This window comes from Cytophagales bacterium, assembly GCA_019456305.1.
Lineage (GTDB): Bacteria > Bacteroidota > Bacteroidia > Cytophagales > VRUD01 > VRUD01.
In genome coordinates, this window is record VRUD01000001.1 from 57,672 (window position 1) to 110,598 (window position 52,927).

A 52,927-nucleotide genomic window follows, 5' to 3' on the forward strand; every position below is an offset into this window, starting at 1 on the left:
ATTAAAAAACCATCCAATACCTTTGCCCGCAGTTTTTGATCCACGCCTGTAGGCGCGGGATAAATATTTAACTTATTATTTAAACAAACACGGAACGTACAGACGCCCAAATTGGGCGTCTCAACATTCCTCAAAACAAATTAATTATCATGAAAACAATTAAAAGATCTTTAGTGGTAATAGCCACTTGTTTATTGGTTTTAGCAGTTATGGAAAGTTGTAAAAAAACCGCAACACCAAAAAAGTTAGACGGTAAATGGAAAGCTACAAAAGGTACGAGTACTCGTACAAGTACACAAAAATTGACGTGGTTGGGGTGTACACCAAATGATTGCAGCAGTACCTCAACTACTACCGAAACTTTTGATGGTGCTACCTGGACGGGTACAATGACATCTTCGAGTACTGATGGGAATGGAATTGTCACACCTAATCCGGACGTACCCATTGATGATAAGGAAACCATGTCTTTATCTTTTGATAAAAAGAACGGTACCTTTGAGCAATCATTTGTAGGGACTAATACTTATAAAAATCCTTATTGGAGCAATGTATATGATGATACTACCGCAGCTCCTCTATATAATGGTGGCGCTCTGGATCGAAAAGATGTTACTTCATCAACCGGAACGATGAAAGGAGATTTTCAGGTTACGGGAGGACTTGGTGATACTGATAAGAAATCTCAGTTTATTCTTTTTGGGACATCATGGACTGATAATTGGACTTCAACTTATTCCTACTTCCTGACTGGTACTGATAGTTCTGTTAATGTTACGAATTTGTATGTCCAAGATTGGCCTAATTATATTAAAGTGCCAACATCTGAATCAGGTACAGATGGTTCAATCGGAGAATCAAGTGATGGAGATGTATGGACTGTAACAGAGAACAAAAAAGGTACAATGACAATGAACCAAACTGAAAGTTCTACTAATTCAGATGGAAGCAACACCTCTTCTTATACCGAGGAATTAACTCTGGAAAAGGAATAATATCAGTTTTAGTTGATAAAATAGTGTAGTAGAGGCTATTTTTGAGAGTTTAAAAAATTGTTGTACTTATTTATATAAAAAGCCCTGATCCCGGGTATTCGGGAGGGGCTTTTTTTCAACTACATGAATGTTTTTTTAAAAGAATAAAAATCGTTAAATTAGTAATTACCTTTTGGGCATCTCTAAAAACTACACCATACATTCCCCTCTATCAAGAGGGGCAAGGGGTGTGTTTTAAAAAATATGTAGTTTTTAGAGATGCCCTAATTACCTTTTTTAAAAAACACCCCCATCCCCAGCCTGAACACAAACGCATTTGATAGAACATAATAGTCTGCATTTGCCTCAACAGCCCAGTGATCGTTAAGCATAAAATCATTTCCCAGACCGAATGAAACATCAAAACTACTTCCCTTTAGTGGGGCTTTTACCAAATAATAACCTTTACTTCTTAAAAAAAAGGTTTCAGAAAAATATAACCTTAGACCGAGCGCTGCAGCGCTTCTGCTTAAAGAATTAAAATACTCAAAACCCCCGGATAAGGCGAATTTATCAGCAGCAAAGTAGTTAAGGTCAAATCCAAAGCCAACGCTTTTACCAAAATTCTTGAATGGCTTTTTGTTGTTTGTATTGTATAGATTAACCCCACCGTTTAGCAGAAAATCTCCCTGGTAAGGTTGGGCATTTGCTGTTAAAACACAACTCATTGCCGCTACAAAGACAGAAAATTTGAATGCTTTCATAGACACAAAGGTATGAAAAAAATCTGAATAAGAATTAAATCACAACATCTTCTTAAGCTCAAAAAAATCATCCCTCAACCTTGCTGCTTCCAAAAAATCAAGCTCTTTAGCAGCTTTTGCCATCTGCTTTTGTGTTTTATCAACTAGTTTTTTGATCTCTATTTTAGACATATAAGCCACTACAGGGTCTGCTGCAATGGTTGGCTCTATATCAGTATAATATTTTTGGGGTCTCTCATTTCGTTTCAAGAAGGGCTTTTTGACATCTGCTATCATTGTTTGCTCCAGTATCTCTTCTTTGGTTTTGAAGATTGTCTCAGGGGTGATATTGTTAAGACTGTTATACTCCTGCTGGATCATTCTTCTTCTGTTTGTTTCGTCTATTGCTTTTTGCATGGACCCGGTTACGGTATCTGCATAAAGGAGTACCTTGCCATTCTTGTTGCGTGCAGCTCTGCCAATGGTCTGTATCAACGACCTTTGATTCCTTAAAAAGCCTTCTTTGTCTGCATCTAAAATTGCTACCAGCGACACCTCAGGCAGATCCAGACCTTCACGCAATAAGTTTACCCCCACCAATACATCAAAAATACCTAGTCTCAGCTCCCTTAATATTTCAACCCTGTCCAGCGTATGGACTTCGGAATGGATATAGCGGCATTTGATATTGATCTTATCCAGGAATGTTGCAAGTTCTTCAGCCATTCTTTTGGTAAGCGTGGTTATCAATACTTTTTCATTCACCTTTATCCTCTCATCTATTTCCTCAAGCAGGTCATCAATCTGGTTGGTGCTTGGCCTTACATCAATTTCAGGATCAAGCAGGCCGGTAGGCCTGATGATTTGCTCCACGATCACGCCTTCCGATCTTTGTAATTCATGATCAGCAGGAGTGGCGCTTACATAGATTACCTGATCTAACAATGATTCAAATTCGTTGAAAGTAAGCGGCCTGTTGTCAAGCGCTGCGGGTAACCGGAATCCGTAATCAACAAGATTGATCTTTCTTGAGCGGTCACCTCCCCACATTCCCTTCACCTGGGGGATGGTAGCGTGGCTTTCATCTATGATCATCAGGAAATCCTGCGGGAAATAGTTCAAAAGACAGAATGGCCTTTCACCGGGTTTGCGCCTGTCAAAATACCTTGAATAGTTCTCTATACCGGAGCAATAACCAAGCTCCTTCATCATTTCCACATCAAATTCAGTGCGTTGTTTTATCCTTTTTGCTTCTTCAGCCCTTTTCTCATCTTCAAAAAAATCGGTCTGTAACGACAGGTCATTTTGTATTTCTGTTAATGCAAGTTCCATTACATCCTTGCCGGTTACAAAAAGGTTTGCAGGAAAGAGGGCCACAGCGCTTTCTTCAATGATCCGTTTCCCGCTTTCAGGATCGATCCTGTGAATAGCTTCTATTTCATCACCGAAAAAAAATATCCTGTAAGCAAAATCAGCGTATGCAGGATAAACATCTACCGTATCCCCTTTTACCCTGAAGGTTCCTCTTTTAAACTCATCGGCAGTACGACTGTATAGAATATCAACAAATTTGAATAAGAGTTGATTGCGATTGATCTTCTGGCTAACAGACAACCTGATCACATTTTTACCAAATTCTTCAGGATTGCCGATGCCGTAAATGCAGGATACCGAAGCGACAACAATCACATCCCGTCTTCCTGATAACAAGGCAGAGGTAGCGCTTAATCGTAATTTATCAATTTGCTCATTAATAGAAAGGTCTTTTTCTATATACAAGTTGCTTACAGGGAGGTAAGCTTCCGGTTGATAGTAGTCATAATAAGAAACGAAATATTCAACGGCATTTTCAGGAAAAAACTGTTTGAATTCGCCATAAAGCTGCGCTGCAAGAGTCTTATTATGACTTAATACCAGCGCAGGTTTGTTGACATTGGCAATAACATTAGCAATCGTAAATGTTTTACCCGAGCCGGTAACTCCCAGTAGGGTCTGATGCTTATCACCACGATGGATTCCTTCCACCAATTGGGCAATTGCATAGGGCTGGTCGCCAGTGGGTTGGTAGTCGGAAGATAGGTTGAAGGTGGATTGCACGTTATATTGAAAAAAGTAATATTATAAACGGTGTGGTATTCACCAAAGAATTTTTTGAATATGTCGAATTTTAAACAATTGAAACTGCGGTTATTAGCAAAAATCTTTAACAATTTTTTATCGCTAATACAATTAATTCTTTAGAGCTGTTTATTAAACGTATACGTAAAATTATAGAAAATGGTATTAATCCAAAAAGATATTACCCTTAAATGCAGTATCTATTCCATATCTCCCATGCCTTCTCCGCCTGCAAATACAACATTTCAAGCCCGTTTTTAATTTTAGCTCCTTTTTCTTTTCCTTTCCTTAGAAACAAAGTTTCTTCGGGATTATACACAAGGTCAAAAAGGAAATGCGAATGATCAATTGCCTTGTATGGTATGTCAGGGCATTTATTCACATCCGGGAACATGCCTAAAGGTGTTGCGTTGATTATTAATTTATGTTGTTTTACTATTTCTTCAGTTAGTTCATTATATTGGGTACTGAGTTCTGGGTTCTCGGTGCTGGGTTTTTGGCGGGAAACAAGTTGATAATCTATACCAAGGTTTTTAAATACTATGCTGACAGCTTTTGCCCCTCCCCCGGTTCCCAGGATCATTGCTACTAAATTTTTGGACGAATCTCCTGGCAAAAATTTCAACAAAGATTCTTTGAAACTAACTACATCTGTGTTGTAACCAATAAGCTTTGAACTTTGAACTTTGAACTCTGAACTCTGAACTTTTATCGTATTAACAGCACCAGCTTCTTCAGCTATTTCATCCAGTTCATCTAAATAAGGAATGATTGATTCTTTATAGGGAATGGTAACATTTAAACCGGTTATATCCGGATTATTTTTTATAAAATCAGGAAAATCACTTATTTGTTTTAATTCAAATAGTTCATAACAAGCATTTTTTATGCTTCCTTTATTAAACTTTTCTGTAAAATACTGTGATGAAAAAGAATGGGTGAGGGGAAAACCTATTAATCCAAAAGTTCTCAAAATAGTTTTTGGTTTATTATACTCTAAATGAGATAAATTCGTGTATTCTAACTAAAAACTGACCAACCATAACCGGAAACCATCAAACTAAAACTATTAACCAATAAACTAATAACCATTTTTTTGTTCTGCAAATTTTTCAATGCCCCAAATAGTCAAAACACCAATAATCATTAAGGCGACAGCCACCAGGGTCGCTCCGGATAAATCTGGAATGAACCACTGATAACTCTGTACAAGAGGTTCTCCATGACGCAAAATGCTATTTCCGTATTCATCTTTCAGATATATTTCGTTTTTCCACGGCCATAAAATACTCAATGAACCCAATATAAAACCGGTTAAAATAGCTATGGTTCCCTCCTTGTAATGTTTGAAAACATAAGATAATAGATGTGAAAATGCCAGTAAGCCGAACACACATCCTAAAGCAAATGGAATCAATACAACCATGTTAAGCTCGGTTATTGACGTCAATACGAGCATATAATTGCCCATGAGGAGCAAAACGAACGAACCCGACAAACCGGGCACTATCATACTGCTTATCGCAGCAATACCACAAATAAAGAGATAGACAGTATTGTGATTTTCACCTGCCGGGTTGAATAAAGAGATACCCGCAGCAATAGCGGTTCCCGTCACCAACATAAGAAAAACACCAACAGACCATTTGCCTATTGTCTTGCCCACAAAGAATACTGATGCCAGGATAAGCCCGAAGAAGAACGACCATAAAAGCACAGGGTGATTTTCGAACAGCCATTCAAGCAATTTGGCTAAACTAATTATGCTGATGGCTATTCCAATAAAGACGGCTAGAAGAAATTCTAAATTTATATGTTTGGAAAGCCGGGCGATTTTACCCCCTGCCAGCAGCTTAACTGCCTGCATATCAAAGGACTTTAAAGAGTCAATCAATGTCTCATATATCCCTGTTATAAAGGCAATTGTGCCACCGGAAACACCTGGGATAACATTTGCAGCGCCCATTGCCATTCCCTTGAAAGCGAGTATTAAATAATGTCGAAAGGGTTTGCTCATAAAAAAGTAGGTAGCAGCAATTGACAGTGGTAGTCCCTACGCCTACGAATTACGAATTTCCCGAATTACGAATTCGTAATTCTTAGGAAAGGCGCTCTATGAAAAAAATAAACATAGATTATTTATCAGAATCTAAAAAAAAGGTCAAAGTGTCGCTTCTCAAACCTAACCGTAAAGTTTCAAGGGGGATAACTTCCCTGGGTGCGATATTTCCGAGATTTACGTTTGTGCCGAGCAGCTTAATAAACCAAACCTGTTGCGCTTTTTGGGGCGCTTCCCAGATTATTTTTTCAAAAGGTATTTTTGTGAGTATCTCTTCAACCAATCCACTCCTGACTTCTCCGGTAGATCTGAAAAGCCCCACATTTCCACTTTCGCGGGCTTCTCCAATCACTTTCCATGCTCCTGCTTCTAATTCTTTCTCCATCAGCTCAATCCACTTATAGGGAGGGATGATCTTTTCAGCATCTTTTGAACCAACTTCTGACAGCACCGTAACCTGCCCGCAAAGCTTCCGGATATATTCACATTTTTGATCATGGTCTATTTCTATTGAACCATCAGATACTTCGGCAAAGGTCATGTTATATTTGTCCAGCACCTTTCTATAATCATCAAACTGGTCTCTGAGGATAAAGGTTTCAAAAAGGGTGCCTCCAAAATAAACAGGAATACCGGCTTTACGATAAACTTCAAGTTTTTCTTTAAGGTTTGGTGTTACAAAAGAGGTACCCCAACCCAGCTTTATAATATCAATATAATCGCTTGAAACTTCAAGTAAATCCTCAGCTTCTCTAACACTGAGTCCTTTATCCATTACCATTGTGTAGCCGTATTCACGTTTTTTTTTCGTTCTTTCAGGTATGTTAGTCAGGATGTAGTTCATTTTATTATGATAAGCTAAGGTTTAAAATTAAGTTTGGCAAATATCTGAAAAAAAATTTAAAATGCCTAAAAGAAGAAATGCCTAAAATGAAAAATGCCTAAAATTTTAGGCAATATAAGCATTTTTACAAGCCATACCTTCTTTTTAATTCATCACACGTCCATCTTATGGTGTCATTGATGTCTCTGAAATTCAAGCCTTCTTTTCCGTTAGACAGGCTTAATAAATTCCTTATCTTTCCATTATTGTAATGCAATGAATTTAAAGATGATTTTACAATATCTTTAGTGACCAAGGGCGGCTTTCCTGTGAAAAGAGATCTTATTATTTCAAATCTCCATGCAATACCACCCCAAAATGGTGATACCATGATATTGGGTTTTCTTTTATCAAAATTCAGCGCAATAATATCAAATAATTCCTTATAAGATATTTTACCGGCAAAAATTAAGTACCTTTCATTATTTATCCCGGTATTGATCAACTGCAGCGTGATTTCAGCCAGATCCCTCACATCAATATAATGCACCTCCCGGGTAGTATAAAAAGGATATTGTTTCCATACATATTGAAATATTTTTGAACTGCCTTTTTTCCAATTACCAGGACCTAATACCACTGCCGGGTTTAATATAACGGCATTGAGTCCTTCTTCTATGCCTCGCCATACTTCCATTTCCGCAAGATATTTTGTTTGGGCGTATAATGACACTTCTTCATAGACTGAAAATTGGATTTTTTCATTAATACCAGCCTTCCCCCCACTATTCCTTACCGAATCGGTGAATGGGTGAATCGGTGAATCGGTGAATTGCTTCGTTTTTCTTCTCTCCGTTTCTCCGATTCCCCGTTTCTCCGTTTCAGGAGGGCTGGTGTGGCTGCCGCTTATTCCCCGTTTCTCCGATTCAGGGAGGCTGGTAGGTTTGCCTATTGCCGCAACCGAACTTAAATGACAAAGTTTTTTTACACCTTTTTTGATACATACATTTACAATATTTGAGGTACCCTCTACATTTGTTTTGAATATTAATTTCTTGTCATGGTAAGATAATGAAACCATGGCAGCCGTATGGATAACCGTATCAACGCCTTCAATACTTTTTTCTAAACCCGTAATATCAAGTATATCTCCTTCTATCCACTCGATTTTATCAGCAATATCAGCAACGAGAGACAGATCGCTCGTTTTTCTTTTTAAAGCGCGCAGGCGATTGCCTTGCTGTAGTAATTTTCTGGCTATAAAACTCCCTACCAAACCAGTGCAGCCGGTGATGAAAAACATATTTCTGATTATTAGTTGTTATACCCGATGCCAACCCTGTTAAATAATCCCGAGTACTCAGGATAACAGGGTAAATATACGAATGAATGTGAATTATACGAATTTAATCCAAAACTAAATATCTGATGGTATAAACGACTGGGCATATTTGTTCCGAATCAATTCATCAATGAGACTTTCAACTTCCTCACTATCCCATTTTTGTTCTATATCCTCAATAGTAGTGATTTCTTTGAGCATTTTATCCTGTTCTTTGCCGATCCGCATAGCTTCAGCATAGGGGATATGGCTAAACATGACCATAGAATATAAGGGAGTAAATTTATCAGGGTATGATTTATGGATCTTTCTTTCAAGATTTTTTCGTACTAAAAATTTAGGGTCTCCTACCAGGTCGCGCATTTCAATAAAATTCTGAAGTGCCAGTTCTGAAATGGCATCCGTATTGGGTTTACGGTTTTTTTCATATTCCTTAAAAATAGTTTCCCACCGTTCTCCCCCGATTGGGTCGTTCCTGCCATCTGGGCAGGCATACTTTCCCATCAGTTCATTTAGCACTGTTATGTCTTCAAAGCCAGCGATCATTCCCTGGCCGTAAAAGGGAACGATAGCGTGGGCAGCATCACCGATCATAGCTACCTTATCTTTGTATGTCCATGGAAAGCAGCGAATATAGCAGAGTGATGAGGTAGGGTTGGCAAAATAAGTTTCAGTCAAAGCAGGCATCAAGTCCGCGGCATCAGGGAAGGTTTGAAAAAACTTCAGCAGATCCGATCCTGTTTTTATGGAGTCAAAAGAGGTTGTATCAGTGCCTGTTCCGGAAGAATCAGTAGTGTCAGGTGTTTGGTAGAGACGCCCAATTTGGTCGTCTCTACCAAACACCTGACGCCAAGGTAAAAATAAGGTACAGGTAAAGCTCCCATCTGCATTGGGCAGGGCGATCAGCATATAGTGTTTTCTAGGCCAGATATGTAAGGCATTTTTTTCCATAGCCCAACTGCCGTCAGCGGCAGGCGGAATGGTCAATTCTTTATAACCATGTTCAATATAAGTTTGTGCATAATTAAAACGATCGGTCATTTGCATTACACTCCGTATTTGTGAAAAGGTGCCATCAGCGCCAAATACCAGGTCACTTTTTACATCTGAGACAGCTCCTGTCTTTTGATTTTCTACTTTGATCACAGCTTCTTCCAAATCAACATCCACGCATTTTTCGTTGAAATGAATGGTAGTGTTAGAATTTTTTTCAGCATGGTTCATCAGCGTTTTATTGAGCCCGCTGCGAGAAACAGCGTATATGGCGTCATCTTCTTTTCCGTAGGGTTGAAAAGAAAGTTCGCCATTGACTGCATGTATCATCCTGCCGCGCATGGGTATGGCTGCCTTGCGGACTTCTTCACCAATGCCCGCATCATCCAGCGCTTTCCAGCCCCTGGTAGAGCAGGCAAGGTTAATAGACCTGCCGGCAGGTATTTTTGCTTTTCGCATATCGGACCTGCTTTCATAAACATCTACCTGATAGCCCTTTCTTCCCAGGTATATGGAGAGCAGTGAGCCGATAAGCCCTGCGCCTGTTATGGTGATGTGCTTCATTTGAATAATACAAATTTACGAAAATATCATTTTTAAAATAAATTTTTTAACTAAATTTGCGTTACTTTGTATGTAAAAAATATTTACTGATATTACTATGAAAATTAAGGAAAAAAAACTAACAAATTTACAGTTAGAGTTATTAGAACTATTTAATTATGGCCTAACCGAGCAACAACTAAAGGATATAAAGTATCTATTGACTAAATACTTCGCTAAAAATGCCACTGATGAGATGGATAAGATTTGGAAGGAGAAAAGGCTAACCAATAAGACTATGGATGAGTGGTTAGATGAGCATTTAAGAACTCCATATAAATAGTGTCAACTAATGAAGGTAGTTTTAGACACTAATATTTTACTTGTTTCAATCCCTAAGAAGTCAAAATATAGATTGATTTTTGATGGTGTGATTGATATGAGATATGATTTGGTTGTGAGTCATGAAATTTTATTGGAGTATGAAGAAATAATTATACAGAAAACAAGTCAAATTGTCGCAAGTAATATTGTTGAATTGCTTGTAAAGGCTGATAATGTTGAAAAAAGAGAAATATTTTATAAATGGAATTTAATTGAGGCAGACAAAGAAGATAATAAGTTTGTAGATTGTGCGATTGCTGGCGGAGTTGATTACCTGGTATCCAATGATAGCCATTTTGACGTGTTGAAAAATATTCATTTTCCTCCTGTTACCCTCCTTAAAATAGATGAATTTATGAAAATTTTGAAAAACCTTGAATAAAAAAAGGAGAAATCTGGGAAATAAACTTTTTAATTAGATTTGCGTTACATAGTATGTATGGATAAACAGATAAAATAGAAGATAAATATGATTACTATATTAAAATCAGAATTAAACAAAATAATGAAGATTTTGAAACATGGGATGACTATATAGAATGGAAAGCATACAATGAATTGTTAAAGGATATCAACAGTGGAAATATTAAAATTGCTGGAGAATGGTGAAAATATAGATTCGTATACTATATTGGATTTTAGGAAATGGAAAGATGGTTTTTATTACAATGAAAGTTACGAAATATCATTGGAAGATGTTTTAACAATTATTGAAAGAACTTTTGACTCTGACCAATAAAAAAAGGGGCGCTCTGTGATTGCCCCTTTTTTTTGAAAATTTTTCATCAAGATTATTTTTGGACGTAAATTTGATAATCTTGAGGATCCTGGTCTTTAGTTGTTACACCACCAAGCCACATTTCTTTACTCTTAAGTTTAAGGATCTTGGTACCCCAAAAATCATTACTACCTTCCAATTTTAGCATAAGTTCCGTCTTATCATCACTAAATTCCCAAACTCCATTTGCGGTAGTGGTAACAACATTGCCAGTAATAGGATCGATAGAGCCATTAATCCATACAGCTTTTCCATCTTTTGTATATTCAGTGGAACCAGCGTCCCTGATTTTTTGACAATCTGCGTCACATGTAACTTCTACGCCATCGCTAAAAACTTTGTCAAGTTTCCAGACGTTAACTACTCTGCCTTTTTTACCGGCAAGGCTTAATGCCGGCCCTTCTTCATATTTTTTACAAGAAGAGAATGAAAACGCCATTGCAAAACCCATCGCAACAGCAATTAATTTTAAATTTACTTTTTTCATGATTTAGTATGTTTAAGTTAAAATGTTAAAAATTTTTGCAAAAGTAGGTATAAATATTTACAATGCAAATATTTTGGAAAGTTTTTTAAAAAAAAAATGTCTGAACTATGATTCTCAAGATTAAAGGTAAATTGTTATTACAAGTGACATGTTATCCATTGTTTCTAAAATTGTTAAACCTGTGAAATCATTACGCTCTACCCTATGCCCCGCCAGCTGGCGGGGCCATGCTCTATGCGCAATCACATCGCACCTTCCAGCACTTCTTTAATAGGCACTCTCTTGCCATCTTTGTAGGAGACGATCCAGGCATCCTTTACGCCCATCTCGCGGAGATATTTTTTAAACCTGTCAGCTTCCCAGTAATCTCTGAAGACCATGAGCGTATATTTTTTAACGCCATCCTCGTCAACATCACCGGTGAAATTTGGGTGGTCTTCGAAATATTTAGTCAGGTCTTTATTTCGGAATGCACCGATCTGCACTTTGAAGACTACGCCTTTAAAGGATTGGTCCAGGTCAGGTGGAGCATCTGCTACTTCAGGCGCTTTCTCGGATTCAGTCTTTTCTAATTTTTCTTTTATTAACACATATCTCTGCTCTGAGTCTTCAAGTTTTTTCTTCATCTTTTTGATCGTATTATCTTTTGTTTTCGTTTCTTGTTCCAGGTCCGATATCCGGCCGTTCAAATTACTTACCTTGCCCTTCAGAGAACCAAGCTCTTCCACCATCCTTTTATAATCAAGCGGGTCAAGCTTTTTCTTCTTTTTCTTCCAGGTTTTATATTCCCTCTTTCTTTCTTTTTTACTCTGCGCTGCAGTATCTGTAAAAAGTGATAGTGCAAAGAGTACGGACATTAAGATTATTATCTTTTTCATATTGTTTGAATTTATTTCCACGATAATACGCAAAAATACATTAATTGTTTGATTAATTTGCAAATAATTAGATAGCTTTTCAGGGCTCTTTATCCTTCAGGTTAATTATACATCTATGATACCTGCCATTACCAGAATAGCTAAAATCATAAATAATACTCATACAATTGTCGTTTTCTAACCCTATTTTTTATTCTTCAGGTTTTTGGCAAAGAACTCTATGTAGATGATTCCCGCTAATGCGAAAATACCTGCTACAATGAAAAAAATTGTTAAATATATTATTTTACACCTCCTTTAAATCTAATCTGCTTGCAAATATAAACAACATAATACTAACAAGCAAGCCAGCAGAGAATAAATAGATAATGAAACAATAGAACAATGCAACAGTTATTTACTACCAACCATTTTCTCAGGTTTTACCCATTCATCAAACTGTTTATCAGTCACCAATCCAAGCCCGATAGCTGTTTCACGAAGCGTTTTACCCTCTTTGTGTGCTTTTTTAGCAATTTTAGCCGCGTTTTCATATCCTATATGGGTGTTCAATGCGGTTACAAGCATCAGGGAATTTTCAAGATTTTCCTTTATCACTGCTTCATTTGGCTTAATACTCACTGCACAGTTCTTATTGAATGAATCACAGGCATCTCCCAAAAGACGTGCAGAGGAAAGCAGGTTAAATATCATCATGGGTTTGAATACGTTTAGCTCAAAATGCCCGTTCATACCGCCCACATTGATGGCAGCATCATTACCGATCACCTGTGCACAGACCATTGTCAATGCCTCTGCCTGAGTAGGGTTTACCTTCCCGGGCATAATGGATGACCCGGGTTCATTTTCAGGAATTAAAATTTCACCGATGCCGCACCTTGGTCCTGAAGCAAGCATACGGATATCATTGGCAATTTTCATCAGGCTCACAGCCAATTGTTTTAATGCTCCGGAAGTCTCTACAATAGCATCGTGTGCTGCTAAAGCTTCAAATTTGTTCTCAGCAGTTCGGAAGGGTAAACCGGTAAGTCCTGCGATCTTTTTAGCTACCAGTTCAGCAAAACCTTTCGGAGCATTTAAGCCTGTGCCCACAGCAGTGCCACCCAATGCCAACTCGCCCAGGTGGTCTAATGTATTATTTAATGCTTTTAATCCATGATCAATCTGTGATACATAACCTGAGAACTCCTGCCCCAACGTTAGAGGCGTAGCATCCATAAAGTGCGTTCTGCCGATCTTTACTACGTCCATAAATTTCTTTGTCTTCTCATCCAAAGTATTACGCAATTTCTTTACAAAAACGATCGTATTGTCTGTGATCATTTTATATGCAGCAATGTGCATAGCGGTAGGAAATGTATCATTGGAGGATTGAGATTTATTTACATCATCATTGGGGTGGATCTTTTTTTTCTCATCATCTAATTTTCCGCCCAGCAAAACATGGGCTCTGTTGGCAATTACCTCATTCACATTCATATTTGTTTGTGTTCCTGATCCGGTCTGCCATACAACAAGGGGAAATTGGTCATCATGTTTGCCTTCTGATATTTCATCACATACTTTCATGATAATATCTGCCTTATCTTTTGGGAGCGTTCCCAACTCACAATTCGTTTGAGCGGCAGCTTTTTTAAGAATTGCAAATGCGTAAATAATTTCAATGGGCATCTTTTGCCCTCCGATGGTGAAATTTTGTTTAGACCGTTGAGTTTGAGCGCCCCAATATTTATCAGACGGTACCTCCACTGTGCCCATGGTGTCTTTTTCCATTCTGGTATTCATTGTTATTAAGCTATTTGAAATTGCTCTGTTTGTATTTCTTTAAGTTTATATTCCACGGATAGTAATTGTATTGGTATTTTAAGTAACTTGCTCAAACCCCTGATATTATCCAGACTTAATCTCCTCTTAAGATTTAGTATTTTGGAAATATTACCTTTATTACCAAATATCTCTATCAAATCCTTCGGTTCTTTTGATATTTGCTCCATTCTCATTTTAATCAGTGAAACAGGATGTGCTTTCGGCAATGGTTCTAATTTCTCATCCTCATTATCATACTTTGTAATCAAAAGTTTAAGTATCTGATACTCATTATATGCTACACTCCCTTTTGGCTTAGGTAAATCCATAAGCTCATCAATGCTTTTCAATGCGGCTATATATTCTTTTTTATTCTCTATTATTTTGAGTGAATTTGTCATCATATTTGTTTATTTTTCGTAAAATTAGAAAAAATTATTCGTTTATTATCAATAAATTCATAACTTTACCCAAAATGTAATAGATATGGAATGGCAAGAACATATTCACTCTGACCCCAAGATTCGTTTAGGCAAGCCAGTCATTAAAGGAACCCGGCTTTCAGTAGATTTTCTATTGGGCTTATTTGCTTCCGGATGGACTGAAAAACAAGTATTGGATAATTATCCTGGTTTGAGTAAGGAAAATATTCAAGCGATTTTTGCATATGCCAAAGAATGTTTGGAAGATGGATTGTTATATGAATCACCTAAAGAGCATGATTAATGAAATTTTTAGCTGATGAAGATTTCCCTATCTTTGGTGTTAAGTTAATTGACAATACTGGGCATGATATAAGAAGTATACGAATTGATTCACCTGGAATTGAAGATGAGGAAGTACTGGAATTAGCCTTGAAAGAAAAGAGAATAATTCTTACCTTTGACAAAGATTATGGGGAATTAATTTACCATAAAGGATATACACCTTCTCCTGGCTTGATTTTTTTCCGATTAATCACATATTATCCTCAAGAACCTGCTGAAATTTTACTAAAGTTAATTGAGCAAAAAACTATCAAGTTAGAAAATATGTTTACAGTGGTTAAACGTAATAAGATCAGACAGCGCCCTTTGTGAAATTTACGATAGTATTACTCTATCAACTACTTCCATATAAGTTAGTAAGTTTACAGTTAAATCGATACAAGATAATGCCCACAATGTGGAAAGACCATATCGTAAGCGATATAAAAATTTTAAAAGGTAAACCCTGTATCAAAGGAACCAGGATACCTGTAGCTCTTATTTTAGGATATTTGGCTAATGGTAACACTTTTGAGGAAATATTAATTGAATTTCCTGGTCTTAAAAGAGAGCATATTGCAGCTTGCTTAGATTATGCACGTGAATTATCTGAATTTGAGATTGTAACTTGATGAAATTAAGATTCTTTGCAGATCATTTTGTGAATTCGTAAATTCACAACTCGTAAAAAATAGGATTTTTTATTTATTAATTTTAAGTTATGGAAACATTAAACATTTTATGCTTCAGCTTGCCGGGTGGTATGGAATGGATCATTATTATTGCAATTTTTTTAATTCCTATTGCAGTTTATTTGCCGTTTCTTCCTGTGTATCTAATTATATTGTTGATACGCTTCATAAAGAGAATCATGAAGTAATTTTTTATAAAGATATTTTTGTACCTTTCGAATAATGCCCAAAACAAAAACCACCTTTTTCTGCCAAAACTGCGGAGCCCAATCGGCTAAATGGATTGGTAAATGTCCTTCTTGCGAACAGTGGAATACCTATGTAGAAGAGATCATTCAGAAAGAAGACGGGAACGGGAAATCATCCTGGAGATCAGCTGCAAAATTCAAGGTATCCAGCAACAAGCCAAAAGTGATCAGCGAAATAAGTTATGATGGGGAAATAAGAATACAGGTTCCTGATAAGGAATTGAACAGGGTATTAGGAGGCGGTATCGTGCCAGGATCTTTGGTGATGATCGGGGGTGAGCCGGGCATAGGGAAGTCAACACTGTTGTTGCAACTCGCATTAAAGCTCCATGATCTGAAGATCTTGTATGTGACAGGTGAAGAAAGTGAGCAGCAGATCAAGATGCGGGCTGAGAGATTGAATAGCAGTGGCAGCAGCAGTCAAAATAATTGTTATATCCTTAATGAAACGGGTACAGAAAACATATTTCAACAGATTGGGATTTTGGAACCTAATTTAGTAATAATTGATTCCATTCAAACCCTCCATGTTTCCTTTATTGAATCGGGGGCTGGAAGCATTTCCCAGGTACGGGCTTGTGCGGCTGAACTTTTAAAATATGCAAAAGAGAGTGGAACTCCCGTTTTCCTGATCGGGCATATCACAAAAGAAGGTACTTTGGCTGGCCCCAAGGTATTGGAGCACATGGTTGATACGGTGATTCAGTTTGAGGGAGACAGGCACCATGCTTATCGTATATTGAGAACTATCAAAAACCGTTTTGGCTCCACTTCAGAGCTTGGTATTTACGAAATGCTGAGCACGGGTTTGAGAGAGGTAAGCAATCCCTCCGAGATACTTTTATCGCAAAGGGAAGAGAACCTGAGCGGTATTACCATTGGCGCCACACTGGAAGGAAACAGGCCGCTGCTCATTGAAGTGCAGTCGTTGGTAAGCCCTGCTGCTTATGGAACACCTCAGCGTTCTTCTACCGGTTTTGATGCCAAAAGACTTAACATGCTGCTTGCTGTTTTGGAAAAAAGAGGTGGGTTCAGATTGGGTGTGCAAGATGTATTTTTGAATATTGCCGGTGGTATAAAGACAGTAGACCCGGCAATAGACCTGGCAGTATGTATATCCATTCTTTCCTCTTTTGAAGATATTGCCATACCAAATACCACCTGTTTTGCCGCTGAGGTAGGACTTGGCGGAGAAATACGTGCTGTAAACAGGATTGAAAACCGTATTTCAGAAGCACAAAAATTAGGTTTTAAAGAGATGTTTATTTCTAAATATAACAAGAAAGGGATGGATTTGAAGAAATTCAATATAAAGATCAATGCGGTTAGTAAGTTGGATGAAGTTGTAGAGAAAATAATGGTTTAGAGTAATGAAAAAACATATAAAAAAGCTAGTAATAAGTTTTTATATTATCAGTAACGTAGTTATATCGATTGCTCAAACGGATACAACTTCTTTTAAAGCAGCTAAAGATCTATTCCAGGGCAGCCCTGCTCCGGATTTCACACTAAAAAGTAATCAAAGAGATACTCTTTCGTTGAGCGATTTTCGTGGCAAAGTCGTTTATCTGCAATTCTGGGCAAGCTGGTGTGCGGTATGTAAGCAGCAGATCCCTTATGCCAAATTTTTACAGAACGAACTGCAAGGTAAAGATGTCGTTTTTTTATATATTTCAGTAGATGAAAATGAACTGGGCTGGCTGAAAACGATCAAAAAACGAAACATGGAGGGTGTACATTTGTATAGCGGGGGATTTGACTCAGAGGTGGCACAAAGTTATGACCTGCAGGCCACACCTACCTGCATTTTGATTGATAAACAAGGGAATATTGCTTTTAATCCGGCAAAGTATCCAAGCCAACGGGGATTGTTGGAGGATATTGAAAGGTTGCTGGAAGAATAGAATTAAATGATTATGAATTTTCTGTTAAATAACATCAATATTGTCCGAAATACTGTCCGAAAAAAACGAATAGTTTATTTATCTTCTTTCACAATATCAACAACTTCTTCAATAACTTTTTCAAGATTCATCAGTTTAATTTTTTTGAATTGTGGAGCCGGAGGGAATCGAACCCTCGTCCAGACAAGGAAACTGATGCGCTTTCTACATGCTTAGCTTCAATTAATTTTCGGGAATAAAGAAGGTCAGAAGCTTACCTGTACTTAATTCCTTAGATGCTAAATCTCACTGATATACCGCATCAAATACATCAGCCAGTCCTGCATGATGATGTCTCAAATGTAAACCCGGCAGCACGAAGGGTTTACGAGACACATGCTGCGAAATCCTTGATTAGGCAGCAATGGCGTAGTTAAAATCGCCAGTTAAAAAGTTGAGCGCTTTATTTTACGGGTAATACCCACAAAACCCGGCATGCTTACACACAGCTCGACCATGCTGTCAATTCCAGTCGGCCCCATTTCTCTCAAATATATGATATGTTTAGTTAAAAATATAGCAATATAAAACAAATATTAGAAAGTGATAATATTTCACGGTGTTTAATATTATGATCTTTGTGACTATAATTATCCCAAATATGCTCTGCATCCTTTGCTCTAAACCTTACACGATACTCTTTCCCTTTAATTTCTACAATATTTTCCACATCTTTGACCCTTTTAATGATATTGTATTCTTTGCTTCCTAACACAGCACAAATGTACAAAATTAAAATGAAAATCACAAAATGTTCATAGATTCTCACGCCCATATTTACAGCAAAGAATTCAAAGATGATATTGACGCAGTGGTAGCCAGAGCCATCGAACAGGATGTGCGCAAAATCTATATGCCCAATATAGATCACACATCCATAAATGACATGCTTGAGCTGGAATTAAAATTTCCGGGACATTGTATTCCAATGATGGGATTGCACCCGTGTTCTGTCAGGAAGCGCTTTGAAAAGGAGCTCTACATCGTTGAAGAATGGCTCAATAAGCGTAAATTCTGTGGGGTAGGGGAGATAGGTATTGATCTGTACCGGGATAAAACTTTCCAGGCATACCAGGAAGAAGCATTCAAAATCCAGATCGGCTTTGCGAAAAAATATAACCTGCCCATTGTAATTCATTGCAGAAATTCTTTTGATGAAATTATCGCTATATTAGAGATCCTTGCAGGGGATGGGTCACAACAGAATCGGGATCAACATGCCCATCCCCTACAAGGTGTTTTCCACTGCTTTACCGGTACATTAGAAGAGGCACAAAAAGTTATAGAGATGGGATTTTTCCTGGGCATTGGAGGTATAGTGACATTTAAAAATAGTGATCTTGAAAAAGTCATTCCCGAAATTGATCTAAAACATATTATATTAGAGACTGACAGCCCGTATTTAGCCCCTGTGCCTCATAGAGGAAAAAGAAATGAACCTGCCTGGATACCTCTGATAGCTGAAAAGGTAGCTGAATTGAAGGGAAAAACGGTAGAGGAAGTTAAAAAAATTACCTCTGAAAATATATTGAGGATTTATAAGTAAATCTGATTTATTTAAAATCGTAATACAAATTATCATTTTTTTATGCACATTACATCATATTTATTTATCTTTGTAACCAAAAATCATACTGAAATGAAAAATAAGCTATTGGCGTCAGTAATTTTATTTGCATCGCTTCCCGGGTGCTATGCACAGGAAGGTAGCCAAAGTAATAAAAATATAGTTATGGAAAAAGTGATTAAAAGTGACAAAGAATGGAAGCAGCTTCTTACTGCCGAACAATACTATGTTACACGTCAGAAAGGTACTGAAGGAGCTTTTACCGGACAGTATTATAACTTTAAAGGGAATGGTATTTACCAGTGTGTATGCTGCGGGTTTGAACTTTTCGATTCCGAAACGAAGTTTGATTCCGGTACAGGATGGCCAAGCTTTTATGCACCGGTATCTGAAAAAAATATAAGATCAGAAAGCGATCAGGGTCTTGGTATGGTACGTAATGAAATACGCTGCAATCGCTGTGATGCCCATTTAGGCCATGTTTTCAATGACGGTCCTGAACCAACCGGGCTTAGATACTGTATTAATTCGGTTTCACTGAAATTTAAAGAAGAATAAAACCACTAATTACACGAATTAATTAGTGATTAATATATAGTAATTTATTTTTCCCCTTGTATCTATTTGATTATCAATTACTTACGTTTATAAGTATTTTCGTCAGGACATACTTATCCCATGTATTTCACATAGTAGACCTTTTTCAGCTAACACTTCATTGAATTTATCAAACATCGCCTCTACTTTACCAGCTTTGGTGAGTCGCTCCCTAAAATTCCATACCGTCTTGCTGTCAGGTACCTTGTCGCTGAGATTTAAGCTCAAAAACCGCATAAAGCTCAATCTATCCAGTATCTGATACGCTATCTGATCATCCGATAAATTGTAATAACGCTGTAAAATCAGGGTTTTAAACATCATTACATAATCATAGGGAGTACGACCACCTTTGCCTTTCATTTCTTTTTTAAAAATGCGTTCCAAAATTGGACGGAACTGTTCCCATTCTATCATCTGTAATAGCTTCACTAAAGGGTCTTTCTGTTTGCTAAGTTTTTCTAAACCCCGAGTGCTCGGGGTCAAAAAAACCTTTGGGATTGATATTCTTCATAGTTTCATTGTATTTTTCCCGCTAATTTACCATTCTTTCCTCCATGGCCAATAGTATTAAATTTTTTTAAACTTTTTTGCTTTTTTTCTTGCATTTAATGAAGTAGTTACTTAATTTTGAGTTTTTAGAGATGCCCTTAATATTCAACATCGCCTTGTATATGAAGTATTTGAAAAAGAAAAAATTGTTCGCATACTTAGAATGTGGACACATTATGAATAAACAAGGAAAAAAACTCACTTAATTTAAAAAAGTTTTACAATATTTTTTTTATTAATAAAAGTGTTATAACCTTGCAGGTTCAAGTCAAAATTTAATTACTATATTTGCTTGATGATTACATCTGAAACATACCGTATCAAAAACACCAAACACTCTGGCACCTTTTTTGCCGAGAGAGAGAGAGAGAGAGAGAGAGAGAGAGAGAGAGAGAGAGTAATGTTGCACTAAAAGATTTTACATTAATTTTAAACCCGTTCCCCGGTATTATTATCGGGGTACGGGTTTTTTATTTTCTTGTACCACAACTTTCAAGTTGTGTCTTAAGTAGGCATAAGGGTATATCTTACACCTATACTAAAACTCAATTTTAGAATGAATGTTACATTATCAATAATTATAAACACTCACCATCATGAAAAAAATTACATTTCATTTCGCAACAGCAATCATCTGTGTAATCTTTTTAAATCTGTGCCTGCCCCGATTTTTCGGTGGTAGTCTGTGTTTCTCACAAATAACCTTCCAAAAAACCTTTGGCGGACTGAATAGTGATGAAACCGGCAGATCATCAGTACAGCAAACTACCGATAGTGGTTATGTAATACTAGGGCATACTAACAATTTTCAATTGGGAGGATCTAATGTTTATGTAATAAAAACAGATGCCGCAGGGGACACAATGTGGACAAAAATTTATGGAGGTGGCACTGAATTGGATTATGGCTATTCTGTTCAACAAACCACTGACGGGGGATATGTGATTGCAGGATATACACTGTGTCTTGGAGCATGCGGTGATGAATTTTATGTAATAAAAACAGATACCGCAGGAGATATAATGTGGACAAAAGCTTATGGAAATTCATGGAATGACCAAGGCTATTCCGTTCAGCAAACCGCTGACGGGGGATATGTGATTGCAGGACGTGGAAGTACTTTTGAAGGTGATGTTTATTTAATAAAAACAGATACTGCAGGAGATATAATGTGGACAAAAGCTTATGGAAATTTATGGGATGACCGGGGCTATTCCGTTCAACAAACTGCTGACGGGGGATATGTGATTGCAGGATATACACAGAGTTCTATAGCAGGCGATTTTGATGTTTATGTAATAAAAACAGATGCCGCAGGAGATACCATGTGGACAAAAGTTTATGGAGGAACTGGCTTTAGTCAGAATGATCTGGGCTATTCCGTTCAGCAAACCACTGACGGGGGATATGTGATTGCAGGATATACAGAGAGTTTTGGAGCAGGCGCTGCTGATGTTTATATAATAAAAACAGACTCCTTGGGTGATACAATATGGACAAAAGCTTATGGAGGAAATGGCGATGACCGGGGCTATTCCGTTCAACAAACCGCTGATGGGGGATATGTGATTGCAGGATATACAACGAGTTTTGGAGGAGGTGGTCTATGTGACCTGCCACCATGTGCTGATGTTTATGTAATAAAAACAGATGCCGCAGGAGACACAATGTGGACAAAAGTTTATGGAGGAAATGGCGATGACCGGGGCTATTCCGTTCAACAAACCGCTGACGGGGGATATGTGATTGCAGGATATACAGAGAGTTCTGTAGATGGCGATTTTGATGTTTATGTAATAAAAACAGATGCCAATGGGAATACTTATGGTTGTAACTATCCTGGTACTGCAACGGTGGTCAGTAATACAGCAACACAGGTGAGCAGCGGTGGTTCTGTTAGTTCAGTAGGAATTGTTAGTGCCAATATAACTATAGTATATAATACATCAACAGTTATTAGTGATCTAATTCCAACTCTTTCACTTTCTTTATCAGCTACCACCACCTACTGTGATGATGTTTGTGATGCGATGGCTATTGTAAATGCCATTGGTTCCTACCCGCCATTTTCTTATCAATGGAACGACCCATTATTTCAAACAGATTCCACCGCCTATGGTTTATGTGCAGAAACCTATACTGTAACTGTTACAGATGCTTATGCCTGCACCACGGCAACAGATAGTATCACAATAATAACTGTACCATTTCCCCAAGACTCCATCTGCCTCATCACAGTAGACTCAACCTCCACAAAAAATGTCATCGTATGGAAAAAACCGGTAACTGCCGGTATTGACAGCTTCAGGATATACAGGGATATCATTGGTGTTTATACTTATATAGGCAGCGTAGATTACAATTCCCTGAGCCAATTCATTGATATTACTAATGGAGTGAATCCCCAGGTCACTTCTTACAGGTATAAAATTTCTACAGTAGATACCTGCGGTAATGAAAGTTTATTAAGCAGCTTTCATGAGACCATTCACCTTATCACGATCGATGGCGGCAACAAGGTTGACCTGATCTGGGATAATTACGAAGGCTTTAATTTCGGTTTTTACAGGATATTGAGGGACAGTACAGGAACAGGTAATTTTGAGCAAATAGATTCGGTTACCAATACGGTTAACCAGTGGACAGATCTTACCCCTCCCCAAACATTGAATGTAGATTATGTAGTAGCAGTTGTACCTAATTCGGGAACCTGCACTGCCACCCTGCAAAAAGTACTGGTATACAATTCAGCCCGGTCTAACGTGACAAACAGGGTTACTACGGGCATTAATAATCAGTTGATCCCGAGTACTCGGGAACAATTACAGTTGACAATTTCCCCAAATCCATATACAAGCGCAACAAATATTGTCTATACAGTAGAAGAAAAAGCAGTTGTGCTCTTAGAAGTTTATAATGTCTTGGGCAAAAGAATACAAACCCTGGTTGATGCAGATCAGAATGTTGGGAATTATCAGTATAGTTTTAGTGCCAGGCAGGTTGGTTATTCATCCGGGGTTTATATACTCAAATTTAGGGTAAATGATAAGGTTTATGCAAGGCAGTTGGTGGAAATGAAATAATAAAACAATAATTTTGTTTTTACAAACTATTATATTAGCTTGCATTGTTGTTATTAACAATATTAAAAAAAATCACCTAATTTACTGAGTTCTGATGCTCCATGCGCTTTTACTCCCCAATCATCACAAAAGCTCCCCAATAATATGGAAATTTATATTTTTCTTTCAAGCTCAGTTGAGCCTTTTTAAAAGCATCTTGTTTGTTACCTGAAGATACCCAGTTTTTATAAAATGTGATCATAAGTTCCCTTGTTGTCACATCATTTACTTTCCAGAGGCTCATGATTATTGCCTGGGCTCCTGCTATTATAAATGCTCTTTGCAAACCATACACACCTTCTCCGTTTCTCACTTCTCCAAGAGCTGTTTCACATGCAGACAATACGACCAAATCGGTTTTGTCCAGATTCAGGTTCATAGCTTCATAAGCCGTTAGAATACCATCTTCTAAATTATGAATGACGAATGACGAATGACGAATGCTACTGCCTGCCTGCACCAAGGATTCGGCAGGCAGGCTACTTTTATTAAGCGTAGTAGAAGCGCCTGCAAGCATCAAGCCCGCATTTAATAATGGGTTGTCTTGTGTTTCATCATCACTGTCCTTATTAAAAAATCCGTGTGTTGCAATATGTAATACTTTGGGATTCGTAACGGCTTTAAGGTTTTCTTCCAAAGCCTGGTTTTCAAGAAAAACTTGCTGCTTCCAGCCTTCCCGGGCCAGGATATTACTGATCTCTTCTACTTCCTGCCGGGTTCCGGGCAGCATTTGTAAATTTTCACCTCTTTCAATATTCAAAACATAATATTGTTGCGGGGTATTGTATTGTTTTTGGCTGATGATATCAATACGTTCCTGAGTACCCAATTCATAATTTGGATACCCGAAGAAGACTGACAGATTTTCGGGATTGGGGCTTTGCAAGGGACGGGCTTCTACAGTTATAATATCTTTGGTGTTCGTTACGATACGAATATCTGTATTTTCCAAAAGATATTTTCCGTTATCAGGGATTTGTAAAGTATTTAAATTTATTAAATTATAGACGCCATCCGGAGAAAACCAGACCTTATTAATTGCAGATTGACTGAGCGTTTGTGCGATTTTGTACCAGTATTGCCGGTAGCTGATTTTGTCTGACATTTTAAATTTGATAGAGTTTCGATAATTAAACAGGTATTTTTTTTCTAACTCATTTCCGTTTTCAAGTACAACCAATTCAGGATGGTCTTTGGTTTCTTTGGTAATGATTAATGCTATATAATATACCGTATCGGTAAAACCATCATTTTCAACTACAACAATACTGTCATTCATCCTCCCATATTTCCTGAATCGAATAATTTCAATTGCTGCTTCATTTTCTTTTAACTGTGCTTGTACATGCTGCCAGGTAATGGTTTGTTTTTCGTATGCCAGTTTAAATAATTCTGAACTTTTGGAAAGCGCTCTTTCCAAATTATTGGCTTCTTTTTCCAGGTCATCAATATTAACACCTTGTTTTTCAATTTCTGCTTTGCTCAAAGAATACAGCTTGCCCAGATAATTTCTTTTTGAACGCCATTGCTTGTATTTTTGGATGAGGACTGTGTCGTTACTGCTCATTATTCTCTGACGCACTTTATTCGTTGAATTGATGAGCAGGGCTTTGGTGGCTAACCTGTAATTATAAACTTTACCTTCTACATTCAGTTTTCCGATATTTTTACCTGTAAATATAAAAGAATAATACTTCTCAAAATTCTCTTTGATTGTATTATAGAATTCCCCCTTTTCCTTTTCACTCATAGATGGGAAATAAGCCTGGATCTGGTAAAGATAATTATCCATTGCTTGCTCAAAATATTTTTCAGCTTCAGCATATCTGCCCATTTTCACATATAAACCTGCGAGATTGTAGGTAGTAGTAGTGTATTCGGGATTATTAACACCTAATTGATTTTTTTCTATATTAATTGCTTCTAAGAATAACTCTTCGGATTCAATATAGCGGCCTGTTATATAATAAAACGATGCCAAAGTGCTGATAAATTGAGCGTAGTCAGGATGATTTTCCCCTAATTCAGCTTTAACTATTTTTTTGGATCTTAAATATAATTTTTCAGCTTCAACATACCGACCTGTTTCCTTATAAAGTACTGCCAGATTGTTAAGGTATAAAGCATATACTACAGGTGCATTTACAATTATGCGGTTTTTCCCTAATTGTTTTGTATAAATTTTTATTGCTTCTAAATAGAGTTTTTCGGCATCGCTATAGCGACCAATTTTATAGTAAAGCACACCCAGAGCATTGAGCGATTGGGCATATTCGGGATCATTTTCTTCTAACTGGGTTTTCCTTATTTTCATTGCTTCTAAATGTAAAGCTTCAGCTTTATAATAACGACCAATTTTTTCATATAATGCCGCCAGATTATTGAGAGATTGAGCATAAAAGGGATGGTTTTCCCCTAACTGAGTTTTCCGGATATTAGTGGCTTCTAAATATAATTCTTCCGCTTCAGGATAACGGCCAAGCTGTTTATAATGTAATGCCAGATTATTAAGATGAGAAGAATATCCCAGGTCATTTTCACCTAAAATGGATTTATCTATATTTATTGCTTCTATGAATAATGCTTCAGCTTCAGAATAATTACCTAAAAAATCATAACATGAAGCAAGGTCATTTAATGTATAAGTATAATTAGGATTATTTTTCCCGAATCCTTTTTCAATGGTTACTAAAGCCAATTTTAAGAATTCTATGGCTTTTTTATAATTTGCATTATTATAATACACAACAACACTATCATAGAGAGATTCCCAAATTCCTGCGTACAACAGTTCCATAGCGCTGAGAATAGTTTCATATAAGGGATGGTTATTGCTTAATTGGGTTTCAATAATTTCTATTGATCTTAAATAGTTTTCTTCAGCCTCTCTATTTCGTCCCACATTTTGATAAAGCACCGCCAGGCTGTATAGGAAATTGACATATTCAGGATTGTTTTCGCCCAATCGCATTTTTATAATTTTCATGCCTTCTAAATATAATTTTTCAGATTCACTATAATTCTTCTTGGTTAGATACAGATATGCAAGCCAGCTAATAGTTTTGGCATATGATAAATTATTTTCACTTAGTATTTTCTTTCTAATACGTTGATCTTTCTCAAAATAATTAATGCTTTTGTCAACTTTTCCAAGATAATAGCATATTTCTCCCATGATAGTCAATGTGTTTGCATAATTCGTATCCAGCTTCCCAAACTCCTTATCTGCCTGTAACAGGGCTTTTTCACCATACTGTAATGCTTTATAGTAATGTCCTTTTTGGAAGTATTGCTGCGTTAAGCTGTGGAGTTTTTGCCATTCCTCGTATAAACGATCAATATTCTCAATCTCTTGCTGCATCCATTCCAACACTTTCCGGCATGCCTCAACCTGCCAGCCATTTTTTATAAATAATAGAAAGTCTTCAGTAATCGCTTTAAATTGTTCTTTTGATTCTAATAATGATAAAGCTTTTCTGTAAAGCTCCTTAGCATTTGTTGAATCGCCTTTTAATAAGTATGCATGTGCTAAATTAAACCGGTGGGTCGCAGTGTGTGGGTTATACTTAACTGCTTTTTCGCAGGCTTGAATGGCTTGCGTAAATTCGCCTTGCAGGATAAAGCACCATCCCAGATTCCCATACTCACCTGTTTTTTCATTTATATCAATCGTTCTTTTATAGCTTTCTATGGCTTTATCTATTTCATTCAAATTATAATAAGCATGTCCAAGATAAGTATAAGCAAAACTAAAATTGGGATTGATCTCAAGCGATTTTTTGTAGTATTCAATAGCATTTTCAAAAAAACCTGAATCATAATATTGACCAGCCTGCTTATAGAGTTTTTGTGCTTCTTCAGATATATTGGAAGATTGAGCGCATAGAGGCACACATTGCCTGAATATATTGAAGATTAACAGGTATAGGAATAAATTTTTCATGTAATTAAATAGTGGCTGTCCGAAAACTCACTACGCAAAGATTTTCAACGGCTTTTTACCCCAACCCTAAAGGGTGAAGCCGTTGAAAATCAGCCCACCCTTTAGGGCCGGGGTAAGGGCTGATTTTCAAAAGGCGGTGTTTTCGGACAGGCACTAAATAAGTTCCATTTGCCTGTCTTCAATTTCAATATTATGATAAACCTTCTGTACATCATCATCGTCTTCAAGTGCATCAATGAACTTCATTATTTTCAAAAAAGCTCCATCGTCTGATTTTACGGTTGTGTTGGGTATTCTCTGTAATCCGGCATTTTCGGGTTCCAGGTTCAGTACTTCAAGTTTTTTTTGCAAATTTCCAAACGCTTCCATCGCACAGGTAACAGTAATATAGCCATTATCGAACTCTACATTTTCAGCTCCCGAGTCAAGCATGGCAAAAGTAAATTCCTCTTCATTAATAGCTTCTGAAACGGGAAGTTCAAATACACCTTTTCTTTCAAAAATATGTTCAAGTGATCCGTTTTTGCCTAAGCTTCCCCCATAATTGTTAAAAGCAGATTTAATATTAGAAAGCGTCCTGTTTAAGTTATCAGTGGTACATTCAACGATCACAGCCACCCCGTTTACAGCATAACCTTCATAAGTGGTTTCAATATACCGGGCGCTATCAACCCCCGCCCCTTTTTTAATTGCTCTTTCAATAGTATCTTTAGGCATATTTGAACCCTTGGCATTTTGGATTGCCAGCCTTAATCTTGAATTAGTATCCGGGTTCGGGCCGCTTTCTTTGCAGGCTATGGTGATCTCCCTGATGATCTTTGAGAATAATTTTGACCTTTTAGCGTCATTGACGCCTTTTTTTCGCTTTATAGTTGACCATTTGCTGTGTCCTGACATAATATTTGATTGTATTGGAATTTAGTTAGTTTTTAAAGATTTGTACTTCAATTTATCTTTCTTGCTTTTAATTTACAACCTAAAAATCTAAATTAAAAAGAGGAAAAGTACGCCCTATTGTGAATAAAGAGCTGCATTAAGACAATATGTTGCAAAAATTAATAATAATAGGGTCAACCAGCACCCAGTAACCAGCATCCAGTAACTGATAATTTGATGCATGATGTTAATAATGATTACAATTTAAGTTGTTTATTTAATTTAGATTTTTAGGTACAACGTTATGTTCTTGATTCGTTTGCAATTTAATAATTTTTTCTATTAATAATGAAATTTTTAATACGTTCGATCAGCGCTTCAGATACAAGACCATTACGCCAGCAATTATTGCGTCCGAATCAGCATATTGATGAATTGGTTTATGAAGGTGATGATGCAAATGATACGCTACATGCAGGGGCGTTTCTCAAAGGTCAATTGGTTGGTATAGCATCTGTTTTTCGACAGCCAAGACCTGGTGATTTGGAAAGTACGAATGACGAAGTACGAAGTACGAATGACGAAGTACGAAGTACGAATGATCCCGAGACTCGGGATACTTCGTCATTCGTACTTCGTACTTCAATTACTTCCAATGCCTGGCGTCTGCGAGGCATGGCAACCATTCCGGAAGTACGAAACCAGGGATGCGGGAGTGCACTTTTAAGCGAATGCATTAAACATATTAAAAGAAACGGAGGCGCTGAATTTTGGTGCAATGCAAGAATTGGAGCTGTTAAATTTTATGAAGCTCATGGTTTAGTGTGCATTGGTGAGGTTTTTGAAATTGCAGGGATTGGGGAGCATTTTGTGATGGTGAAAAGGATTTTAAAATAATATACCATTTTATGGTTGTAATCCACCCAAAAATGACTGTATTGCAACCATAACGTGGTATCCATATAAAAAAGTACATAGAAATATCCGAATAAACATTATCTTTGCACCCGACAATTAAGAACATATTATTAACCCATAAAACATCGGTTAATTTAAAAACAGGGCAATAAATGTAGTTCTAAAGATGAAAAATCTTGATTTAAAGGACAAATAAAGGCCCTGCAACAGCGGGGCTTTTTGGTTTTTGAACTTTAAAATCAGAAGGATAATAATATTTTTGACCGGTTTTTACTTAAATAATTGATATGAATTTAATTGAAACAGGAATAAAGAAAGGTCTTATAAGGTTTGATGAAGAACGAAACTTCATCACCTACATTCATCAGAATAAAAAGCGGAATTACAACGAACCCGAGGTAAAAGTTCAGGCAGAAACTTTTTTAAAGCTCATTATTCGTTATAACTATCCTGTTGAAAGAGTTAAAAACTATGTTTCCGTTCAAATGGGTTCGGAACCAAGAGAAGCGGATATTATTGTTTATGAAGATGAGGAGTGCGAGAAAACGCACATTGTAGTTGAATGCAAAAAAGAAGAAATTACCGACCAAGCATTTAACAAAGCCGTTGACCAAGCATACAGTTATGCCGTTGCAGAAGGAGGGAAATTTGTTTGGACAACTTCAAAAATTAAGGATGAGTATTACGAAATTCCAGAAAAGAAACCAAAGAGCAGAATTGTTATTCCTGACATTCCCCAATTCGGAGTAAAAAAACTTGCACCATACAAATATGTGAAAGGCGGAATTTTACAAACCGACACAAGCCGAGTTGTAGAACCCGAAGTTGAATACATAGCAAAGCAAAAGTTTTTTGAACTGGAAGTTGTAAGCGAGAACGAACTCACAAAAATTTTCATTCAGGCACATCAGGCACTTTGGGGAGGCGGACAAAGAAATCCAAGTGTTGCATTTGACGAATTGGACAAATTAATCTTCTGCAAAATTTGGGACGAGAAGCACCCAAGAAAATCTGGCGACCCCTACGATTTTCAGATTTTCAGAGATGAAACACCCGATGAACTTTTAAAACGAGTTCAAGAACTGTATTCACACGGCAGAAAGAAAGACCCGGAAGTTTTCAAAGAGGGTATCAATCTTTCAGCAGACGAAACACAGACCATTGTAAAATATCTTCAACGGATAAACCTCAATAAAACTGACCTTGACAGCAAGGGCAAGGCGTTTGAGACATTTATGGGCAGTTATTTTCGTGGCGACTTCGGACAATATTTTACGCCACGACCAATTGTAAAATTTATCGTGGATAGTTTGCCCATTGACAATTCAAAGAGGGTTTTAGATACAAGTTGCGGTAGCGGAGGTTTTCTCTTGTATGCCTTGGACAAAGTGAGAGAGCAAGCAAATGAATTTTATGATAAGGACAAAGAAGAAAAAGACCATTTCCGCCATTGGCACGATTTCGCAGAAAAAAATCTTTTCGGAATTGAAATTAACGACCAGATTGCACGAACAGCAAAAATGAATATGATTATTCACGATGACGGACACACAAATGTTATTGCGACAGACGGTCTTTTGAATGATGAAGAATTACAAATAAAATCCAGGAATAAAGAATTTGAATACAGCACTTTTGATTTCATTGTTACCAATCCGCCTTTCGGAAGCATCATTAAGCAAACTGAAAAAGCATATATGCACCAATACAGTTTTGGAAAAAAAGAACAGGACTGGTTAAGCACAAACGGAACAACCAAAGAAACAATACGAGACAGCCAAAGCACAGAGATTTTATTTTTAGAACAATGTCATAAATTTTTAACCGAGCAGGGATATTTAGCCATTGTTATTCCTGACGGCATTTTAACCAACAGCAGTTTACAATATGTAAGAGATAATCTTGAAGAACTCTATCGCATGGTTGCAGTGGTCTCAATGCCTCAAACCGCGTTCACTGCCACTGGTGCAGGAGTAAAAAGTTCCGTTTTGTTTTTGCGAAAGCATAAAGAAAAAGCAACCGAGAAAATTTCTAATCAGAAAGTAAGGTTGAAAGAACAGTTAAAGAAAGACAACAAGTTTATTGAAACCATTGAAAAGTGGGAGAAAGAAAAAAGCATTGCCATTAAAAAATTAGAAGAAGCAACCAAAAAGAAGAATCCCAATGCAGTAAAAAAAGAAATTTCCCAATTACTCAAAGAAGAAAAAAGCAAATTACAATCAGCATTTACAGATAAAGTGAATTTGCTGAAAGAAGAAATGACTGGAAAATATTTTGAAGCCAAACAGCAGACACTTGACGACTATTCTATTTTTATGGCTATTACAGAGGACATCGGCTATGACGCTACTGGAAGAAACACGGGCAACAACGAACTGATTGAAATTGGAAAAGAACTTTCAAAGTTCATTACTCACATCAACAAGACAGAAAAGTAAAATAATGATAGGATTTTTTAAAAATATGTTTTTATTAGTTGGTAGTTTAAAACTTTGTACTATCTTTGCGCCAACAGTACTCGCCACGCTACCCATAAGAACAGCGTCCCAGGGCGAGTCTTTTGCTTTTATAACTTTTCTCTTTTCTAATAAATACACCTCCCATGCTTGCATTTTGTGCAGCACACTTGGGAGGTCTTTTCTTTTATAAGGGGGCTAATTATGAAATATAACAAACCTACAATTACAATAGCCCAACAAATTGCTCAATTAAAAAGCAGAGATTTGATAATTGCCGATGAACCTGGCGCTGAATATTTTTTACAAAATGTTAGTTATTACCGTTTAGCGGGATATTGGTGGCCCATGCTGGCAGATAAAGTACTACACACTTTTAAGCCCAACAGCACATTTGAGAATATAATTGCCATTTACAATTTCGACCGTGAATTGCGATTGCTTTTATTTGGTGTAATTGAGCGTATTGAAATAGCTTTCAGAACTAAACTTATTTATCATCTTTCACATGAAGTTTCGCCTTGGTGGTTTGAAGATGTTTTTCTTTTTAAGAATGCAGTAGAACATACAAAAACTTTGACTTCATTAGACAGAGAGCTACAACAAACAAGAGAAATTTTTATCACCGAACATTACAAAAAATATCATACCGACACCAGGCGGCCTCCATCGTGGAAAACATTAGAGGTAGTGAGCTTTGGTGTTATTTCAAAATTCTATGGCAATTTACTTTCAACCATAGCTTCAAAAGATGCTATTGCCGCTGAATTAGGAACTGTAAATCATACTTTTTTACCAAGCTGGCTGCAAAGCATAGCACAGATAAGAAACATTTGTGCTCATCATGGACGATTATGGAATAAACACTTGCCCGGCAGACCCAAGCTATTGCCCAAACCCCCAAAACCATGGATTGCAAATGTACCCCCGGCAACAGAGTATTATATGCTTTATGTACATTTATGCTGTATGAAATACCTGATGAACATAATAAACCCGGGCAACCGCTTTACAAAACATTTGGTTGACCTTATGACAAAATATCCGAACATTGACCCCAATGCCTTAGGATTAAAACCCAACTGGCAAAACGAACCATTATGGCTACAATGAGCAGTTTTACCATATCACCAACATTCAATAAGAACAAAGTTTTTTTACTTCAAAAAAGCGAAGTAGAAAAACGGCTTGACCCTGATTATTATCATTTGGAAAGAAGATTTGAAATTGATAGATTAAAAAAATCCAAGCATCTTTTAAAGAGTTTGAAATCAACGGCATCATTTCCTAAAATAATTCTGTCAGAAAATCCTGATAATCTACCTTACATTGGGTTAGAAGATATTGAAAGTAACACAGGAACATATTTTAACAATTCAGAGAAAGAAAATTTTGGAACTGCACTTTATTTCAAAACTGGAAATGTTCTCTTTCCTAAGCTTCGTCCATATTTAAACAAAGTTCATCTTGCAGATTTTGATGGTATATGTTCAACAGAATTTGTAATTCTTGATAGCAAAAAAGTATCAGCGAAATTTCTTTCCGCATTTCTTAGAAGTTCCATTGTTGTTAATCAAACAAAGCATATGATGTCTGGTAACACGTTGCCAAGACTTCAAACAGAGGACATTGAAAATATTCTTGTTCCTATTCCTGATGAAACAACTCAAAATAAAGTTGTTTCAATAATGGAAATTGCTTTTAAACAGAAAAAACAAAACGAAGCACAAGCCGAAAAACTTTTGGCAAGCATTGATGATTACTTGCTGAAAGAATTGGGAATTACTTTGCCTACTCTACCTGAAAATATTTTGAAGAATAGGATTTATAAAATTTTTCGTAGTGAAATTTCAGGTAGCAGATTAGACCCTTACTATTTCAGCAAATACTTTTTTGAAGTTTACAAATCAATTAAAGCAGGAAAATATCCTGCAAATTCTATTTCATCAATAACTGTAAACATTGATACTGGAAGAACACCATCAAGAGACAGTTATGTTGAAGATGAAAGAGAAAATAAAATTCCAATCGTTAAAGCAGGCAGCTACACTGGTGATTTTATTGATTTTTCTAAATGTGATTATACTGCAATGGATTTTAAAGGCAATGAAATATTTAAAGGTGATATTTTCATTTTGGGTGCTGCACATCAGGCGGAGTATGTCGGCAAAAAAGTTTATTATATGAATGAAATACCAAAGACAAAGACATTTTTTGTCGGTGAACTTGTTCGTATTTCCGCAAATCCACTGAAATATGATAGTTCTCTTCTTTTCTCAATACTCAAAACAAAAATCTATTCTTTATTATTGAATAGAGAAAAAAGAGGACAGACATCTCATTTATATCCAGATGATGTAAAACATATTATTATTCCGGTTCCCCTGCTTGCCAAGCAAAAAGAAATTGCCGAGCATATAACTGACATCAGAAAACAAGCACAACAACTAAAGGACAAAACAAAAGAAGCATTAAAAAAAGCGAGTGAGGAAATTGAAAAGATTTTACTCGATTAATTCGTTGGAATTCTAATGAAATACTATTTTTGTTTTGTTCTTAAAAAGTAAAATTATTATGGCTCGTAAACAGCCTACACCGACAATCATTAAAAGATTATTTGCTTTATCAGGCAATATTTGTGCTTTTAATAATCCTGTTTGTTCTGAAAATATGGTGGATAAAAAAGGAAATGTCATAGGTCGTATATGCCATATCGAAGCTGCGAATAAAAAGGGCGAGCGATTCAACGATAATTCAAATGATGAAGCCAGACGGGATTTTGACAATTTAATTTTACTTTGTGATAAGCACCACACTATAACAAATGATGTAAATTCTTATACAGTTCCTGTTCTTCAAAAAATGAAGGCAGACCACGAACAGAATTTCTTAAATAATAAATTTAAAGTTTCAGAAGATACAATTGCTGATGCCATAATAAAGTACGAAAAAAATTATTCGCAAATTAACACAAACAGCAGTGGTGTACAAGTAAATCTACAGGGCGAAAATCTATATCCTAAAATTGAGATTCATAACTATCCTCAAAACGAAAAGCAAGAACTAACAGTTATTGATGAATTGTTTTTGTATGTGTTAAATCAGATAAAAGACGGGGTAGGAAAAGATTATAAACCTGAAGAAAGCATTAATTTACATGATAAAATAGTTTTAAATTTTAAAACGAAAAAAGAACAGATAATTGTTTCAGAATATATAAAATCAGCGTTGCTGAAAACAGATTTAATCAGAAGAAGGTATGAAATATTAGATACTGAATCCCAAAAAGACATTCACTCTCATATTTTTGGTCGTTATCAGGAATTGAAACTTGAATTATCTAAAAATATTGAAATTCTGAATACTTTGTTTCATGAATTTACCCCATCAACAAAAAAGCATGATTCAGCATTTATAAACTTAGCAAAAGCATTTGTGCTATTTTTCTTTGAAGATTGTACAATCTTCGAGAAAACTAAAACAGAGAAAGCCAAACAAACAAAAATAAATTTTTAATTATGCTCATTCCAACAAAACACGAGAATTTGCAGCAAAATATCCTTGTTGTTGGCGCAGAGATACTGGCTATCCTAAAAAAACGCAGTTTCAATATAGAAGTATTATTTCAAAAAGTCAAAAACGAAAAACCTGTAAACCTTGAACAGTTTTATAATACACTTGTATTTCTTTGGCTTTCTGAGTTAATAGAACTTGACGAATATTTTATAAAAATTAAAAAGTAATGTTTCTAACAAAAATATATTCCGAGCCTAAAGGTTTATTCAATAAATCTGTTTGTAAAAATGGAACTATTGAATTTAAAAATGGAATCAATTATATTTTCGGGAAAAAAAACCCTGCTAATCCTGTAGAATCTCTCAATGGCATTGGCAAGTCTTTATTATTGGATTTGATTGATTTTTGTTTTCTTTCGTCTTTTAGAAAACTGGATAATCCTCGATTATTTGAAGCTAAAGAATATTTATCGGGCTATAAAATTGTTTTAGAATTTAAGGTAAACAATAAAGATTATATCATTAAAAGAAGTGTTGACAATCCTAATAAAATTGAATTTGGTAAATCCGATAAAATTATTCTCTACGAAAGTAAAACAGAAGTAAGTGAGCGTTTGTGCGACTTAATATTTAAAAACATCAAGTATAAAGGCTATTACGAAAGTAATTTGCTTAGAAAATTGTTGCCTTTCTTTTTGAAAATTCACAAACATAAGTCGCAAAAATTTATTGACCCAATAGAGTATATCAAAAATTGTACTGCCACCGAATTAAATCAATATCACTTATTTTTGATGGGTATTGATAACACTTTAATTAATAAAAATTATCTCTTACAAACAGAATTAAAAGATAAAGACCCCGCTATAAGAGAGATAAAACGGTTTATAGAGACAACCTTTGGCATTAAGAAAATTTCTGATATTGATAGCGAAATAGATAACTTAAACAGAGAAATAAAGCAACTTGATAAAGCAGTAAAAGCATACAAACTTGCAGATAAATATAAAGACACAGAAACACAAGCAAATAATTTAACCGCAGAAATAAAAGAAAATGTTTATTTGAATTTTACCGACCAAAGCAAAATAAAATTATACAAAGAAAGCATAAAGCTAAAAGACGAAGTAAAGAATTTACGACAAATAGAAAATATATATTCAGAGCTAAATGCTTTACTTGCTAAATCTATTAGGAAGACACTAAATGATGCAATTAAATTCAGAACTCAACTTTCTGTTTCACGTCAAAAATTTTTAGATGATGAAATTCAGGAATTAGAGGAGAATGTCAGGGTAAGAGAAAAAATTATTAATATAAAAGAAGAAGAAAGGGCAAAACTTTTTTCTTTTTTGGAAGCAAAAGAAGCGATTAAAGATTTAACGGAGGCTTTTTATATTATTAATGAAAAAAAGAAAAAAGTTAGTGATTTAGAAAGCAGAATAAATCTTTTTAATGACCTGTCAAAAGAAAAAGCAGAATTAGGAGTAAAAGAAAAGCAGCTTGAACAAGAGGTTTTTAATTATCTTGCCAATATTCGGGAAGAAATCACTAATTTCAGAGATACATTTTCGGAAGTTTACAACAAGGTATATCCAGAAAACAAAAACAGATCTAATTTTTCAATTGCATCAGACCTTGAATCGAAATCAAAAATTATTATTGATATTAATTTTCCCGCAATGCGTTCCGAAGGTAAAAATCAAGGTAGAACCCTAATCTATGATATAGCAATACTTTTAAACGCTATTGAGAAAAATATTAATTGCCCGAGATTTTTAGTTCATGATGGTATTTTTGATGGAATGGATAAAGCTCATTTTGTTGCTGTTTGTAATCTTTTATACGACCTCGCTAAGTTTGGTAAAGAGTTTCAATATATAATCCCTATTAATGAAGAAGGCACATTAAACGAGAAATTTGGAAAAGTTGATGAAGTGAATGTTGAGAAAATTGAATCTGAAGCAATTGTAATATTAACACCAACAAATAAACTTTTAGGTAAAAGTTGGAATTAATATTAATTACCAACGCATTTACAAGCACATTTCCAATGAAATAAATATGGCTCAATCCTCCATAGAATGGACGGAAATGACATGGAACCCCACAACAGGTTGTTCCAAAGTTTCTGCGGGTTGTAAATTCTGTTATGCAGAAGTAATGTCCAAGCGTTTAAAAGCAATGGGGCAAGAGAAATATAAAAACGGATTTAAACTTACCATACATCCCGAAGCACTTAAAGTTCCTTACGAATGGAAAAAACCGAAAACTGTTTTTGTCAATTCAATGAGTGACTTGTTTCACAAAGACATTCCTTTGACATATCTGAAAAAAGTTTTCAAAGTAATGAATGAAACACCAAAACATACTTACCAAATCCTTACTAAAAGAGCAGATGTTTTGGCAAAATATGACACTATGGGAGTTTTAAATTGGACAGCGAATATTTGGATGGGCGTTTCAGTAGAAGATGAAAGAGTGATGGAAAGAATTGATTATTTAAGAAACATTGGAGCACACATAAAATTCCTTTCCTTAGAACCATTAATAGGGGCATTACCTAATCTCAATTTAACTAATATTAACTGGGTAATCGTGGGCGGAGAATCAGGACACAATGCAAGACCAATGAAAAAAGAATGGGTAGTAGAAATAAAAAAAGAATGTGACCGAGCGGAAGTTGCTTTCTTTTTTAAGCAATGGGGAAAAACTGAATTTAACTCAAATCCTAACGACCCAACAATTAGTACAGACCATCCTAAACACGCAAAAGGCGGTTGCAGTTTAAACGGAAAAATATACAGGAGAATACCTGACAAAGCAAAAACAGGAATGGAATTAGAATTTGCTTGACTTTAAAAATTAGAATATTTTTTCAGGAAGGTTCAATTCTTCACCGCCAGACCCAATTCGGAAACCGCCAGATGCAATTATGGCAGAGCAAGATTCAATTCTACCACAGAAAGCTGTAATTATGACATAGCCGGGCATAATTCAACAACAAACAGCATGAAAAAAGAAGCCCACGCAGCAGCCACATACATTTGCAATTTTCGCTCATCCCATCCCACAATCCCTAAAATTGCAAAAGAATGCGGCTGCCCCACCAAAAAAAGAAAAAAGACCCCCTAAAAAACAAAACATTTTTGGTCTGTAGCATTAAAATACCGTCATTGCGTTGGACAGAAATTTGCCCTACTGTTTATAACATATGCTATATGCCATTGCGGTTAACGAGAATATTCGTACTTTAGTGTTTTCAACAAACAGTTTGTTTCGGGGACGGTGACGTAGTTCTTGAACCGCAACAGCACATAGCATTGTCCGTTGTGCCTCGTGCTTAAAAAGACCTGAAGTGACAGAAAACATCGAATCAATATAAAATCAAAATATTATTAGAAATGATAACACATGACTATCTTTCTATAATTTGCAGGATTTATAATTCATCTTCGTAACTTTGTCCCGCACCCCGAGTACTCGGGGTGCGGGGCTTTGCACAATTGAAACATTGTATTTATAGAATAAAAAATAATAAAAGAATGGTTGCCAAAAAATGGTAATTTACCAGTAATACTAGTAACAAAAATTTAAAATCCAATGACCACCGACCAGCTCAAAGATTTAAAGGCAAGAATAGACGCCTTGAGGAGGTTTCTTTGACTACGATGAGAAGTTAAAGAGTATCCAGGAAGAAGAAAAGATCACTACTCAACCCGGATTCTGGGATAACGCGCAGGAGGCCGAGAAGATCTTAAGGACTATTAAATCCAAAAAGGCAGCTACGGGCAGCTTCGCTAAAGTCCAGGCCATCTTTGATGACCTGGAGACTTTATTTGAATTTTTCCAGGAGGGGGAAGTAAAGGAAGAAGAGATAGAGGCAGAATACCGGAAATCGCTTGCTGCCATTGAGGCGCTGGAATTTAAAAAAATGCTCAGCAATGATGAAGATCAGCTCAGCGCCATCCTGGAGATCAATCCGGGAGCTGGCGGAACTGAGAGCCAGGATTGGGCAGAGATGCTGATGCGTATGTACATCAGGTGGGCTGAAAAAAGTGATTTCCAGGTAACACAGCTCAATTATCTGCCGGATGATGTGGCAGGTATCAAATCGGTAACCCTGGAGATTGATGGTGAATTTGCCTATGGCTATCTAAAATCAGAAATTGGTGTGCACCGGCTTGTACGTATATCACCCTTTGACTCATCAGCCAAAAGACATACTTCTTTCGCTTCTGTTTTTGCCTACCCCGTTGTGGATGAGAGTATTAATATTGAAATAAATCCTGCCGACATTGAGTGGGACACTTTCAGGGCATCCGGAGCAGGCGGCCAGCATGTGAATAAAGTAGAATCTGCTGTACGTTTAAAGCATATTCCTACCGGTATTGTGGTAGAATGTCAGCAGCAGCGTTCACAATTGCAGAACAGGGATAAAGCCATGCAAATGCTGAAGTCAAAGCTTTATCAGAAGGAAATTGATAAACGCAATGAAGAGATGGCAAAAATTGAAAGTTCCAAAAAGAAAATTGAATGGGGCTCACAGATCAGGAACTACGTGATGCATCCGTATAAAATGGTAAAAGATTTACGCACGGGCATGGAACGATCAGATGTGAAAAATGTAATGGATGGTGACCTGGACGGATTTATGAAGGCGTATTTGTTGGAGCAATAAACAAGTTGGCAGTCTCCAGTCTACAGTCGGCAAAAAAATCAGTCGGCAGTCGGCAGTCCATCCCGAGTACTCGGGATGGACTGCCGACTGTGGACTGCCGACTGCCGACTTAAAGGTATTCAATGTGATTTTGAAAAATTATGCATTTTGCAACGTTAGATAGTATTTAAAAAGTTGAAAGTATGCAGGTGACAAAAATTGTCTGATGTTAATTGTCAGTTGTTAATTTTTAATTTTAAATTTGCCCGTCTGAATTAATTTCATTCAAAAAAAGAATTGTGTCGAAAACAATAAGGATCAAACGGGGTTTTAATATTAACCTTGCAGGAAAAGCAGAAAAAAGTTTTTCTGAATGCGGACAACCTGATATCTTTGCTGTAAAGCCAACAGATTTCCAGGGAATTGACCGGCCAAAACTTTTGGTTAATGAGGGGGATGAAGTAAAAGCCGGTACGCCTGTTTTTTACGACAAAAAAAATGAAAAAATAAAGTTTACCACCCCGGTAAGCGGAGAAATTGTTGAGATAAAAAGAGGTGAAAAAAGAAAGCTTCTTGAGATCAGGATACTTGCTGACAAAAAAAATCAATACGTAGCGTTTCCTAAATGTACCGTTTCGGATATAGCAAATCTTTCCCGTGAACAGGTTGTTGAAGGGCTGCTGAATAGCGGTATTTGGCCGAACTTGATACAAAGGCCGTTTGCTATTGTAGCAAATCCTGATGACACGCCCAAATCTATCTTTGTATCTTGTTTTGATAGCCATCCCTTAGCGCCTGATTACGATTTTTTATTCAAAGGGGAAGAGCAGTATTTTCAGTCAGGCATAGCTCTTTTAATGAAATTAACCGAGGGAAAGGTGCATTTGAATATTAATGCGGATGCTGAAGTATCTTCTATTTTTTCTCATATAGAGGAAATAGAAATAAATAAATTTTCAGGGCCGCATCCTGCTGGTAATGTAGGTATTCAAATACACCATATAGATCCTGTAAATAAAGGCGATATTGTGTGGACCATCAAACCTTTTGGAGTTATACAGATTGGTAAACTATTTTTAGAAGGTAAATATGATGCTGCGAGGGTTGTAGCTGTTGCGGGTTCTGAAGTTATTAATCCGCAATACCATCAAACCTATACCGGTGCATGCATTAATAAATTTGTAGAAAAAAATCTGAATCCCGATCTTATCGCAACAGGTGATGGAAATATCAGGTTTATTTCAGGGAATGTACTTACTGGTGAAAAAATTGAACCTGATGGCTACCTCGGATTTTATGATGACCTGTTAACAGTGATCCCTGAAGGCAATCATTATGAATTTTTCGGATGGCTATTGCCAAGCTTTAAAAAATTAAGCATGCAAAGAGCATTAGGCCTTTTATCATTCCTCAATTCTAAAAAAAAGGAATACATAGTTGATACCAATTTTCATGGTGAGGAGCGGCCTTTTGTACAAACAGGCGCTTTGGAAAGAGTGCTGCCGATGGATATTTATCCTACTCATTTGTTAAAAGCCATTATTGCAAATGATTATGATGGAATGGAAGCATTAGGGATTTTTGAGGTTGCTGAAGAAGATTTTGCCCTTTGTGAATTTATTGATGTTTCTAAAAATGATATTCAGGCTATTATTAGAGAAGGGATTGAGGTAATAAGAGCGGGATGAACTTTTAGATGCAGTACAGTAGATAAGTTGCAGTGGCAGTAGCAGTAGCAGTTGGAGAAGCAGAAGCAGTAGCAGAAGCAGAAGCAGTTGGAGAAGCAGTAGCAGTAGCAGTTAAGAGTGTCAGTTATTAGAGTTAAATTAAAATAGTATTATTAATTTTCATTGATATTGCTGGATTTTGCAAACGACTGTGACTATATTACTTTAAAAGTTCACGAATCATTATATACAAGATATGAAGAAGTTGGGAGGATGTTAGGCAGTATGGCTGATAATCCAGAACGGTTTCTGCCAAAGACTGCCACAGCTACTGCCACTGCTCCTATATCATGAAGGCAATTCGAAATATTTTAGATAAAATAAAGCCTCATTTTGAAAAAGGAGGTAAATACGAAAAGTTCTACTACCTTTTCGAAGCACAGGATACTTTTTTATTTGCACCCAACCATACTACAAAGGTTAAAGGTACGCAGATAAAAGATGCTATTGACATGAAGCGGATGATGGTTACCGTAATAATTGCCATGATCCCTGCCTTGATCTTTGGGATCTGGAATGTGGGCCATCAGCACTTCTTAGCATCCGGCATCTCTGCTGAATTTTTGGATAAGTTCTTATTTGGCGCCCAAAAGGTCTTACCGATTATTATTGTTTCTTATGCATCAGGGTTATTCGTAGAGGGAATTTTTGCAGTTGTTCGTAAACACCCTGTAAGTGAAGGATTCCTGGTTACAGGTTTGCTTATTCCCCTGATCATGCCGGTGACCATCCCATTATGGCAGGTTGCATTAGGAACAATCTTTGCCGTTGTCATTGGTAAAGAGGTATTCGGAGGTACAGGATTTAACATATTAAATCCAGCGCTCACTGCCCGTGCATTCGTATTTTTTTCATATCCGTCCCAGATGTCAGGCGATGTATGGACACAGCTTGGTGAGTCCACCGTAGAAGGATATTCAGGGGCAACACCTTTAGCTATTGCCGCTGATACTACGGTTGGAGAAACCGGTACTGCTGTTTTAGAACTTTTTCAAAACAACTGGCTTAGCTACACGTTTGAAAGTCTCTTTTACGGAACGATCCCAGGCTCAATCGGAGAAACTTCTACACTGATGTCCCTGATCGGAGCGTTTATCCTGATAGGTACAGGCGTTGGAAGCTGGAGAATTATTTTAAGTATGTTCGTTGGTGGTTTGGCAATGGGTTATATTTTTAATATATTTGGGGCAAATCCATTTATGCAAATCCCCCCCTATTATCACTTGGTGATGGGTGGATTTGCATTTGGAGCGGTATTTATGGCTACCGATCCCGTATCAGCAGCCCAAACAAACACCGGCAAATGGATCTATGGCTTTTTGATAGGGATATTGGCAATATTGATAAGGGTTACGAATCCTGCCTATCCTGAAGGTGTGATGCTTTCAATTTTATTAATGAATGTATTTGCACCTTTAATAGATTTTTATGTAATTGAAGCAAATAAAAAAAGGAGGTTAAAACGTGCAAAAATCTAATTTATACGTTATCGTTTTTACTGCTATTGTAACAGTAGTTTTTGGAGGACTGCTGGCGCTTGCTGCTGTTGGATTGGGCCCTGCACAGAAAAAAAACAGGGAACTTGACGCTAAAAAGAAAATCCTGGGCGCTGTGATGGAACTACAACCAACAGATGATGTGATATCTATTTATAAAAAAAGAATAAAGTCTTTGGTGGTAGATATTAACGGGAACGAAAAAGGAGAAGATATAATTGCCGAAGAGGTAAATATAGGTAAGGAGTTTAAGAAACCTCCCGAAGAAAGACTCTTCCCGGTTTTTAAGTACTACAGTGAGAATAACCCTGATAAAGTTGAAGCCTATATAATTAATGTATATGGCAACGGCCTGTGGGACAGGATATGGGCCTATTTGGCTTTGGAAAATGACCTGAATACGATTAGAGGGATTGTATTTGATCATAAAGGAGAAACTCCCGGACTGGGTGCAAGAATTACGGATAAGGAAGTACAGCAAAGATTTATCGGAAAAAAATTATACGATGACCTTTCCTCTACCTTTAATAAGACCGGGATAAAAAGGAAATTGGTTTCGGTAAAAGTCTTAAAGGGAGAAGGCCGTAAAATCCCCGAAGACAATTACCATGAAGTGGATGGACTTTCAGGAGCTACCATGACCACCAAAGGGGTGAATAAGATGATGATGAAATATCCCGGCTATTATGAAAATTATTTTAATAAAGTGCTGGAAATGCAAAAAGAACAGGAAAGAACAGAACCTGAGCCTGTTTCTGCCGATACATTGCAATTGTAGAATAAAAAGATCAATTGAGTATGTTAATGGATAAAGAAATTATAGATAAACAGATTAAAAACGAAATTGAGCTTGTAAAGATTAAATCTGCATTTGTAATAGGTTTAGTTACAGCAATAGTTTCATTTGTAATCAGATACCTTGAAAAAAATGAAAAGTTCATATTAATTTTGTTAATAGCGAGTTGTATATTTCTTTTTTTTGTATTAATATTACTTATTAATTCTTATATAAAAATAATTAATCTAACTAAAAAGTTAAAAAAATGACACCGGAAACTATTGCGATAATATTTATTTTAATAACGGGTGTAATGGTATGTACAGCTTTTGGTATAATGGCATTCGTTTCAATTAAAGACCATTTAGAAGATAGAAAAAATGGGCTGTTATGAGTTTGTATTATTATTAAATTATTTTCCCGATCCCCATACGAATTAACAAATAACATCATGAGCGCTGAAACTGAAACCATCGAACAAGCGGAAGTCCAGGAAGTCAAAGTCAAAAAGAAAGCCGAGCCCCTTTTCTCAAAAAGGAGAAAGCGGCTTGTAACTGACCCGTTGGATGAAAGCAACCCGGTCACCGTACAGGTGCTGGGCATCTGCTCTGCCCTGGCAATCACAACGCAGATGAAACCAACGATAGTGATGGCTATATCAGTGGTTGCGGTGATTGTATTTTCTAACCTGTTAATATCGCTGATCAGAAATCTGATCCCGATGCGGGTAAGAATGATCGTTGAACTGGCAGTTGTTGCCACTTTCGTGATCCTGGTTGACCAGGTATTAAAGGCTTATTTATACGATATTTCCAAAACGCTGAGCGTTTTCGTAGGATTGATCATCACAAATTGTATCGTAATGGGACGGCTGGAAGCATTTGCCATGGGTAACAAACCATGGGAGTCAATCCTGGATGGATTCGGCAGCGGTTTCGGATATGCGTGGCTCATTCTCGCTGTTGCTTTTTTCAGGGAAGTAGGTGGTTCGGGAGCCCTTTTTGGTTTTAAGATCATCCCCGAGTTTATCTATAACTTAGGATTTGTAAATAATGGTTTAATGGTGACACCGGTCGGAGCATTTATAATACTGGGTATAATAATATGGGTTCAAAGAGCGAGGAATGGATATGTGGAACAGAATTAACAACTAATAAATTACAAGTAAAATGGATCTATTAAATCTTGGAATAAAATCTATTTTCATTGAAAATATGATCTTCGCATACTTTCTGGGTATGTGTTCATACTTGGCGGTTTCAAAAACGGTTAAAACTTCTGTGGGTTTAGGTGTAGCTGTAATATTTGTGTTAACCATCACAGTGCCTGCCAACTGGCTTTTACAAGAATACGTACTCAAGGAAGGCGCTTTAAGCTGGTTATCATGGTTAAGTCCTCAGCTGGCTACAATAGATTTGAGCTTTCTTCAATTTATTATGTTTATAGCTGTGATCGCCTCCATTGTACAATTGGTAGAAATGGTAGTTGAATACTTTTTGCCAGCATTATATAATTCGTTAGGTATCTTTTTACCGCTTATTACTGTTAATTGTGCAATATTGGGTGCGGGTTTGTTTATGATCCAAAGAGACTATACATTAGCAGAAGCTACCGTATTTGGTTTTACTTCAGGTATTGGCTGGTTCCTCGCAATTGTTGCCCTGGGCGCCATAAGGGAAAAATTGAAGTATTCAAACGTACCTGACGGCTTAAAAGGTCTGGGAATTACCATGCTCATTACAGGATTAATGGGCATTGCATTTATGTCATTTATGGGGATCTCTTTATAATCATAAATTCAGCCATGGGAGACAAAACTATAGACGAATTATTTGATGATTATAAAATGGCAAGAAAGATAACGATCACCAAAGATCAATTCGTTATCAAAAAGCCTGGCATTGTAATTGTAAATCTCATAATTTTATTGATATGTTTAATTTTTTATTTATTATATCCGGTGGAACAGATAAATTACTATTGATCACCTTTTTGTTCGAATTTGTTGGTTTACAGAATGTAAACTTCGTTACAGTGAAAATTACTGATTATATCAAAGTATCACTTCCGGAAGAATTTCTCCCAATGACCTTTGATGATTTGGTAGTAAAATATCCTTCCCCCAAAAAACCTACTGCAATGTACACAAACCCAGACAGGCTTGTAGATTTTGGATTGAATGAAACCTCAAATAATTGGCCTGCTAATGATCTGGAATTATTGAAAAACCTTTATAGGTCCAGTATATTAAACCTTTACGATACAGTTTTTTTTATACAGCAGGTTGTACAAAAGATCAATAAAAGGGAATTTATTGTTCTTGAATTTGTGTCAGGATCAGAAGGGATAAGTATAAGAGGTAAACTTGCACCGCTCATAGGTACATATTCTTATATTCAGTACACTGTGTATAACGATAAAATTTTGGTTTTTAATTTTAGCTGCCCTGCATTTTTTAAAAAAGAATGGGAGCAATCGGCAAAAATGATCATGAATTCGATAAAGATAAAATAAGTACCCATTTTTAAAAACCGAATTGAAGTAGAAAATAACATAACTTTGAAAATGGTTAAAAAAAATACCAATAAAAAAGCGCATAGAGTATTGCCCCGCCAGTTGGCGGGGAAAGAGGGTTTGAGCGAGGGGGATATCATGCGTCATGCACCATACACCATGCGCTTTATTCTCATATCATTCCTTGCGTCAATTTTCGTGCTGACTTCGTTCACTAAGCTGGAATTAAGAGATTATAGACTAAAAACGATTGTGATTGATGCAGGTCACGGGGGAAAAGACCCCGGTTGTAAAGGCCAAAAATCCCTTGAAGCCAATATTGCATTAAGTGTTGCACTGGAGCTGGGAAAAATTATTAGCGAAAATTTGCCTGACGTAAATATCCTCTATACCCGGGATAGTGACAAATTTATTGAACTGCATGACAGGGCACGTTTGGCAAATAAAAATAATGCTCATCTGTTCATCTCAATTCATTGCAATGCAGGACCTTCCTCCATATATGGCACTGAAACTTATACAATGGGATTACATACTTCTGAAAAAAATCTGGAAGTTGCTCAAAGGGAAAATTCGGTAATTCTTAAGGAAGAAAATTACCTGAAAAAATATGATGGATTTGACCCCAACTCACCTACAGCCTATATTTTATTTGCAAATTTTCAAAACGCTTATCTTAAAAATTCTCTTAGTTTTGCCCAGAAAGTAGAAACACAATTTGAAACACTGGTCGGTAGAAAAAGCAGGGGAGTATTGCAGGCCGGATTCCTGGTATTATGGAAAACCACAATGCCAAGTGTATTAATAGAAATCGGGTATCTGACCAATAGTGATGAGGAGAATTTTTTAGGTAAGCCTATGGGACAAAATTATATAGCCTCAGGAATTTATAATGCGCTGAAAGAATATAAAGAAGAATTGGAATCAATGAATTAATAGAATGTGTTCAAGTGTTCATCTGTGTAATCTTTTAAAATCTGTGCCTGCGCACCGAAGTTCCGCATTTTGCGGCACACAGGTGTGTAATCTGTGTTCATGAAAATCTCCAAAGAATCAAAAATTGCAATCCTGGTAGTTGTCGCTTTTACGATGTTATACCTTGGTTTTAATTATCTCAAGGGAGTTGATTTTTTTACCCTAACCAAATATTACCATGTTGTGTATGAGGATATTGACGGCTTGACTGTGTCTAACCCGGTAATATTGAATGGCCTGGCAGTAGGGAGGGTATCTGAAATAGAGATCCTGCAAAAGAGAGACAATAAAATCATGGTAACCATAACTGTTGAGGATGAAATTCTGGTGGGTGATTCAACGAGGGCAATTTTGATCAACAGCGACTTGTTTGGCGGCAAAGCAATTAAGCTAAATGTAGGCAAAAATCAACACATTTTTGATACCGGAGACACACTTATCGCTGATAGTGAGCAGAGTATTACCGCTCTGCTGGAAAAAACAGCCAGGCCTGTTTTAGCCAATCTGGATGAAACTATTGTTAAAATGAATTTAATGTTTGGTGAAGAAACCGATAGAAGTATAAAAGCAATACTTGCAAATTTCGAAACTTCCTCAAAAGAATTGAAGGACCTGATCAGGAAGAATAAAAGTAAAGTTGACAATATGGTTTCAGATTTTGAGTCCATTGCAGCTTCACTGAAAAGTACTGAAAAAAAAATGGCTGTTCTGCTGGATAACCTTAATACTATCAGTGATGATTTAAAAAATGCAGAGATTGCCAGCACTATAAACCATGCAAACAACCTGATCAAAGAAATGCAGGGGATCATGGCAAAGATCAATAAGGGAGAAGGGTCGATAGGGTTGCTGGTACATGACGATTCATTCTATAAAAATTTAAACAGTGTAGCCGAAGACCTGGACAAACTGATAGTTGATCTGAAAAAACGGCCAAAGCGATACGTGCACATTTCCGTTTTTGGTGGGGGTCGGAAGAAGATTGAGAAAGATTCATGATGTGAGAATATATAATAATAATTAGGAAATAATGTAAATATGAAAAACGCATCACTATTAACATTAATTATTTTGGCTCTAGCTTGTAACGAAACACCCGAAGATCAGACTATAGAAAAGAGTAGCCAATCTCAAACAATAACAAATAACCAAACAAACAATCAAATGAAAAAAGTAACAGGGATCGGAGGCGTTTTTTTTAAATGCAAAGACCCTGAAAAAATAAAAGAATGGTATCAAAAAAATTTAGGCCTGAAGACAAATGAGTACGGTTCTTTATTTGAGTTTAGAAGTACAGATCAGCCGGAAAGAAAAGGTTATTTGCAGTGGAGCCCTTTTTCAGAAAAGACCACCTATTTTGAACCTTCCCAAAAGGAATTTATGATCAATTACCGTGTTGAGAATCTGGAGAAACTGCTTGAGGAATTAAAGAAAGAAGGCGTGCAAATAGTTGGAGAATTAGAATCTTATGAATACGGTAAATTTGCCCATATCCTTGACCCGGAAGGCAATAAAATAGAACTATGGGAACCTGTTGACAGCGTTTTTACAGAAATGTATGAGGGGAAAACAACACATTAAAAAACTTTTAAAAAATCAAAATTGCCATCAATGAACAGATAAAACCTAAAACGATACCAAAAAGCCATCGCATTTCAGTCTTAAAGCTCCTGAATTCTTCTTTAGTTACCATGTTCTCTCTAATGTCAGGTAACTCAATCTCTCTAATATGAGACAAATCATTATCCAAATGAGCAATATGATTAAACTGAGTTTTTAAAATGAGCGGGATAGCATTTTTTTCCGATAACTTCCCTTCATTTTTAATCTCTTCCACCGCACTTTTGGAAGCGTTTTCTAAAAAACTTTGTAATATTTCGTCTTCTACACTCATTATTTATTTTTTATGATTAGTTCCAGGTCTCTTTTAAAATCTGTGTAATCTGTGTTTATAATACAAAGATACGACTTTTTCTATAACTAAACAATGTTTTTCATCTTTTTAGTTCCTGTGCGATATGACATAATTATAACGATCAACAGATTTATTTAGTTTTTTTTGCCCGAGATTTATCGTAATAATCCCAAAAGTAAATACTCCACTGCTAATTATCAAAACAGGAACTGCCGCTGCCGGTTTTAAAAAAGGTGCTTCAGTTTCAGGGTCAAGGAAAATAGCAATTTCAATAGCACTATAGAAAATCATTAAATAACCTGTGTACGCAATTGTTAGACCAGCTACATGCATTTTTTTTGACTCTTTGAAAAGTTGTGTTGCTTCCTGATCATTAATGGAACTAATAATTTTATCAAAACTTTTCCATCCCTGAATATTCACATTACCATACTTATAAAGCGGTGTCATACTTCTATTTTCAGCATCTATATACGCACCAAAAGGTAAAAGCCAAATTGGAAACTTGAAAGTACAAAAATAATAATTAAAAAAACTTTTATCTCTTTTAACCATTACAAGCTGGTTAGGTTTTTCCTTTAAAGTATTTTTTTCCTGGCTTAAAGCTGCTGATTTTAATGTATCTATACTATGCTGAATGGAAGGTTTTAGAGTATCCCGGGCTTCAACATTTTTCTCTTTATACCACTGGTTATATTCATTTACAATTATTTCTATATCCCATGTTTTATACGCATTATTCAATATCCTGGAAGAAAGTTCCTCATAATCACTAAAATATTCACTTGCATTGTAGTTAAATTTTTTAATTTTCCTCCCCCATGAATCAGTATTGATCATATTTTCATTCCCCTTTTGTAAAAGTGATGCTGAGTACTTACTTCTATACCTTTGACCTGTTTTTTTATCATAGGCGATATAAGGTTTGTCATTAGGAAGATACCATTCATAAAATTTTACATACCCATTTTCAAGTCTTAATAAAAATGTAGCACTAGCCGGCCAGTTTTTGGTTTCGTAATTTTCAAGGTATCGTACTTTTTTCCATCGGATTTTTGGCCTTTGATTATATCGTTCTATAGTATCAAGCGTTGTATATTCAGCTTCAAATGAATATCCAATCAGTTCAAATGGCTTATAAACTCTTTTATTGTTTAAACTGTCATAAAATCTTACCTTCATTTGATTTATTATCTCATTACCTATCTTGATTATTCCTTTTAACGTATCACCAGAACGGGTAATTACAAACCCTTTGCGCTTCGAGCCGGTATATTGACAAAAAGCAATCTGGCTGGAAATAAACATTATTGAGCAAGTTATTACTACAAATCTTTTCATTTACATTACTCATTAAGTTGCATGAAGATTAAATTCAATTGTATCATATTGTACAACGGGAATTTTAACCATTCTGCAATTAATTCTCTTTTTCTGAATATTGATGACGCCAATACTCACAAAGATAAAAATTTAATTTCAAATAATCTCCATTTCAAATATTTTTATTTACTTTGCAGCCATATTGAAAATATAAGATAAACGAATAACAATTTTTAAATAAATAATATCAGAGCCAATGATCACATTTAGCGAGAAACAGTTAAAGATACCCCAGATGAGCCGCCCGGTGTATCTTGTTACCGGGGGTATGTCGAAATTTGCCCGTGCAATACCAGAAAAGCGTTCGGAAGAATTGTGTATTGACGCCTTAACAGAAGCAGCAGAATTTGCAGGTATGACTCCGGCTGAGTTAAAACGATTCATCCATTCATGTTATTACGGATATTTTGCAGATCATTTTGGCGATCAACTATTAGGTGAAGCAGTTATTCATGACCGGTTAGGGTTGGATCCGCTTGGAAATGTGGGGATAAAGACTGGTGGAGCAACAGGTGGCTCTGCTATGTGGGAAGCATTTAAGGCAGTGGCTTCGGGATATTCAGATTGCGTTCTCGCAATGGGATGGGAGCGTATGGATGAGGTACCCACCGATGAAGGTAACAACTACATTGCCTGCGCTGCCGATAAGGACTGGGAGACCCCGCTGGGACATATCTATACCGGCTATTATGCGGTGATGGCACAAAAATACTGGCAGGTGTTCGGAAAAGAAGAAGATTCATTCCGTAATACCATGGCAGAAATTGCAGTTAAAAACAGGGGATATGCAAGGATGAATCCCCATGCCCAGGGCCCGATGAAGATCACAGTTGAAGATGTATTGAACTCCCCTGTAGTCGCTTACCCCCTCCGTGCGCTCGACTGCTGCCTGATGAGCGTAGGCGCTGCTTGTGCCATTCTTTGTGATGAAAAAACCGCATACGAAATTACTGATGATCCACTATTAATTTATGTAGGTGCTGGAACTCATACGCTGCGTGTCGCAGATAGAAGAAACATGGCAATTCCGCTTCTTCCCAACGAAGCGCCGGATTTATATAAAGATCTTGAGGAGAGGTTCCCCGGTGGTGGCCGTTATCCGGGATTTACCGGCTTTCTTGCAGCACGTATGGCTGCCCATTATGCTTATGGAATGGCGGGAGTTAAGGATCCAACTGAAGATTTTGACCTCGTTGAACTTCATGATGCTTTTACGATCAGTGATATTCAATCGTATGAAGATCTTGGCATACGGCCTTATGGCGAGGGCCGTACTTATGTAGAGTCGGGCGATTGTTACCATACTAATCCACATACCGGGCAACCCGGGAAATTACCGGCAAATTTATGCGGTGGACTCATCGGATGTATGCATGCCGTTGGCGCCACGGGGATCATGCAGACCGTTGAAATTGGCCATCACATCTGGGGGCGTTGGGCAGAGATGCACGGTGACGAGAAAAAATGGGAAAAATTCGGACGGCAAAAGCCGGACGATTGGACAGACCTGCAGGTAAAGGATGCAAAAAGGGGACTGGCTATCAGTCATGCCGGGGTGGGTTCTCATGTAACAGCCACAGCAATAATTCATCCGGATCATCAATTAAAATAATAAAATTAATATGAACTCCAAAGAAGAAAGAGGAACAGTTAAAGTTGTAAATGGAAGATATAAACCCACGGGGCATTTCCATTTTACATATCCCAATTCACCAATATTCGATGAAGGGGGAAAACTTGTGGGTGTAACTAACCCGCGCGATTTAACCCATATTCACACCTATGGCGGGGAAGCATTGTTCTTTGAATCCCTCTGTAAAGGAAAGTTGCTGGCAACCCAGTGCAATAACCCCGATTGTGAGTGTAAAGGCACGGTTCATATCCCTTTTAGAATTCACTGCCCCGACTGCCTCGGAAAAAATACGGTAAAGGACATTACCGACATTGCAAAAAAGGGTTCTACGGTGCATACCTTCATGATCACAGAGAGAACAGGCGCTTTCAACACGCTGCCGAAACCAATACGCTTTGTAAATGTAGAATTTGAAGGTGTTGAAACCATACTGATGGGTTATCTCTCGGTGGGTGAACCAACGATAGGCATGAAAGTGGTGCCTATATTTAAAACAGAAAATCCCACTTTTACTATCCTCGATCTCTCATGGGTTCCGGAAGGCACCAGGGAATCTGAATTGCCAAAAGGCTTTAGCTATTAAAAGCGCATGGAGCATAATGAAAGAACTTATCTTCGCAAATTAATCCCGAGTACTCGGGATGAAATCTCGATATATTGAAGTGCAATTAAGAAGTTAGTTGCTGGTTACTGGGTACTGGTTGCTGGGTAAAGGTAGTGATTACTGTCAGAAAGAATTACCA

Annotated in this window: 48 protein-coding genes, 1 other RNA gene and 1 pseudogene; 33 read left to right on the plus strand and 17 right to left on the minus strand. The window is 36.7% G+C overall.

Annotation, left to right across the window (positions count from 1 at the left end; genetic code table 11):
* Nucleotides 1–149 precede the first annotated feature (149 nt).
* On the plus strand, nt 150–995 hold the full coding sequence (locus FVQ77_00260) for a hypothetical protein (protein ID MBW8048781.1): 846 nt from the start codon (nt 150–152) through the stop codon (nt 993–995).
* 263 nt (nt 996–1,258) lie between these two features.
* Here FVQ77_00260 and FVQ77_00265 read toward each other — a convergent pair whose 3' ends face one another.
* The 7 genes from FVQ77_00265 to FVQ77_00295 all read right to left on the minus strand — a co-directional run bounded on the left by FVQ77_00265 (nt 1,259) and on the right by FVQ77_00295 (nt 9,616).
* Complete coding sequence (locus tag FVQ77_00265) at nt 1,259–1,738, minus strand: hypothetical protein (GenBank protein MBW8048782.1); 480 nt, start codon at nt 1,736–1,738, stop codon at nt 1,259–1,261.
* A gap of 39 nt (nt 1,739–1,777) precedes the next feature.
* Nucleotides 1,778–3,814, minus strand: a complete 2,037-nt coding sequence (gene uvrB / locus FVQ77_00270) for an excinuclease ABC subunit UvrB (protein ID MBW8048783.1) — start codon at nt 3,812–3,814, stop codon at nt 1,778–1,780.
* Between the two features lie 208 nt (nt 3,815–4,022).
* Entirely contained in the window at nt 4,023–4,808 is a 786-nt protein-coding gene (locus FVQ77_00275) for a shikimate dehydrogenase (protein ID MBW8048784.1), read from the minus strand.
* Between the two features lie 108 nt (nt 4,809–4,916).
* On the minus strand, nt 4,917–5,852 hold the full coding sequence (locus tag FVQ77_00280) for a DUF368 domain-containing protein (GenBank protein MBW8048785.1): 936 nt from the start codon (nt 5,850–5,852) through the stop codon (nt 4,917–4,919).
* 118 nt (nt 5,853–5,970) lie between these two features.
* A complete protein-coding gene (locus tag FVQ77_00285) occupies nt 5,971–6,738 on the minus strand; it encodes a phosphosulfolactate synthase (protein MBW8048786.1) in 768 nt (255 codons plus the stop codon).
* A gap of 124 nt (nt 6,739–6,862) precedes the next feature.
* Complete coding sequence (locus tag FVQ77_00290; GenBank protein ID MBW8048787.1) at nt 6,863–8,020, minus strand: NAD-dependent epimerase/dehydratase family protein; 1,158 nt, start codon at nt 8,018–8,020, stop codon at nt 6,863–6,865.
* A 114-nt stretch (nt 8,021–8,134) separates the two neighbouring features.
* A complete protein-coding gene (locus tag FVQ77_00295) occupies nt 8,135–9,616 on the minus strand; it encodes an FAD-dependent monooxygenase (GenBank protein ID MBW8048788.1) in 1,482 nt (493 codons plus the stop codon).
* A 103-nt stretch (nt 9,617–9,719) separates the two neighbouring features.
* Here FVQ77_00295 and FVQ77_00300 point away from each other — a divergent pair, with 103 nt between their 5' ends.
* Both FVQ77_00300 and FVQ77_00305 read left to right on the plus strand, forming a co-directional pair.
* A complete protein-coding gene (locus tag FVQ77_00300; protein MBW8048789.1) occupies nt 9,720–9,938 on the plus strand; it encodes a hypothetical protein in 219 nt (72 codons plus the stop codon).
* 9 nt (nt 9,939–9,947) lie between these two features.
* On the plus strand, nt 9,948–10,361 hold the full coding sequence (locus FVQ77_00305) for a putative toxin-antitoxin system toxin component, PIN family (GenBank protein MBW8048790.1): 414 nt from the start codon (nt 9,948–9,950) through the stop codon (nt 10,359–10,361).
* A 409-nt stretch (nt 10,362–10,770) separates the two neighbouring features.
* Here FVQ77_00305 and FVQ77_00310 read toward each other — a convergent pair whose 3' ends face one another.
* The 4 genes from FVQ77_00310 to FVQ77_00325 all read right to left on the minus strand — a co-directional run bounded on the left by FVQ77_00310 (nt 10,771) and on the right by FVQ77_00325 (nt 14,332).
* Nucleotides 10,771–11,244, minus strand: coding sequence for a hypothetical protein (locus FVQ77_00310; GenBank protein MBW8048791.1), 474 nt, complete (start codon nt 11,242–11,244; stop codon nt 10,771–10,773).
* 242 nt (nt 11,245–11,486) lie between these two features.
* Entirely contained in the window at nt 11,487–12,101 is a 615-nt protein-coding gene (locus tag FVQ77_00315) for an Ezrin/radixin/moesin family protein (protein ID MBW8048792.1), read from the minus strand.
* A gap of 414 nt (nt 12,102–12,515) precedes the next feature.
* Nucleotides 12,516–13,907: a class II fumarate hydratase gene (fumC, locus tag FVQ77_00320; protein MBW8048793.1), complete on the minus strand. Its 1,392-nt coding sequence runs from the start codon at nt 13,905–13,907 to the stop codon at nt 12,516–12,518.
* Nucleotides 13,908–13,912: 5 nt separating this feature from the next.
* Complete coding sequence (locus FVQ77_00325; protein ID MBW8048794.1) at nt 13,913–14,332, minus strand: transcriptional regulator; 420 nt, start codon at nt 14,330–14,332, stop codon at nt 13,913–13,915.
* An 82-nt stretch (nt 14,333–14,414) separates the two neighbouring features.
* On the opposite strand from FVQ77_00325, the gene FVQ77_00330 reads away from it, so the two are divergent.
* The 5 genes from FVQ77_00330 (at nt 14,415) to FVQ77_00350 (ending at nt 17,518) form a co-directional block, all read left to right on the plus strand.
* On the plus strand, nt 14,415–14,654 hold the full coding sequence (locus FVQ77_00330) for a DUF433 domain-containing protein (protein MBW8048795.1): 240 nt from the start codon (nt 14,415–14,417) through the stop codon (nt 14,652–14,654).
* Nucleotides 14,654–15,007, plus strand: coding sequence for a hypothetical protein (locus tag FVQ77_00335; protein ID MBW8048796.1), 354 nt, complete (start codon nt 14,654–14,656; stop codon nt 15,005–15,007). Before FVQ77_00330 ends, FVQ77_00335 begins: the two co-directional genes overlap by 1 nt.
* 74 nt (nt 15,008–15,081) lie before the next feature.
* Nucleotides 15,082–15,306, plus strand: coding sequence for a DUF433 domain-containing protein (locus FVQ77_00340; protein MBW8048797.1), 225 nt, complete (start codon nt 15,082–15,084; stop codon nt 15,304–15,306).
* A 282-nt stretch (nt 15,307–15,588) separates the two neighbouring features.
* Entirely contained in the window at nt 15,589–16,980 is a 1,392-nt protein-coding gene (gene radA, locus FVQ77_00345) for a DNA repair protein RadA (protein MBW8048798.1), read from the plus strand.
* 4 nt (nt 16,981–16,984) lie between these two features.
* On the plus strand, nt 16,985–17,518 hold the full coding sequence (locus tag FVQ77_00350; GenBank protein MBW8048799.1) for a TlpA family protein disulfide reductase: 534 nt from the start codon (nt 16,985–16,987) through the stop codon (nt 17,516–17,518).
* A 149-nt stretch (nt 17,519–17,667) separates the two neighbouring features.
* Here FVQ77_00350 and ssrA read toward each other — a convergent pair.
* Nucleotides 17,668–18,037, minus strand: a transfer-messenger RNA (tmRNA) gene (ssrA, locus tag FVQ77_00355).
* Between the two features lie 271 nt (nt 18,038–18,308).
* Here ssrA and FVQ77_00365 point away from each other — a divergent pair.
* Both FVQ77_00365 and msrB read left to right on the plus strand, forming a co-directional pair.
* Complete coding sequence (locus FVQ77_00365; protein MBW8048800.1) at nt 18,309–19,103, plus strand: TatD family deoxyribonuclease; 795 nt, start codon at nt 18,309–18,311, stop codon at nt 19,101–19,103.
* A gap of 93 nt (nt 19,104–19,196) precedes the next feature.
* Entirely contained in the window at nt 19,197–19,682 is a 486-nt protein-coding gene (gene msrB / locus FVQ77_00370; GenBank protein MBW8048801.1) for a peptide-methionine (R)-S-oxide reductase MsrB, read from the plus strand.
* A gap of 102 nt (nt 19,683–19,784) precedes the next feature.
* Here the strand turns inward: msrB and FVQ77_00375 are convergent, their stop codons facing one another.
* Nucleotides 19,785–20,207: a transposase gene (locus tag FVQ77_00375; protein MBW8048802.1), complete on the minus strand. Its 423-nt coding sequence runs from the start codon at nt 20,205–20,207 to the stop codon at nt 19,785–19,787.
* A 163-nt stretch (nt 20,208–20,370) separates the two neighbouring features.
* Between FVQ77_00375 and FVQ77_00380 the strand changes: the two are divergent.
* Nucleotides 20,371–20,457: pseudogene (locus FVQ77_00380) on the plus strand (type II toxin-antitoxin system mRNA interferase toxin, RelE/StbE family).
* Nucleotides 20,458–20,869: 412 nt separating this feature from the next.
* Nucleotides 20,870–23,356 carry a T9SS type A sorting domain-containing protein gene (locus tag FVQ77_00385; protein ID MBW8048803.1) on the plus strand — a complete coding sequence of 829 codons (2,487 nt, stop codon included), beginning with the start codon at nt 20,870–20,872 and terminating at the stop codon, nt 23,354–23,356.
* A 109-nt stretch (nt 23,357–23,465) separates the two neighbouring features.
* Here FVQ77_00385 and FVQ77_00390 read toward each other — a convergent pair whose 3' ends face one another.
* Both FVQ77_00390 and FVQ77_00395 read right to left on the minus strand, forming a co-directional pair.
* Nucleotides 23,466–27,338: a tetratricopeptide repeat protein gene (locus FVQ77_00390; protein MBW8048804.1), complete on the minus strand. Its 3,873-nt coding sequence runs from the start codon at nt 27,336–27,338 to the stop codon at nt 23,466–23,468.
* Nucleotides 27,339–27,491: 153 nt separating this feature from the next.
* Nucleotides 27,492–28,235: a YebC/PmpR family DNA-binding transcriptional regulator gene (locus FVQ77_00395; protein MBW8048805.1), complete on the minus strand. Its 744-nt coding sequence runs from the start codon at nt 28,233–28,235 to the stop codon at nt 27,492–27,494.
* Nucleotides 28,236–28,562: 327 nt separating this feature from the next.
* On the opposite strand from FVQ77_00395, the gene FVQ77_00400 reads away from it, so the two are divergent.
* From FVQ77_00400 to FVQ77_00490, 19 genes are all read left to right on the plus strand, one after another.
* Nucleotides 28,563–29,111: a GNAT family N-acetyltransferase gene (locus FVQ77_00400; GenBank protein MBW8048806.1), complete on the plus strand. Its 549-nt coding sequence runs from the start codon at nt 28,563–28,565 to the stop codon at nt 29,109–29,111.
* Nucleotides 29,112–29,419: 308 nt separating this feature from the next.
* Nucleotides 29,420–31,570, plus strand: coding sequence for an N-6 DNA methylase (locus FVQ77_00405; GenBank protein MBW8048807.1), 2,151 nt, complete (start codon nt 29,420–29,422; stop codon nt 31,568–31,570).
* Between the two features lie 222 nt (nt 31,571–31,792).
* Entirely contained in the window at nt 31,793–32,701 is a 909-nt protein-coding gene (locus FVQ77_00410) for an Abi family protein (GenBank protein ID MBW8048808.1), read from the plus strand.
* Complete coding sequence (locus FVQ77_00415; protein MBW8048809.1) at nt 32,689–34,104, plus strand: hypothetical protein; 1,416 nt, start codon at nt 32,689–32,691, stop codon at nt 34,102–34,104. Before FVQ77_00410 ends, FVQ77_00415 begins: the two co-directional genes overlap by 13 nt.
* A 58-nt stretch (nt 34,105–34,162) precedes the next feature.
* Entirely contained in the window at nt 34,163–35,104 is a 942-nt protein-coding gene (locus FVQ77_00420; protein ID MBW8048810.1) for a hypothetical protein, read from the plus strand.
* Nucleotides 35,105–35,106: 2 nt separating this feature from the next.
* Nucleotides 35,107–35,331, plus strand: a complete 225-nt coding sequence (locus FVQ77_00425; protein MBW8048811.1) for a hypothetical protein — start codon at nt 35,107–35,109, stop codon at nt 35,329–35,331.
* Entirely contained in the window at nt 35,331–37,121 is a 1,791-nt protein-coding gene (locus tag FVQ77_00430; protein MBW8048812.1) for a DUF2326 domain-containing protein, read from the plus strand. The genes FVQ77_00425 and FVQ77_00430 overlap by 1 nt, the downstream gene beginning before the upstream one ends.
* Before the next feature lie 46 nt (nt 37,122–37,167).
* On the plus strand, nt 37,168–37,959 hold the full coding sequence (locus tag FVQ77_00435) for a phage Gp37/Gp68 family protein (GenBank protein MBW8048813.1): 792 nt from the start codon (nt 37,168–37,170) through the stop codon (nt 37,957–37,959).
* 747 nt (nt 37,960–38,706) lie between these two features.
* Nucleotides 38,707–39,784 (plus strand): peptide chain release factor 2 gene (locus tag FVQ77_00440; GenBank protein ID MBW8048814.1). Its coding sequence is split into 2 segments (ribosomal slippage): nt 38,707–38,757 and nt 38,759–39,784, totalling 1,077 coding nucleotides; the frame shifts between segments, so codons are not numbered across the junction.
* Between the two features lie 278 nt (nt 39,785–40,062).
* Nucleotides 40,063–41,451 carry a Na(+)-translocating NADH-quinone reductase subunit A gene (locus FVQ77_00445; protein ID MBW8048815.1) on the plus strand — a complete coding sequence of 463 codons (1,389 nt, stop codon included), beginning with the start codon at nt 40,063–40,065 and terminating at the stop codon, nt 41,449–41,451.
* Nucleotides 41,452–41,780: 329 nt separating this feature from the next.
* Nucleotides 41,781–42,968 (plus strand): NADH:ubiquinone reductase (Na(+)-transporting) subunit B, encoded by a 1,188-nt coding sequence (locus FVQ77_00450; GenBank protein ID MBW8048816.1) that lies wholly within the window; start codon nt 41,781–41,783, stop codon nt 42,966–42,968.
* Nucleotides 42,955–43,764, plus strand: coding sequence for an NADH:ubiquinone reductase (Na(+)-transporting) subunit C (nqrC, locus tag FVQ77_00455; protein MBW8048817.1), 810 nt, complete (start codon nt 42,955–42,957; stop codon nt 43,762–43,764). The genes FVQ77_00450 and nqrC overlap by 14 nt, the downstream gene beginning before the upstream one ends.
* Before the next feature lie 26 nt (nt 43,765–43,790).
* Nucleotides 43,791–44,033, plus strand: a complete 243-nt coding sequence (locus FVQ77_00460) for a hypothetical protein (protein MBW8048818.1) — start codon at nt 43,791–43,793, stop codon at nt 44,031–44,033.
* 182 nt (nt 44,034–44,215) lie between these two features.
* Complete coding sequence (locus FVQ77_00465; GenBank protein MBW8048819.1) at nt 44,216–44,911, plus strand: NADH:ubiquinone reductase (Na(+)-transporting) subunit D; 696 nt, start codon at nt 44,216–44,218, stop codon at nt 44,909–44,911.
* A gap of 22 nt (nt 44,912–44,933) precedes the next feature.
* Nucleotides 44,934–45,554: an NADH:ubiquinone reductase (Na(+)-transporting) subunit E gene (nqrE, locus tag FVQ77_00470; GenBank protein ID MBW8048820.1), complete on the plus strand. Its 621-nt coding sequence runs from the start codon at nt 44,934–44,936 to the stop codon at nt 45,552–45,554.
* 142 nt (nt 45,555–45,696) lie between these two features.
* Nucleotides 45,697–46,278: a hypothetical protein gene (locus tag FVQ77_00475; GenBank protein ID MBW8048821.1), complete on the plus strand. Its 582-nt coding sequence runs from the start codon at nt 45,697–45,699 to the stop codon at nt 46,276–46,278.
* A gap of 159 nt (nt 46,279–46,437) precedes the next feature.
* The gene (locus FVQ77_00480; protein MBW8048822.1) at nt 46,438–47,214 is read left to right on the plus strand and encodes an N-acetylmuramoyl-L-alanine amidase; all 777 of its coding nucleotides are present in this window, start codon (nt 46,438–46,440) and stop codon (nt 47,212–47,214) included.
* 99 nt (nt 47,215–47,313) lie between these two features.
* Nucleotides 47,314–48,252 carry an MCE family protein gene (locus FVQ77_00485; GenBank protein ID MBW8048823.1) on the plus strand — a complete coding sequence of 313 codons (939 nt, stop codon included), beginning with the start codon at nt 47,314–47,316 and terminating at the stop codon, nt 48,250–48,252.
* Between the two features lie 39 nt (nt 48,253–48,291).
* Entirely contained in the window at nt 48,292–48,834 is a 543-nt protein-coding gene (locus FVQ77_00490) for a VOC family protein (GenBank protein MBW8048824.1), read from the plus strand.
* Between the two features lie 7 nt (nt 48,835–48,841).
* Here FVQ77_00490 and FVQ77_00495 read toward each other — a convergent pair whose 3' ends face one another.
* Nucleotides 48,842–49,147: a hypothetical protein gene (locus tag FVQ77_00495; GenBank protein ID MBW8048825.1), complete on the minus strand. Its 306-nt coding sequence runs from the start codon at nt 49,145–49,147 to the stop codon at nt 48,842–48,844.
* Between the two features lie 108 nt (nt 49,148–49,255).
* Nucleotides 49,256–50,509 carry a hypothetical protein gene (locus FVQ77_00500; protein ID MBW8048826.1) on the minus strand — a complete coding sequence of 418 codons (1,254 nt, stop codon included), beginning with the start codon at nt 50,507–50,509 and terminating at the stop codon, nt 49,256–49,258.
* 238 nt (nt 50,510–50,747) lie between these two features.
* Between FVQ77_00500 and FVQ77_00505 the strand changes: the two genes are divergently transcribed.
* Nucleotides 50,748–52,163: a thiolase domain-containing protein gene (locus FVQ77_00505; GenBank protein ID MBW8048827.1), complete on the plus strand. Its 1,416-nt coding sequence runs from the start codon at nt 50,748–50,750 to the stop codon at nt 52,161–52,163.
* Between the two features lie 10 nt (nt 52,164–52,173).
* Nucleotides 52,174–52,767, plus strand: coding sequence for a hypothetical protein (locus FVQ77_00510; protein ID MBW8048828.1), 594 nt, complete (start codon nt 52,174–52,176; stop codon nt 52,765–52,767).
* Nucleotides 52,768–52,927: the final 160 nt, after the last annotated feature.

Bases quoted from the DNA above. Each gene is read 5' to 3' on its own strand.
- FVQ77_00425 (MBW8048811.1), top strand. From the start codon at position 35,107: ATGCTCATTCCAACAAAACACGAGAATTTGCAGCAAAATATCCTTGTT.
- FVQ77_00415 (MBW8048809.1), top strand. From the start codon at position 32,689: ATGGCTACAATGAGCAGTTTTACCATATCACCAACATTCAATAAGAAC.
- FVQ77_00420 (MBW8048810.1), top strand. From the start codon at position 34,163: ATGGCTCGTAAACAGCCTACACCGACAATCATTAAAAGATTATTTGCT.
- FVQ77_00310 (MBW8048791.1), bottom strand. From the start codon at position 11,244: ATGAAAAAAGTAAATTTAAAATTAATTGCTGTTGCGATGGGTTTTGCA.
- FVQ77_00480 (MBW8048822.1), top strand. From the start codon at position 46,438: ATGCGCTTTATTCTCATATCATTCCTTGCGTCAATTTTCGTGCTGACT.
- FVQ77_00465 (MBW8048819.1), top strand. From the start codon at position 44,216: ATGAGCGCTGAAACTGAAACCATCGAACAAGCGGAAGTCCAGGAAGTC.
- FVQ77_00400 (MBW8048806.1), top strand. From the start codon at position 28,563: ATGAAATTTTTAATACGTTCGATCAGCGCTTCAGATACAAGACCATTA.
- FVQ77_00305 (MBW8048790.1), top strand. From the start codon at position 9,948: ATGAAGGTAGTTTTAGACACTAATATTTTACTTGTTTCAATCCCTAAG.
- FVQ77_00490 (MBW8048824.1), top strand. From the start codon at position 48,292: ATGAAAAACGCATCACTATTAACATTAATTATTTTGGCTCTAGCTTGT.
- FVQ77_00430 (MBW8048812.1), top strand. From the start codon at position 35,331: ATGTTTCTAACAAAAATATATTCCGAGCCTAAAGGTTTATTCAATAAA.
- FVQ77_00505 (MBW8048827.1), top strand. From the start codon at position 50,748: ATGATCACATTTAGCGAGAAACAGTTAAAGATACCCCAGATGAGCCGC.
- FVQ77_00265 (MBW8048782.1), bottom strand. From the start codon at position 1,738: ATGAAAGCATTCAAATTTTCTGTCTTTGTAGCGGCAATGAGTTGTGTT.
- FVQ77_00260 (MBW8048781.1), top strand. From the start codon at position 150: ATGAAAACAATTAAAAGATCTTTAGTGGTAATAGCCACTTGTTTATTG.
- radA (MBW8048798.1), top strand. From the start codon at position 15,589: ATGCCCAAAACAAAAACCACCTTTTTCTGCCAAAACTGCGGAGCCCAA.
- FVQ77_00295 (MBW8048788.1), bottom strand. From the start codon at position 9,616: ATGAAGCACATCACCATAACAGGCGCAGGGCTTATCGGCTCACTGCTC.
- FVQ77_00365 (MBW8048800.1), top strand. From the start codon at position 18,309: ATGTTCATAGATTCTCACGCCCATATTTACAGCAAAGAATTCAAAGAT.
- FVQ77_00285 (MBW8048786.1), bottom strand. From the start codon at position 6,738: ATGAACTACATCCTGACTAACATACCTGAAAGAACGAAAAAAAAACGT.
- FVQ77_00290 (MBW8048787.1), bottom strand. From the start codon at position 8,020: ATGTTTTTCATCACCGGCTGCACTGGTTTGGTAGGGAGTTTTATAGCC.
- FVQ77_00475 (MBW8048821.1), top strand. From the start codon at position 45,697: ATGTTTAATTTTTTATTTATTATATCCGGTGGAACAGATAAATTACTA.
- FVQ77_00510 (MBW8048828.1), top strand. From the start codon at position 52,174: ATGAACTCCAAAGAAGAAAGAGGAACAGTTAAAGTTGTAAATGGAAGA.
- FVQ77_00330 (MBW8048795.1), top strand. From the start codon at position 14,415: ATGGAATGGCAAGAACATATTCACTCTGACCCCAAGATTCGTTTAGGC.
- FVQ77_00460 (MBW8048818.1), top strand. From the start codon at position 43,791: ATGGATAAAGAAATTATAGATAAACAGATTAAAAACGAAATTGAGCTT.
- FVQ77_00450 (MBW8048816.1), top strand. From the start codon at position 41,781: ATGAAGGCAATTCGAAATATTTTAGATAAAATAAAGCCTCATTTTGAA.
- FVQ77_00485 (MBW8048823.1), top strand. From the start codon at position 47,314: ATGAAAATCTCCAAAGAATCAAAAATTGCAATCCTGGTAGTTGTCGCT.
- FVQ77_00315 (MBW8048792.1), bottom strand. From the start codon at position 12,101: ATGTCCGTACTCTTTGCACTATCACTTTTTACAGATACTGCAGCGCAG.
- FVQ77_00325 (MBW8048794.1), bottom strand. From the start codon at position 14,332: ATGATGACAAATTCACTCAAAATAATAGAGAATAAAAAAGAATATATA.
- FVQ77_00405 (MBW8048807.1), top strand. From the start codon at position 29,420: ATGAATTTAATTGAAACAGGAATAAAGAAAGGTCTTATAAGGTTTGAT.
- fumC (MBW8048793.1), bottom strand. From the start codon at position 13,907: ATGAATACCAGAATGGAAAAAGACACCATGGGCACAGTGGAGGTACCG.
- FVQ77_00280 (MBW8048785.1), bottom strand. From the start codon at position 5,852: ATGAGCAAACCCTTTCGACATTATTTAATACTCGCTTTCAAGGGAATG.
- FVQ77_00385 (MBW8048803.1), top strand. From the start codon at position 20,870: ATGAAAAAAATTACATTTCATTTCGCAACAGCAATCATCTGTGTAATC.
- FVQ77_00335 (MBW8048796.1), top strand. From the start codon at position 14,654: ATGAAATTTTTAGCTGATGAAGATTTCCCTATCTTTGGTGTTAAGTTA.
- FVQ77_00350 (MBW8048799.1), top strand. From the start codon at position 16,985: ATGAAAAAACATATAAAAAAGCTAGTAATAAGTTTTTATATTATCAGT.
- FVQ77_00410 (MBW8048808.1), top strand. From the start codon at position 31,793: ATGAAATATAACAAACCTACAATTACAATAGCCCAACAAATTGCTCAA.
- FVQ77_00395 (MBW8048805.1), bottom strand. From the start codon at position 28,235: ATGTCAGGACACAGCAAATGGTCAACTATAAAGCGAAAAAAAGGCGTC.
- nqrE (MBW8048820.1), top strand. From the start codon at position 44,934: ATGGATCTATTAAATCTTGGAATAAAATCTATTTTCATTGAAAATATG.
- FVQ77_00495 (MBW8048825.1), bottom strand. From the start codon at position 49,147: ATGAGTGTAGAAGACGAAATATTACAAAGTTTTTTAGAAAACGCTTCC.
- FVQ77_00390 (MBW8048804.1), bottom strand. From the start codon at position 27,338: ATGAAAAATTTATTCCTATACCTGTTAATCTTCAATATATTCAGGCAA.
- FVQ77_00340 (MBW8048797.1), top strand. From the start codon at position 15,082: ATGCCCACAATGTGGAAAGACCATATCGTAAGCGATATAAAAATTTTA.
- FVQ77_00500 (MBW8048826.1), bottom strand. From the start codon at position 50,509: ATGAAAAGATTTGTAGTAATAACTTGCTCAATAATGTTTATTTCCAGC.
- FVQ77_00435 (MBW8048813.1), top strand. From the start codon at position 37,168: ATGGCTCAATCCTCCATAGAATGGACGGAAATGACATGGAACCCCACA.
- msrB (MBW8048801.1), top strand. From the start codon at position 19,197: ATGAAAAATAAGCTATTGGCGTCAGTAATTTTATTTGCATCGCTTCCC.